The 44,017-nt window shown below is 62.5% G+C and carries 36 protein-coding genes and 1 pseudogene; 21 read left to right on the forward strand and 16 right to left on the reverse strand.

All coding sequences use genetic code 11. The features are described from left to right. Window positions 1-29 precede the first annotated feature (29 nt). Entirely contained in the window at window positions 30-1,241 is a 1,212-nt protein-coding gene (locus tag AC07UH_RS20070) for a hypothetical protein (protein ID WP_495181984.1), read from the reverse strand. Window positions 1,242-1,494: 253 nt separating this feature from the next. Between AC07UH_RS20070 and AC07UH_RS20075 the strand changes: the two genes are divergently transcribed. Further along, on the forward strand, window positions 1,495-6,798 hold the full coding sequence (locus AC07UH_RS20075) for a sacsin N-terminal ATP-binding-like domain-containing protein (RefSeq protein ID WP_495181983.1): 5,304 nt from the start codon (window positions 1,495-1,497) through the stop codon (window positions 6,796-6,798). 47 nt (window positions 6,799-6,845) lie between these two features. Here the strand turns inward: AC07UH_RS20075 and AC07UH_RS20080 are convergent. Beyond that, window positions 6,846-6,968: pseudogene (locus AC07UH_RS20080) on the reverse strand (TraR/DksA C4-type zinc finger protein); the annotation flags it as partial. Here AC07UH_RS20080 and AC07UH_RS20085 point away from each other — a divergent pair. Together AC07UH_RS20085 and AC07UH_RS20090 are read left to right on the forward strand one after the other, a co-directional pair. Next, a complete protein-coding gene (locus AC07UH_RS20085; protein ID WP_495181982.1) occupies window positions 6,928-7,416 on the forward strand; it encodes an MFS transporter in 489 nt (162 codons plus the stop codon). The pseudogene AC07UH_RS20080 and the gene AC07UH_RS20085 overlap by 41 nt on opposite strands. Before the next feature lie 300 nt (window positions 7,417-7,716). Continuing rightward, window positions 7,717-9,138: a serine hydrolase domain-containing protein gene (locus AC07UH_RS20090; protein ID WP_495181981.1), complete on the forward strand. Its 1,422-nt coding sequence runs from the start codon at window positions 7,717-7,719 to the stop codon at window positions 9,136-9,138. 201 nt (window positions 9,139-9,339) lie between these two features. Here AC07UH_RS20090 and AC07UH_RS20095 read toward each other — a convergent pair whose 3' ends face one another. Genes AC07UH_RS20095 through AC07UH_RS20105 form a run of 3 tightly spaced genes read right to left on the reverse strand, consistent with a single transcriptional unit; the run spans window position 9,340 to window position 12,982 of the window. Beyond that, window positions 9,340-10,407: an acetate/propionate family kinase gene (locus tag AC07UH_RS20095; protein ID WP_495181980.1), complete on the reverse strand. Its 1,068-nt coding sequence runs from the start codon at window positions 10,405-10,407 to the stop codon at window positions 9,340-9,342. Then, window positions 10,395-12,809 (reverse strand): phosphoketolase family protein, encoded by a 2,415-nt coding sequence (locus AC07UH_RS20100; RefSeq protein WP_495181979.1) that lies wholly within the window; start codon window positions 12,807-12,809, stop codon window positions 10,395-10,397. The genes AC07UH_RS20095 and AC07UH_RS20100 overlap by 13 nt, the downstream gene beginning before the upstream one ends. A gap of 2 nt (window positions 12,810-12,811) precedes the next feature. Then, complete coding sequence (locus tag AC07UH_RS20105; RefSeq protein WP_171009471.1) at window positions 12,812-12,982, reverse strand: hypothetical protein; 171 nt, start codon at window positions 12,980-12,982, stop codon at window positions 12,812-12,814. A 318-nt stretch (window positions 12,983-13,300) separates the two neighbouring features. On the opposite strand from AC07UH_RS20105, the gene AC07UH_RS20110 reads away from it, so the two are divergent. Further along, window positions 13,301-14,074 (forward strand): alpha/beta fold hydrolase, encoded by a 774-nt coding sequence (locus AC07UH_RS20110; protein ID WP_495181978.1) that lies wholly within the window; start codon window positions 13,301-13,303, stop codon window positions 14,072-14,074. A 167-nt stretch (window positions 14,075-14,241) separates the two neighbouring features. Here AC07UH_RS20110 and AC07UH_RS20115 read toward each other — a convergent pair whose 3' ends face one another. Beyond that, the gene (locus AC07UH_RS20115; RefSeq protein ID WP_495181977.1) at window positions 14,242-15,567 is read right to left on the reverse strand and encodes a hypothetical protein; all 1,326 of its coding nucleotides are present in this window, start codon (window positions 15,565-15,567) and stop codon (window positions 14,242-14,244) included. Further along, on the reverse strand, window positions 15,554-16,780 hold the full coding sequence (locus AC07UH_RS20120) for a hypothetical protein (protein WP_495189972.1): 1,227 nt from the start codon (window positions 16,778-16,780) through the stop codon (window positions 15,554-15,556). The genes AC07UH_RS20115 and AC07UH_RS20120 overlap by 14 nt, the downstream gene beginning before the upstream one ends. Window positions 16,781-17,108: 328 nt before the next feature. Here AC07UH_RS20120 and AC07UH_RS20125 point away from each other — a divergent pair, with 328 nt between their 5' ends. Beyond that, window positions 17,109-17,621 carry a hypothetical protein gene (locus AC07UH_RS20125; protein ID WP_495181975.1) on the forward strand — a complete coding sequence of 171 codons (513 nt, stop codon included), beginning with the start codon at window positions 17,109-17,111 and terminating at the stop codon, window positions 17,619-17,621. A 182-nt stretch (window positions 17,622-17,803) separates the two neighbouring features. Here the strand turns inward: AC07UH_RS20125 and AC07UH_RS20130 are convergent, their stop codons facing one another. After that, the gene (locus AC07UH_RS20130; RefSeq protein ID WP_495181974.1) at window positions 17,804-18,544 is read right to left on the reverse strand and encodes a hypothetical protein; all 741 of its coding nucleotides are present in this window, start codon (window positions 18,542-18,544) and stop codon (window positions 17,804-17,806) included. Between the two features lie 359 nt (window positions 18,545-18,903). On the opposite strand from AC07UH_RS20130, the gene AC07UH_RS20135 reads away from it, so the two are divergent. Further along, on the forward strand, window positions 18,904-19,893 hold the full coding sequence (locus AC07UH_RS20135; RefSeq protein ID WP_495181973.1) for a DUF6615 family protein: 990 nt from the start codon (window positions 18,904-18,906) through the stop codon (window positions 19,891-19,893). A gap of 53 nt (window positions 19,894-19,946) precedes the next feature. On the opposite strand, the gene AC07UH_RS20140 is transcribed toward AC07UH_RS20135, so the two are convergent. Genes AC07UH_RS20140 through AC07UH_RS20155 form a run of 4 tightly spaced genes read right to left on the reverse strand, consistent with a single transcriptional unit; the run spans window position 19,947 to window position 27,231 of the window. After that, complete coding sequence (locus AC07UH_RS20140) at window positions 19,947-22,013, reverse strand: AIPR family protein (RefSeq protein ID WP_209566724.1); 2,067 nt, start codon at window positions 22,011-22,013, stop codon at window positions 19,947-19,949. Further along, window positions 22,010-22,996, reverse strand: coding sequence for a PD-(D/E)XK motif protein (locus AC07UH_RS20145; RefSeq protein ID WP_495189971.1), 987 nt, complete (start codon window positions 22,994-22,996; stop codon window positions 22,010-22,012). Before AC07UH_RS20145 ends, AC07UH_RS20140 begins: the two co-directional genes overlap by 4 nt. Next, on the reverse strand, window positions 22,993-25,737 hold the full coding sequence (locus AC07UH_RS20150; RefSeq protein ID WP_495181971.1) for a Z1 domain-containing protein: 2,745 nt from the start codon (window positions 25,735-25,737) through the stop codon (window positions 22,993-22,995). Before AC07UH_RS20150 ends, AC07UH_RS20145 begins: the two co-directional genes overlap by 4 nt. Before the next feature lie 3 nt (window positions 25,738-25,740). Beyond that, window positions 25,741-27,231, reverse strand: coding sequence for an ATP-binding protein (locus tag AC07UH_RS20155; protein ID WP_495181970.1), 1,491 nt, complete (start codon window positions 27,229-27,231; stop codon window positions 25,741-25,743). Window positions 27,232-27,457: 226 nt separating this feature from the next. Between AC07UH_RS20155 and AC07UH_RS20160 the strand changes: the two genes are divergently transcribed. From AC07UH_RS20160 to AC07UH_RS20180, 5 genes are read left to right on the forward strand one after another with little or no spacing between them, the layout of a single operon-like run. After that, on the forward strand, window positions 27,458-27,640 hold the full coding sequence (locus AC07UH_RS20160) for a hypothetical protein (RefSeq protein WP_495181969.1): 183 nt from the start codon (window positions 27,458-27,460) through the stop codon (window positions 27,638-27,640). Beyond that, on the forward strand, window positions 27,637-29,154 hold the full coding sequence (locus tag AC07UH_RS20165; protein ID WP_495181968.1) for a DNA cytosine methyltransferase: 1,518 nt from the start codon (window positions 27,637-27,639) through the stop codon (window positions 29,152-29,154). Before AC07UH_RS20160 ends, AC07UH_RS20165 begins: the two co-directional genes overlap by 4 nt. Next, the gene (locus AC07UH_RS20170) at window positions 29,151-29,732 is read left to right on the forward strand and encodes a hypothetical protein (RefSeq protein WP_495181967.1); all 582 of its coding nucleotides are present in this window, start codon (window positions 29,151-29,153) and stop codon (window positions 29,730-29,732) included. Before AC07UH_RS20165 ends, AC07UH_RS20170 begins: the two co-directional genes overlap by 4 nt. Next, on the forward strand, window positions 29,722-30,189 hold the full coding sequence (locus AC07UH_RS20175) for a very short patch repair endonuclease (RefSeq protein WP_495181966.1): 468 nt from the start codon (window positions 29,722-29,724) through the stop codon (window positions 30,187-30,189). Before AC07UH_RS20170 ends, AC07UH_RS20175 begins: the two co-directional genes overlap by 11 nt. Beyond that, on the forward strand, window positions 30,186-30,761 hold the full coding sequence (locus AC07UH_RS20180) for a hypothetical protein (RefSeq protein WP_495181965.1): 576 nt from the start codon (window positions 30,186-30,188) through the stop codon (window positions 30,759-30,761). The genes AC07UH_RS20175 and AC07UH_RS20180 overlap by 4 nt, the downstream gene beginning before the upstream one ends. Here the strand turns inward: AC07UH_RS20180 and AC07UH_RS20185 are convergent. Then, window positions 30,725-32,011, reverse strand: coding sequence for a phospholipase D family protein (locus tag AC07UH_RS20185; RefSeq protein ID WP_495181964.1), 1,287 nt, complete (start codon window positions 32,009-32,011; stop codon window positions 30,725-30,727). The two genes, AC07UH_RS20180 and AC07UH_RS20185, sit on opposite strands and share 37 nt — an antisense overlap. Before the next feature lie 87 nt (window positions 32,012-32,098). Between AC07UH_RS20185 and AC07UH_RS20190 the strand changes: the two genes are divergently transcribed. From AC07UH_RS20190 to AC07UH_RS20230, 9 genes are all read left to right on the forward strand, one after another. Continuing rightward, complete coding sequence (locus AC07UH_RS20190) at window positions 32,099-32,566, forward strand: hypothetical protein (protein WP_495181963.1); 468 nt, start codon at window positions 32,099-32,101, stop codon at window positions 32,564-32,566. Continuing rightward, window positions 32,563-32,778 (forward strand): SEC-C metal-binding domain-containing protein, encoded by a 216-nt coding sequence (locus tag AC07UH_RS20195; RefSeq protein WP_495181985.1) that lies wholly within the window; start codon window positions 32,563-32,565, stop codon window positions 32,776-32,778. The genes AC07UH_RS20190 and AC07UH_RS20195 overlap by 4 nt, the downstream gene beginning before the upstream one ends. A 161-nt stretch (window positions 32,779-32,939) precedes the next feature. Then, on the forward strand, window positions 32,940-33,686 hold the full coding sequence (locus AC07UH_RS20200; RefSeq protein WP_495189970.1) for a hypothetical protein: 747 nt from the start codon (window positions 32,940-32,942) through the stop codon (window positions 33,684-33,686). 50 nt (window positions 33,687-33,736) lie between these two features. Continuing rightward, on the forward strand, window positions 33,737-34,444 hold the full coding sequence (locus AC07UH_RS20205; RefSeq protein WP_495181961.1) for an NUDIX hydrolase: 708 nt from the start codon (window positions 33,737-33,739) through the stop codon (window positions 34,442-34,444). After that, a complete protein-coding gene (locus tag AC07UH_RS20210; protein ID WP_495181960.1) occupies window positions 34,431-35,939 on the forward strand; it encodes an ADP-ribosylglycohydrolase family protein in 1,509 nt (502 codons plus the stop codon). Before AC07UH_RS20205 ends, AC07UH_RS20210 begins: the two co-directional genes overlap by 14 nt. After that, on the forward strand, window positions 35,936-36,565 hold the full coding sequence (locus tag AC07UH_RS20215; RefSeq protein ID WP_495181959.1) for a DUF2924 domain-containing protein: 630 nt from the start codon (window positions 35,936-35,938) through the stop codon (window positions 36,563-36,565). Before AC07UH_RS20210 ends, AC07UH_RS20215 begins: the two co-directional genes overlap by 4 nt. Then, complete coding sequence (locus AC07UH_RS20220; protein ID WP_495181958.1) at window positions 36,558-38,171, forward strand: recombinase family protein; 1,614 nt, start codon at window positions 36,558-36,560, stop codon at window positions 38,169-38,171. The genes AC07UH_RS20215 and AC07UH_RS20220 overlap by 8 nt, the downstream gene beginning before the upstream one ends. A gap of 347 nt (window positions 38,172-38,518) precedes the next feature. After that, window positions 38,519-38,821, forward strand: coding sequence for a hypothetical protein (locus AC07UH_RS20225; RefSeq protein ID WP_495189969.1), 303 nt, complete (start codon window positions 38,519-38,521; stop codon window positions 38,819-38,821). Then, a complete protein-coding gene (locus AC07UH_RS20230; RefSeq protein ID WP_495181956.1) occupies window positions 38,812-39,180 on the forward strand; it encodes a hypothetical protein in 369 nt (122 codons plus the stop codon). Before AC07UH_RS20225 ends, AC07UH_RS20230 begins: the two co-directional genes overlap by 10 nt. Window positions 39,181-39,183: 3 nt before the next feature. On the opposite strand, the gene AC07UH_RS20235 is transcribed toward AC07UH_RS20230, so the two are convergent. Next, the gene (locus AC07UH_RS20235) at window positions 39,184-39,702 is read right to left on the reverse strand and encodes a hypothetical protein (RefSeq protein ID WP_495181955.1); all 519 of its coding nucleotides are present in this window, start codon (window positions 39,700-39,702) and stop codon (window positions 39,184-39,186) included. A gap of 180 nt (window positions 39,703-39,882) precedes the next feature. Between AC07UH_RS20235 and AC07UH_RS20240 the strand changes: the two genes are divergently transcribed. Then, a complete protein-coding gene (locus tag AC07UH_RS20240; RefSeq protein WP_495189968.1) occupies window positions 39,883-40,566 on the forward strand; it encodes a hypothetical protein in 684 nt (227 codons plus the stop codon). A 572-nt stretch (window positions 40,567-41,138) separates the two neighbouring features. Here AC07UH_RS20240 and AC07UH_RS20245 read toward each other — a convergent pair. Both AC07UH_RS20245 and AC07UH_RS20250 read right to left on the reverse strand, forming a co-directional pair. Continuing rightward, window positions 41,139-42,203: a hypothetical protein gene (locus AC07UH_RS20245; RefSeq protein ID WP_495181953.1), complete on the reverse strand. Its 1,065-nt coding sequence runs from the start codon at window positions 42,201-42,203 to the stop codon at window positions 41,139-41,141. Beyond that, on the reverse strand, window positions 42,204-43,832 hold the full coding sequence (locus tag AC07UH_RS20250; RefSeq protein WP_495181952.1) for a restriction system-associated AAA family ATPase: 1,629 nt from the start codon (window positions 43,830-43,832) through the stop codon (window positions 42,204-42,206). Window positions 43,833-44,017 lie beyond the last annotated feature (185 nt).

Genomic DNA, 44,017 nt, shown 5'->3' on the forward strand with positions numbered 1-44,017 from the left:
CAAACCTCCCATGATCCACGCGCAGTGAATCAGGAAAGCCACTCCGCCTCAACCCGCTGATTGGGTTTGAGCCCTAGCAGTTCCGAGCTGTCGGCGAGCGCGGCGCTCGTTTGACCTTCGGCCTCCAATGCCTCCTCCAGGGCCTGCAGGAACCAAGACTGGCTCCGGCCCCGCGCATGGTCCAGGCAGATCGCGCGGGTCATGCTCCCCAGGAACTCGTCCCAGCCCCTGACGTCTGAGCGGAAGCGGGGCACCTGGGCCAGCTCGTAGCCGGTCAGGTAGCGAAGCCGAAATTCCGGATCGCCGATCAGCTCTAGATCCCTGGCCACCCGGTCTTCGAAGGCTTGGGCGTAGTGATCCCGGTCAAGCACATCGGAGCCCTCAAGGAACGATCCGGCATCCGCCTGGAGCCGGTCCCACAAGCCGGCTATCGCGTCGATGAAGGCGCCGCATGCACGCCGTAGCGCGGCCGGATCCTTCAATCCCTCCAGCGTCTTCACGAGGGCCACGCGATCTTCGTAGCCTCGTTTTCTGAAAGTCCCACTATTTGCCTTGTAGCACGCCTCGGAACACCAGTCCCCAAGGTGGGTCCAGACGAATAGCCGGCGACGCCAGTTGCCTGCATCGCCATCGGCCGCACTCGCTGCGTCGTTGTGCATGTCGTCAGCGCCCGCCTCGCCGGCGTAATGATACGTCAGGTTCTTCGTAGCTGGCACCTCGAAGCCGCTGAGTGATACCATCCGCGACTGTTCATTCTGCCCGAGGGCCTGCTTGAGCCGGACGGGCACCTTGAGGAAGCTCTGCTCCGGCCGGAAGTCTGACAGCAGGAATCCCCGCTGGATCCATAGGTCGAAGTTGCTGAGCGACGGCCTCTCCCGCCCGACCGTGATCCCGGGAAGCCGGAGCTGCAGGCCCACGCCCAGATCCAGATCCCTTGCGGGCTCGATCCTTCGGGGTTCGCCCGCCCCGGTCGCGGTCACGACCTCGTCGCACCAGTTAATGACGTGCGAGTGGCGCGCCTTGGTCAGGCGGCAGCTGGCTATCAGCTCGGCGTTCAGTGCGCCGCCGAAACCCTGCCTTGTCGCGTTGGCGGACCCGAAGATTAGGGTCCGCGCGGTCCGCTTCGCCTCCGTGCGCCAGACGATGTAGAACAGCTTTAGGTGGACGAGCCCAGGAGCCGATCCAAACGTGCAGGTCAGCGCGACCTTGCGCTTGGACGCGGCGACGGCGTCCTTGATCATCTGGACGTCCTCGCGCCTGCAGCCGTCGTCTATAACGACGTGAAGGTGCTTTGGCCTCAGCTTGCTGATCAGCTGATCGAAGAAGTTCCGCTCGACGTAGGGTGTTACGACGAGGACAGTCTCCGCCTTCCGGTTCGCCGGCCGCGAAAAAAGGTCGTAGCTGTGGTCGGAGGGTGCTGCCATGCTGAACCATGGACGCCGCGGTTCGCGGCGTAAAGGCACCCGTGGCCGCAGAGCGACGTAGAGGGGATCGATGAAGCCGCGCGACGACCAGGAACCGTTCGAGATCGGAACGATCGAGGCGAGCGCGAGCGATGATCCGGCCTCCATGCTGGAAGCGCTGCTCGATCGGCAGTTCGACAACGCCATCCATGCCGTGCGCTCCGGGCTGCAGACCTACGAGAGCCTGCGCAACGTTAACGAGGTGGTCGGCGGGGAATACGGCAGCCGGGTCGTGTTCGAGTTGTTCCAGAACGCGCACGATGCGCACGAGGCCGGGGAGGACGGCGAGATCAAGCTCCGGCTCGTGCTAGATGCCGACGGACTCGGCGACCTCTACGTGGCGAACGCCGGTCACGGCTTCGATTGGCGCAACGTCGGCGCGATCCGAAACGTAGCGGTCAGCAGCAAGAGCGTCGGCGAGGGCATAGGAAACAAGGGGCTGGGCTTCCGCAGCGTCGAGACGCTGACCGACGATCCCCGGATCTACTCGCAGACCAACGCCACCCCGGCCGATCGCTTTGGCGGCTTCTGCTTCCGTTTCGCTTCGAAAGACGAGGTGCGGGATCGGATGTCTGGCCTCGCCGCTCCCGACATAGTGGAGATGGTCGCCGATACGCTGCCGCGCTACCTCGCCGCAGTACCGCTCGTCGAGCAGGACGAGGCGATCCGGAAGTTCGCGCGGGACGGGTTCGCGACCGTCGTGCACGTTCCTCTCCGCACGGCGGAGGTGGGGAAGGTCGCTCGCGAGCAGGTTCTCGCGCTGCTGGACCCGGCTGCGCCCCTCCTCCTGTTCTTGGAGCGGCTGAAAAAGGTGGTGATCGAGATCGAGGCGTCGGGCAGCGAGCCCGTGCGCGGGACGCTGACCCGCAACGTGACGGACCGCCCGCTGCCCGCCGCAGCATCCGCCAACAAGTACGAGGTCGTGGTCCTTCAGCCCGGAGGACAGCGCTTCCTCGTGGTCCGCAGGGATGTGGACGGCGCGATCCTCGCGGATGCCGTGGAGAGGAGCGTCTCCAAGGAGCCTCAACTTGCGCGCTGGCGGGACTGGCGCGGGCAGCCGTCGGTGGCGGTCGCCGTTCCACTCGGCGAGGGCGAGCGTGACGTCGGGCGCGTCTACAACTTCCTGCCGATGGCCAAGGAGCTCAAGTCTCCGCTGCGCGCTCACATCGACGCGCCGTTCTACGCCTCGATCGACCGTCGCCGCGCTGCCTTCGACCTGCCGCTCAATGCAACACTGATGGACCAGTTGGCCGAGACCGCGGCCGCCGCGGCGCTTGAGCTGAAGGACGAGACCGGTTCGCTGGGCCGGTTCCTGGTCTTCGACCTCATTGCGTGGGACCCGGACGACCTACGTCGGGTCATGTTCGGCAAGCGATCCCCGGGCAGCGCTTGGCAGGACTTCGCGTTGGTCCCGGCCGCCGGAGGGGAGGAGGCGTGGACGAGCGTCCGGAAGGCCGTGATCTGGGACGAGGCGGGCTACCGGCTGTTCCGTGCGAGACGATTGGTGAAGGCTGGCGTTGCGGACCTGGCGGACCCGTCTTTGGGGCCTCGCCGCCTGAAGATTCTCGAACGCCTTATCAGGACGCAGAGCCGCACGCCCGGCGCAGCCGATCACCAGCTGGCTGCCTGGGGCGAGGCGCTCGCGCGTTCGCTACATGCGGAGGGCGCTGTCTCGCGAACCTGGTCCACGTTCTATGACGAACTGCACCGCGTGTTCGGGAGCCCGGCGTCGCTGCGTGCCGCGCGCGGACGGCAGTTGCTAATCTCCAGGACTGGCGAGCTTGTAGTCGCGTCCGCCGGGACCTCCATGGACACCACGCCGCCCGTTTACGTGCGGGCCGAGGCCCCGTCGCGTAGGAAGGATGGCGCTCGGGCAGGATCACCGCCGCCCGCTCTCGCCCGTCGCTATGCACTGCTCGACGAGGATGTCGTCCTCAAGCCTGAGACCAGCGCGGACTTTATCAAGGCCGGCCTTTGCCGACGTTACGACGCGGTCGAGTTGCTGTCGGGTATATCCGCCACCTTCACCGACAAGCCGGCTCCCGCCCGGCGGGAAGCGGCGCTGCGCTGGGCCTTCGATGTCTGGCGAGCCGAGCCGCAGCGCGCCGAGCTGATACTGCCTAGGCTCGATTTGCACGTCGAGACGCGGGATGGCTGGGCTCCCGCGCGTCTCTCCTGCTTCTCGGAGGGCTGGACGCGCACCGGCCGGACCCTCGAAACCTTCCTCGCCGAGGCGGCCTCGTCGTCACAGGCTTGTCAGGATGCCCGAGGCACGCTTCTTGTGGCGGACGCGGGCTGGGTCCCGACGACCGAGGCGATGCGGCGCGAGTGGGTGCGCTTCCTTTCCATCGTCGGCGTCAACGACGGTCTGACCCCCGTCGCGTCGGTTGACGTGCCGGAGAGCGGGTGGCCGAACGGGACGTGGCACAACCTTATCCGCAGCGAGGTTCCTACAGCCGGTCGCGATGCCCGATGGGTAGCGCTTACGCGCGGAACCGTGCTGCACAACCCGAACACCGACTACCAGCGCAAGGGCGAACTCTGCCTTTTTCCTGGTCAAGTCGAATGCGACACGTTCGCTCCCGAAACGCGCGGCCGGCTCGCCGAGCTGGTCCTCGCGCACCTCGCGCAAAAGGGTGCGGAGAAGTTGACCTTCCGGCTGGGGCGCTACGACCGGTGGGAGCGCGACTGGAACGAGGTGGTGATCGCCACACCGGCCGGGGCGTTCGTGAAGTCCGCGCCCTGGATGCCGCTGGCGTCCGACCCTGAATCCTTCTCGCGTCCTTCCGACCTTTGGTCGACAAGCGACGGCCGGCAGCGGCCGCGCTTCGTCCCGAGCCCGTCCGAGCGCTTGGCGGGCAGGATCGAGGACGACGAGCGGCTCCGCAAGCTGCTCATGGGGCCCTCGGCGGGGGTCAAGGACTGGTCGTCGAACGACATGACCGTCGCGAAGCTGCAAGCCTTGGCGGTCGCCGCGGTGCAGCTCGAGCAACGCGACAGGGTGGCGTTCCGCCGCGCCTATCAACGCGGGTGGGTGCAGGCCGTCGAGACGAAGTTTGTTCTTCCCGCGAACCTGTCGATCGCGGCCTCTGGGCAGGATGGCTGGAACTTGGTCCGGGGCGACGGGACGGCCAAGCCGACGATCTACGTCTCTGCCGATCTTCAGCGTCCTGAGGCCCGTGCGCTCATTGCCGTCGGTCAGCCGATCCTCGACGTCGCGGAGGAGGAGCTGGTCGGGCCCGTGATCGCCGCCCTGCTGGCCGGCGGCGGCTTCGACGCCAAGCCGGTCGGGCAGGGCGACGTCGTTCTCGTGGTCGACGGACGCCCTTTCGCACCGAGCCTCGCCGACACGCCCTTGCTGGCCAGCGGGTTGGACTGGCTGGTGGACGCGGCAGCGCTGGCGAACGATGTTCTCGGACGTGAACTGGAGCGGCAGATCTCGCCCGCGAGCGTCGAAAGAAGACTGCGACGTGTCCGGGTTCATTTCTGCAACACCATCGAACTCCGCGTAGATGGCGCTACGTCCGGCGAGCGCATGCCGGTGTATGCGCACGATGATCCCGCGCTTCCCACGCTGATCGTGTCCGGCGCCCGGGAGATCACCTGGGCCGTCCTGGCCGACGCCGCTACCTCGCTGTCGTCGCTGCTCGACCGTCGCATGCGCTCGCTGGAGACTCTGCTACTCCGTCTCGCCGCGAGGCAGTCGGCTGGACCTGAGGAGAGGCCGACCGACCTCGCGTTCGCGCAGGCGCTGAGATGCCGGATCGAGCTCGTCCGCGAGCACGAGGCCGCCCGGCGGGGTTCAGGTGAGCGTCTGGCGCGGCTGCTGGTGCCGGCGGTGGCGTGCCTGTCCGGGCTTGAAGCGGCCATGGAGCTCAGGGCGCGACTTGCCGGCAAGGGCGATGCGGCCAACCCGGCCGAGCTACTCGAGGAATGTGCGCCGGGTATCGCGCCCGATCCAGCCGAACTTCTGGCGATGATCTGGGAGGTCGGCGACCTGGCGGAATTGCGGCGGCGTCTGGGCCTCGACTTCGGCGAGTTCAACAGGATGCTCGTAGCGCTCGGCGAGCCGATCCTTTCGAACGAAGCCGAGTTGCGGCGCCTGTTCGACGTTTGGATCGAGGACATCCAGCCGTCGGCCGTAGACCGGCTTCGCCGCCGGTACTGGGCGGACTTCGAATCCGGGAAGTCGCTCGTGGCCTACGTCGCCGCGCGCGGCATGAACTTTGTCGATTTCGATGAAGGCTGGATCGCGGACCGTGAGACGCTCGGTCGCGCCGCCGTCGAGGAACGCGTGTCGGCCGCCTTGGATGCGCTCGTGGGTCCCGACATCGAGCTCGACCTGCCCGACGTCCGCGCAACCTCCGCGAGGAGCAAGCGCACCTTGCAGAAGGCCATCGAGGAGGCCGCCCCGGTCGTGCGGGCCTGGTTGCATCGCGAAGGCAGGGTTCCGGGTGTCTGGGGCGAGGGCCCGCTTTCAGTGGTCAAGCTCGTCGACCAGGCAGGGCTGTTGGACTTCGCCGAGATCGAGGCATCGTCGGCCATCGCAGCGCTCGTCCGCGCGAGTGCCTGGCCGGTGGGCATGCAGCCGACCATCGATTTGAAGGTCCTGAAGATCGACCCGTCGGATATGCTTGGAGAAGCCAAGAGGCTTCAGGATGCGAAGGAGGAGAAGGCGCGCGAGCAGCGGACGATCCAGTTCGCTGGACAGCCCTTGGACACCGCCGCTCCCGACTTCGCCGAACGGCTCGCGGCGCTGGCTGATCTAGGCATAGCGGATGGATCCTGGCTCAAGCGGTCGCGGCGCCGATTCAGCTTGGCGGAGATGCCCGAGACCGCTCCTGGTTCGCGCGGGCCCGGGCCGGGCGGACCCGGTGGCCGGCGACGCAGCCAGCCGACCGAAGCAATGCGCACCGCGATGGGCCTGGCGAGCGAGTATCTGGTCAGGAAGTGGCTGGAGGAGAGGCACCGTGGGCGGTTCACCCAGGCTTCGTGGGTTTCGAGCAATCGAGAGGAGGCCACGACGAGCGGCCACGGGGACGATCGTTGGGGGTTCGACTTCCGGATCCGGACGGTGGAACACGAATGGCAGTACGAGGTGAAGTCCAGCCTCGACGATCGCTACGAGTTCGAGTTCACGCAGAATGAGATGCGGGTGGCCGCGAAGGCCGCCAAGGATACGACGCAAAAGTATCGCATCCTTTACGTGCCGTTCGTATTTGATCCGACTAGGTGGCGGGTGATGGAACTGCCGAACCCGATGAGCGACGACGGACGCAAGCTCTTCAAGGCACTCGGCACCGGCGCGACCCGCTTTCGGTTCGATCCGAATTAGAATTCGCTAGGCTGCGCTCGTCGATGCTAAACTTCTTGGTCTTGGCGTCAGCGAAGCTGGCTATCCTTGCTGCCGCGTCTGTTGAACAGCGAGGCGGCTGGCTTCGCATCGCGTTCGGACTGGCAGGCGATGCACGTGCGCACGCCTGGCACCGCGGTCCTGCGGCGCTCGTCGCCGCCGGTCGCGTTGCTAGCGACGGCAGTGTTTTTCGGCGGCACGGTGAAGGCTATGGCCGCCATGGCCTTCGCTTCGATGATGGCCGATGCCGCCGACGAGCATGAGCATTTGTTCGGCGCACGGCGCGAGAGCCTGTATTTCGCGGGTTGGGCTTTCGCTAGCAAGGCGGGCGCCGGATTCGGTTCGCTATTGGCGGGTATCGCCATGCAGATGATCGGCCTGCAATCCGGAACGGCAGGACACGGCGCGGCGATCACCGCCGCAGACTTGTCGCACAGCGCGAGCACCTGGATCGGAATCATTTATGGCCCCGGCACCGGTATGCTGGCGTTGGCAGCAGCACTCGTCTGTCTGTTTTACCGGCTCGAAGCCAATACGCATCGCACTATCTTCGACGAACTAGCCGTAGGACGCGCGGCTTTTGCTCCGCCAATCGTCTAGCGCATGTCGGTATTGCAGTCAGATCGGATGGATCGAGGACGACGACCCACATCCAGTCATTCGCGGCCTCTTTTCGGCGCCCCACCTTCTGCCATTCATTCATCCTCGCTGCCTGGGAGGTGCTAAGCCTCGGACCTGCCCGCTTTTTACGAGGAGGATGATAAAATCGAAATCCTCGCAGGTGGCTACGCGAAAGACACTAAAACGCGCAGGACGCTTGCTACGCAACACCACCAGGTGTATTTGCAAGGTAATACACCTGGTGGTGAGGCTATGAGCAAATTAGTTCGAGTGGCGTACATGATGGCCCTGCTGCCCATCCCCGCAACAGCTCAACAGAGTGCTCCCACGCCATCTAAGATCACTGTGGTCGAGCAGGGGCTGACATCGGCCGTTGTGCTGGCAGGTGCACCGGCACCGCACCGCACGATCGAAGCGGAGATGCGACGGCTGAATGTGCCTGGGGTCAGCGTCGCCGTCCTGCATGGCGGCGCCATTGAATGGTCCAAGGGGTACGGGATCACGCGAGCAGGTGGCCCAGCCGTAACGCCATCTACGCTGTTTCAGGCTGGCTCGATCAGCAAGCCGGTCACGGCGCTCGCTGCGTTGCGCCTCGTCCAGCAGCACCGCTTGACGCTGGACGGCGATGTCAACACGCAACTCATGGGATGGCAGCTGCCGACGCCACCCGGTGAACAGGTCAGCTTACGCGAATTGCTGTCGCATACGGCGGGAACCACGGTGCATGGCTTCCCCGGCTACGCTGCTGGGGTCGCGGTGCCGAGCGTCGACGACGTGCTTGCCGGCCATGCTCCCGCAAACACCAAATCGGTTGTCGTGGATACGAAGCCCGGGACGACGTGGCGCTATTCCGGTGGTGGCTTCACGGTCATTCAGAAACTGATTGGCGATGTGACGGGTAAGCCATTCGCCGCGGTTCTCCACGATGAGGTGCTTCGACCCGCCGGCATGGCGCGCAGCAGCTTCGCCCAGCCGCTCGACGCCGCTTCGCTGGCGACCGCCGCCTGGCCACATGACGGGTCGGGCAAGCCCGTGCCCGGCGGACCTCACACCTATCCGGAGCTGGCCGCCGCTGGTCTGTGGAGCACGCCAAGCGATTTGCTGCGCTACGCGATCGCCGTGCGCGACAGTGCGCGTGGAGAGAAAGGCAGCATTCTCGATCAATCGCTGGCAACCGCAATGCTGACACCCGGCAAGGGGGAATGGGGCCTCGGTCTTGAAGTGCACCCGACACCTGCCGATCGCGCGTTCGCGCATGGCGGCAGCAACGAGGGATACGAGAATTTCCTGGTCGCCTATACCGGGTCGGGCGACGGGGTGGCGGTCATGACGAACGGTGCCCAGGGTGTCGAACTGGGATCGGAAATCACCCGCAGCGTGGCCGCCGCCTACGGCTGGCCTAGCTACCACAGCATCGAGCGCGCGAGCGTGCCGATCCCAGGCGACATCCGCGCTCGCCTGATCGGAACCTACGTCGTCTCCGATCTCGGCTCCTTCTCGATCACCGCGAACGGATCGGGCCTGGCTATCTCGCTTAAGGAGGGTGTCAGCGAGCCGCTCTATGCGTCGGCGCCGGACAGTTATTTCATCCTTTCAACCGACTTGGTGCTGCGTATGGGCCGCGAGCCTGAAGTCACTGGGCGGCTCGTCATGGGATCTTTCGACTGGCCGTTTGCGAGAGAAACGGATGCTAAACCCTGACCTCTGATGTTCTCAATTGGCGTCGTTAAACGGAACAATCCCCCTTCTCAAAAGGGATGCTGCTCCGGGAATAACTAAGTTTGGTAAAGGGGGTGCCCTGCCCTATTGCCTCGACGACCCAGAAGCGGCCATCCAAGCCGATGTACCGGCTTACCAACTTCGGCCACTCGTTAATCAGTACGCTGCGAACGGCAGGTGATGTCACACCGACACGTTGTGTGCGCCGCCTGCCAGCATAAGCGCCGACGTATCCCACGCGATCTGCTCTTCCTCGTCAGCCGAGCAGGCTCTGACGTTCCCCGCATCCGCGCCCTGCTTTACCCCTGCCCAGACTAGATCGGCGCAAATCGCGTTCCGCGTTTCGGCATCATGTTCGCCGATGCCGCCGCTGAAGACGAGTAGGTCGATGCCGCCCAGGCTGGCGATCATCGCCGCAATCTGCTTGGCGACCGATCGGCAGAAGATGTCGATGGCGAGCTGGGCGTCGGGAACGGCGAGCGCCAATTGCCGCAGTTTTTGCAGGTCGCCACTTTGCCCCGAGATGCCGAGGAGTCCGGATTCATGATCGAGCAACTCCTCCAGGAGGCCGGCCGTCATCCCGTCCTTGCGGAGCAGGAACAGCAGCAGCCCCGGATCGAGATCGCCGCTGCGGGTGGCCATCACGACGCCCCCCGACGGCGTCAGTCCCATCGAGGTATCGACCGAGACGCCGTTTAGAACCGCGGTGACGCTCGCGCCACTGCCGAGATGCGCGACCACCAACCGCTTGGGCCGGTCGGCGCCGAGCTGGCGCACGATCGACTGGCAGGACAGACCGTGAAAGCCGTAGCGCCTGACCCCGGCAGCCTGGAGCGCCTTAGGCACGGGCAGGATCGCAGCGATCGCCGGCAGGTGCTCGTGAAAGCCGGTATCGAAACAGGCGATTTGCGGCGTCCCCGGATAGCGGCGCTGCGCCTCTGCGATCAAGTCCAGGGCGGCGCGCCCATGCAGGGGCGCAAACTCGCATGCCGCCTCAAGGTCGGCAATGACACCGTTGTCGATCAGCCTCGGCCCGAACAGCTTCGGCCCGCCGTGCACGATGCGGTGGCCGACCGCATCGGGTTGCGCTCCGTCCAGCTTTGCCGCGATCTCGTCGAAGCTGGCGGTGTAATCGGGTTTATTCTCAACCGCGTCGGACATCACCGTTTCCGCCCGGCCCTTCCCAACGATAAAAGCACCAAATTTCAGCGACGACGACCCGCAGTTGATGGACAGGATCAACGTTTCCATCGCCAGTCGCGCACCTCGGGCAGATCGTCGCCCTCTTCGGCGACGTAGAGCTTGTGCCGCTCGATCATCGCCCAGTAGCGTGCAGTCTCCTTCGGCAAGCGATCTTTAAGCCGCGGCACGCGCTCGATCGTGTCGAGCGCCAAGCGATAACGGTCGAGATCGTTCATCACGACCATGTCGAACGGCGTCGTCGTCGTCCCCTCACCCTTGTAGCCGCGGACGTGAAAGTTGTGATGGCCATGGCGGGCATAGGCCAGCCGGTGCACTAATGACGGATAGCCGTGGAAGGCGAAGATCACCGGGCGATCGGTGGTGAACATCGCGTCGAACGCGCGATCGTCCAAGCCGTGCGGGTGCTCGGATTGCGGTTGTAGCACCATCAGGTCAACGACGTTGACCACCCGAATGCGGATATCGGGCACATACTCCCGCAGCAGCATGGCCGCAGCAAGCGTCTCCAGCGTCGGCACGTCCCCCGCGCAGGCAAGCACCACGTCGGGCTCGCCTGCATCGCTCGCCCATTCCCAGATGCCGGCACCGATCGTGCAGTGGCGCACTGCCTCGTCGATCGTCAGCCACTGCCATTCGGGCTGCTTGCCGGCGACGATCACGTTCACATAGTTGCGGCTGCGCAGGCAGTGATCGGCGACCGACAGCAGACAATTGGCATCGGGCGGGAGATAGATGCGGGCCACCTCCGCGGTCTTGTTGGCCAAATGGTCGAGGAATCCTGGATCCTGATGCGACGAACCATTGTGGTCCTGCCGCCAGACGTGCGACGTCAGCAGGTAGTTAAGCGATGCGATCGGCTTGCGCCACGGGATCGCGCGCGTGGTCTTCAGCCACTTCGCGTGCTGGTTCACCATTGAGTCGACGATGTGGACGAACGCCTCGTAGCACGAGAACAGGCCGTGGCGGCCGGTAAGGAGATAGCCTTCCAGCCAGCCCTGACAGAGATGCTCGCTCAGGACCTCCATGACGCGGCCGTCCGGGGCAAGGTCCGTATCGTTCGGTTCGACCTCGGCCATCCACGTCTTGCCGGTCACGTCGTACACAGCCTGCAAACGGTTCGAGGCGGTCTCATCAGGGCCGAATAGCCGCATGTTCGACGCACTCAGGTTGAGCGCCATCGCCTCCTTCAGGTAGCTGCCGAGCGTCGCCGTGGCGGCCGCTCTAACGGCGCCCGGCGCAGCGAGCGCAACCGCGTGCGACCGGAAATCGGGCAGCGCGAGCGCGCGCATCACCTCGCCGCCATTGGCATGAATGTTGGAGCCCATCCGGCTGTGCCCGGTCGGTGCCAGCGAGGCAAATTCCTCGCGGAACTTGCCGGCTGCGTCGAACAGTTCCTCCGCGCGATAGCTGCGTAGCCAGTCTTCCAACTGCACGAGATGCTCGGGATCCTCGAAGTCGGCGATCGGCACCTGATGCGCGCGCCACGTGCCCTCTACCGGTTTGCCGTCGACTCTTTTCGGTCCGGTCCACCCCTTTGGCGTACGGAGCACGATCATCGGCCAGCGTGGCCTTATGCCGCTCGACGTGGCGGATCGGGCTTCGCGTTGGATCGTGCGGATATGTTCCAGAACTGTCTCGAGCACCCCGGCCAGCTGCTGGTGGACGAGCATCGGATCGTCGCCTTCGACGAAGAACGGTTCGTGGCCATAGCCGCGCAGCAGGCTGGCCAACTCCTCGTCGCTGATCCGGGCGAGCACCGTGGGGTTCGCGATCTTGAAGCCGTTGAGATGCAGGATCGGCAGCACGGCGCCGTCGCGCGCGGGATTGAGGAACTTGTTGCTGTGCCAACTCGCCGCCAGCGCCCCCGTCTCCGCTTCGCCGTCACCGATCACGCAGGCGACGATCAGGTCGGGATTGTCGAACGCGGCGCCGTACGCGTGCGCCAGCGAATAGCCGAGCTCGCCGCCCTCGTGGATCGATCCCGGCGTCTCGGGCGCGACATGGCTCGGGATGCCGCCCGGCCAGGAGAACTGCCGGAACAGCCGCTCCATGCCGCCGCGGCTACGCTCGATCGCCGGATAGAGTTCGGTGTACGACCCTTCGAGATAGGTCTGCGCAACGATGCCGGGGCCGCCATGGCCAGGGCCGATGATGGCGATCATGTCGAGATCATGCTCGACGATCAGGCGGTTGAGGTGAACGTAAATGAGGTTCAGCCCCGGCGTGGTGCCCCAATGACCAAGTAGCCGCGGCTTGATGTCGGCCAGCGTCAGTGGGCGGTCCAGCAGCGGATTGGCGCGCAGGTAGATCTGGCCGACCGAGAGGTAATTCGCGGCCCGCCAATAGCCGTGCATCCGCTGCAGTAAATCCGGCGACAGCGGCGACGCCTCTGCGGCGCGGATGTCCACATGAGGATCGACGAAGGGCGGGCGTTGCAGCAGCGCATCCATGTTCAAACGGCCTCGCTGTCGACCAGCGGTTCAGTGGGGCGCGCTTGGCCGGCCGCCGAATGGAGATCGGCCAGTTTGTTATGAATGGTGCGTTCGACGTTGCTGGCCGATCGATCGGCCATCTGCCGCTCGCTACGTGCGCGCGCCAAATGATTGCTGCGGATAATTGGCATGACCGTCTCCCATATCAAAGCGGGAGCGCTAGCGGTCTCTCAGCCGTCGCGGTGCCCAGGGCGGAAGCGACGATGTGCCTAATTACCACGTCCCAGCCTTTTGCCCTAATGATCTCTCGGGCACCGAGCCGGGATGTCAGTTCGAATGCACGCGCGGACGTTAGTTCAGGAACAGTAGGGATGAAGCTCCAGCTATCGCGGCATCGTAGCTCAGCCTTTAGCAAAGCAAGCATGCCGACGCGTGCGTGGCAGCGTTCCTGCATGCGCGAGCCATTACGGCCGTTCGAACGTTGAAGATCCCTGAAGGGATCATGGTTCATGCATCACATCACTCGCGGCGTCGGCAAGCCGCTTCTGCTCATCCATGGTTTGGGTAGCAGCTGGCGTGCTTGGCAGTTGATCCTGGACGACCTGGCAGCAGAACGATCGGTGATCGCCATCGATCTCCCCGGCCACGGTGCAACAGCGGCCGAGCAGGACAGCGGTACGTTCGAGGGGTTGGTCGGCAGCGTCGAGCGCTACCTCGTCGTGAACGATCTTGTCGGCATCGATGTCGTGGGCAGCTCGATGGGTGCCCGGATCGTGCTGGAACTGGCTCGCCGGGGGAAGGTCGGCAACGTCGTCTCGCTCGATCCGGGTGGTTTTTGGCGTGGTTGGGAGCGTTCCTACTTCCGCACCACGATCGGCCTCTCTGCGAAGCTGCTGCGCGTCCTGCGATCGCGTCTGCCGGTGATCAGCCGCAGTGCCGCGGCGCGCACGGCGCTATTGGCTCAGCTTTCCGCACAGCCTTCTGCGTTGCCACCTGAGCTGGTGTGCTCTGAATTGACCGGCATCACAGATACGGCAACGTTCGATGGCCTTGTCGATGACCTTGCCACGGGCCCGGAGCAGAAAGGCCCAGCCGCTGATCCAGCGCAACGCATTGTCATCGGTTGGGGCAAGCATGACCGGTTGTGCTTGCCCCGGCAGGCGACCCGCGCGACAGCGGCGTTTCCGTCTGCAACGCTGCACTGGTTTGACCACAGCGGCCACTTTCCAATGTGGGACATGCCGCGCGAAACAGCAGCGCTTATCCTACAGGCGACCAGGTGAGCACGTCTTTCGTTTTATACGGCGGCATGGAAGGGGAGTGTAGCCGCTAAGACCCACAAGTGGACGTTGGGCCGCCGGCGGCTCGCCTCAAGATTGGACGTTCATTCATCGCTGATCGGCGGCAACTTCCCGCTCCTAGTCTCGGGTGCATCCAACCCTCTCAGCCTTCAGTATAGTTTCAAGGCTTCTCTCGCGTACCGGAGAGGATTCGGAGCCGCCACGGATGGGAGCCCAAATGCTAAGCGTTGCATGGCCGGTAAACAAAGATCCGTTAACGTTAGCAGAACTGTAGGAACGCTCAACTCACGATTAGAAAGATGGAATTCTGTTTCCTTGTTATGGACGATAGAGCATCGCACTTGATATAGCAATCTTGGTAGAATATCGCACGCCTCATTTAGGTTGCTCAAGTCAAGCTGCTGACCAGTTGCTCTCACTCCTAGCTTTTCTAAAAAACCATGGAATTCGTTGGCCACGAAGGCTGGGTTATTGAACAGCAACTGAAACATGTCTCGAACAGAATCTTTAAATGCTCTTCCACCAATCTGCTTATCCCAGGAAGTCTTGATTAGACTGCTCAGATGATGCGCCTCCTTGTTCTGAACTGATATTTCCATTTGCTTGAAATGCCGAATCCCAAAAAGCGCAGACGCGCCACTCCGATCAACGACCTTAACTATCTGGGCGCGTATCATGTAATTTTCGAGCACGTGATAGCAGCTTAGTAGAGTATCCAAAACTGTGGTTCGGCTATTGATCTCCCCTAATATCTCAAAGGGTTCGCTGAACTGATTGTAATTGTCAGTTGTTCGAAGGGTTTCTGGGATCCCCATAAGAGCGGCCGTCGACGGTGCGAAGACGGGGTTCGTCAGCAAAAATCCAGCAAGGAGAAGGTGATACTTGCAATAAAAGTTGCGCTGTTGCTCGGCTGTTATCGTGGAAACCACCCAGACCTTACCTGTAAGGTCGCCTGCTTGCTCACCGACTATGATAGAGACACAGGCCGCGGTTCTATGGGGGATACTTACCGGACTTGCCTCCTCTCCAAGGGGTTGCCGCAAGTCGAAGAAAGCCACAGATCCTTTTAAGTCCCCCGGATGCTCATAGATGAACAGGTTTAACGCACGCCCACCCTTCCTAAACGCATCAAACCGAGCCTCACTAATCACGAATTCTGCAAGGTCGGCGGGAACATCGATATCAAGTTCATCAGGATCGAGCTTATTGGCAAGACGCAAGAAAGTCAAAAGGTTAGCAGCCTTCGGAAATACCTGCTTCCTAGGCGTAGCGAGCGGTAATCTACCAAATAGCAGATTTACCTGTTCGACAAAATTAGCGCCCTCTTCCCCAAAAATGTTCGCCGCAACGGCGCACAGCTCCTCCGCTTCGAGGATGATGTCTGTAATCTCATCAAGCCACTCCTGAGACAGAATAGTCTCATCGACCGTGAGTCCAGACCTAATTATATCAATGATCTTCTCACGAAGCGTCATTGAGGACACCTTTAGCGTTCAGGTTGCGCCAATCTATCGGGCTACTGATGCGACCCTCAAGAAACGCTTTAGTAGCATTGAATACCGCCCGTCTGTTCACGTTGCCGATGTTAACCTTTGAGAGTTCTAGCGTGTTTCGCCATCTTTCAAACTCTTCGAGATTCAATATGCTGACGTAATCCTTGATGCGCGCGTTGAAGTCGGAAAGGATCTCGATCTTCGTACCAGGATGAGTATGGGCTACCGATCCGATCGCGCCGAAGATCCCGACCATCACAACTTCCCGCCCGAGCCACCGGATGCCCAGCTCATCTCGCAGCTCGCCATCAAGAATCTTAAGCGTTCCGGCAAACGCCGAAAGTAAATGATCGTCGATGTCGAACAGCGAGTCATCAGACTCGTCGGCAGTGAAGGACTGGGCCGCGGAAAATTCCGCGTTAGTTGTGACAATGCCTCCTTCGGCTAGAGAGACGAAAGCCGATATGAGGTGAGCAAAGTGAAACTCGCCCGACCGTCTTTCTTTGCTATAGGATGTAGAGGCCTTGTCTTTCTCTCTGAACAATCTGCCTGGCTGCAACTCATTCTCCAGGACGTCAAAGTTGCTCCAAAACAGAAGCTCAATCTGGTGCTTTATGTTAACCGACTTGTGACCAGCATTAAGAACAAGCATCTTCTGTATCTGCTGCGCCTCGGACAAGCCGATCCACACCTCAAGCCAAATGGTGTTAACTTCGAACGTCTCAGATCCGTTGACGCCTGCTCGCTTGGCTTCGAGTATCTTCTGGAAGACCTGCGGGCTTAAGCCTTCAGCGCGAAGGCCTTGAGCGATCTTACGTGTCAACCGCGCAACAGGAATATCCCCCTCGTCGACGAAGCTATTGTCAATGTACTTTATGGTATCCCAGATTTCCCTGAGTCGGTGGCTCCGCTGCAGTCCATCGAGAACTTTGAAGTCCGAGCCTAGATCAAAGGATGCCCCGATCTTTTGGGCTTTTAAATTGGGACCAGCCACAAGTACAATTGAAGGTATGTGCCTCCTCTTAGCGAGGGTGTCCCACAGATTATCGAGGAATCGATTCGTAACGATTCCTCTTTGTATGTAAAAATCCCGAAAATCCGCTGGAAGACTCGTAACGTACTCATACAGAGATGCCTTACAAAGAAGGCAGGTGGCATCGCCCTCACGAATACTGTCCAGTACTTCCATTTTCACAAAATTACCCTTAGCTTGATCGTACGGTCACGCGAAACGATCCATCTTCGATGGTTTCGGATCGTCCAACATCGAGGGCAGAGGCCTAAGCCTCCCCAACGCTGAAACGACCATTTTACCCGGACGGAACGTAAGACTGCTGATTGGGGGAAAAGGAGGGACCGGGAACGAGAGGGTATCGGCTCTTATCTCCGCACGCCATCTTTTTTCGGCTTTCGGAGCGGCACGATCGCAGGCGATCAGGGGGAGGATGTAGGCGCGTCGTTACTCTGTTCAGACGCGCGAAACCGGACGGCGATCCGCTGATCGAGCGAAGCGAGGCTGAGGCATGAGCGAAGGCAATCCCGGCACTGGCGAGGGAGGTGCCAGCAGCGCCGGCAATCCCACCAGTGAAGACGGTCCCACCTTCCAGCCGCGCTTTCTGCGCACCACGCGCGAGCGGTTCGACGCTTTGGGCCTGTGGGGCCTGACGCCGGAGTTCCGCAAGGGGCGCACGCCCACGTCCTGGTGGGCCGCCGACCGCGAACGCGTGCTGGCCCGCTTCCCACCCAATTACGCAAATCGGTGTTTGCTGAACGAACGGCGGCTTTCGGGGTCTGCAGGCGGCAGGCGGAATGGCCGTCATTGGGGCGCGTTGCTGCCAGACGGCTTCGCGCTGGGCGAACGGCAGGTTCTGGCGCAAGCTGCCGTTCAAAGCCCGACTGCGAACGACGCATGCTGGTCGACTTCGGCCGCCGGCGGGTGGGCAGCGGAGACCCACAAGGCAACATTTGGGGCGACTCTGTCTGATCCTGAAAGCAGCCTCCCTTCATGTGGCGCTGCGTCGTGCGTAGCGAGGTAAATAAGCGATTAGGGAACCGCGGCAGTGTCGGACGATAGAGACACGGCCTCGCGCGCGATCTCGCAAACAGCGTGCTGCCATCAGAGAAGCCGATACGGCTGGTCGGGGTAACGGTGTCAACTTCGAGGATTTTGTGAACGACGTGGTAGCAGGTTTTGCCGCTGCCGGCCTGAGCGACACGCTCAGCTGTCCGGGAAATACACTTCGTGAGCGTGCTGGCCCGCCGCTTCGATCACCTCATCGATGAACGCGAGGATCCGGCTGATGAAGACGTCCGACATATACCAGACCCAGGGTTTGTCATCCGACGTCGCGCTGATGAACCAGGATGTATCCCAGTTGCGGATGCGGTCCGCAAACTTCGTGCGCCGCTCAGGCAGCCATTCGAACCCATTGTGGAGCATGCCATTGCGATATTCGAACAGGGCTTCAAGCACTTTGCGGGTGTCGGCAGGCAGGCGCGGAGTCAGTTTCGCAGCGTCTGCCAGCTGGATGATCCCATCGACTAGGTTGGTTTTTACCTCGCCCGAGGTGAAACTGAAATGCGGGTTCCAGAAGTGGGCGCGTGAGAGCGTCGACCGCTTGGAATCTTTATCGCGCCCGAGATAGTCGCCCTCTTCTTCCCCGATACCGCGGAAGATGCCGGTGAACAGATTTTCTACGAATGGCGCAAGCATCCCGACGGCAGCGGCGCTGTGTGCAGCACCGCTGTAGACTGAAGCGTGAACGCTGTCGGTGTACATGCCTACCAGGTGATCACTGCCAATCTCGTCGGCTCGGCCGGCAAGGGCTTTGATCTTAGCCGCTTCCTCATCCTCCTGCTCGCGCGAGCGATCGAGGAACCCGTGGATCGCAATCAGCTGAGCTTCGAGATCATAGTGATCGAAGAAGAAATGGGCATAATCGCTGTTCTGCATTTTCATTAGTCTGTTCTTCGCCTGCCAATAGCCGTCCCATTGTAGTGCTGACATGCCACGATCAGCATCGCATTTCGAGCGTAACGGACAGGATTGCTGTTGTCGTCCGACGTCTCGGAATGCTGACTTCCCGCCTGCTGCCAGTCCCGGCAAATCCGGGTACCCTTGCGGAGAGTGGTCGGCGCGGCGGCGTGCGCACGGGCCTTGGGGCCAGCCGCCGCCGTGCCCTCCGCTTACAGCCAGAGTGCCGCGCGGCAGGGCGAAAGCGCGCGACCGCTGGCGGCTTCACCGATGTCACCAGTATGCGCTCCGCTTATCCGCCGCGCCCGTGAGCGCACTCTACTGTCGACGCGACCGCAGTATCTGTGCCACGTCTCGAAGCGACGGAGGACTACCGATCGATGCTCTGCGAATTTGCCAACCGTTTTCCGAAAGATCTAGCGATACTGCTCGAACGCGACCGGCACCTGACCTGCAACTTCCGCGAGGAGACCGCGACAGACCTGCTGATGATGGGGCTGGTTTCGCTCCAGCCTTTCGGCGTCCGCGTCGATTTCCCGGACGAGACGGCCACCGGAGCAGATATGGACTGGATCTATGCAGCTCCGCACGAGGTCGGCAGCGGCAGTTATCTGCGCCTAATGATCCAGGCCAAGCGGTGCAGGGAAGCAACGCTAAAGGACGGGTCAACTTACTGGTATTACGATCATCTCGACCACGGCACACCTAAGGGCAGTCAGGCGCAGACACTGGTCACCCACGCCGCAACCAAGCCGGACGGCATGGATACGCTGCCGCTCTATATGTTCTATCATCCGGAAACGGCTCTGGCTTCGGCGGCTGGGGCGCTGCCAGGGATTGAAGGCGTTAATATCAGGCTTGCGCGCGACATAGTCGGAACGGTCGCTGGCGGCTGCAAGCGGAAGGAGAAGAAGGTAAGCCACTGGCGTCCCGGCTTTATGACGCTCTCCGATCTGCTGTGCTGGCCTGTTCTTCCTCTGCCCGCCCCGGCACCGCCACCGGCGGCGCCGGCAACTGAGTTCCTGCGGACAGCGGGCCTTGATCCGATTACTTATCTGGGCATCGCGTTTCATCCGGAGCTCGTCGCCGAGCGAATCAACGCTGTGCGCGGAGAAGCAGAACGCAGCGCCGATCTCGATTTCCAGGTCAGACCGTCCGAGGGGCTGCCTGACGAGATCCGCCGGGCTATTGCCGGAGAGGTCACCGCTAAGGACCGTGCAGCGCTAAAGCGGCCACGGGTCGTACTCAGCACCCCGCTGACCCGGGAAGATCCGCACTTCGATCAGGCGCGTGCGGCCATCACCCGGCGGCGTGGCCGGCCGGCAAGCAACTGAAGGCCGCAAGGCGCTTAACGGGTTGGCCACGCCCCCAACCCACGCTTCAGAGCCTAGCGCTGATCCTCGTCGAAAAGGCCGGCTGCACGGACCTTCGCGACGCTCTCGAGCCCGTGTTTGGCCTGCTTGACTGACGGCCTCCGCGCCCACCCACCGGCCGCATAATTGGCGAGCGTCATGCAGATGCCGGCGAGCTTGAAATGCAGCACTCCGCTACGCTGGCCGGCTTCAGCGGTGGCGACCCAGATGGACGAGGGGATGCGCATACATTCTTCGATCCTGGCATAATCCGCGACGTTCAGTCCGCTGGCTGCTTGGTCAGCCACGACGGGCCCGCTTTCTGCTGAAACGCCCGTGAGTTCAGGTGGCAGAGGATCGGCAAGCGCGGGCAGACGGGTCCGCACGTCCACCCAGCAGTCTTCCTTCTTAAACCACTCGGTCGGGTTGCGGCTCCCGACACTCGCGCGTAGAGCCTCGTCGATCTTCGGCGCCCAGGCGGTTACCAGCGCCTCCAGTTCGGGTGACAAGCGCTGCTGCCGCCAGATCAGGTCAAAGTCGATACGGCCTCCAGTCCGTTCGCCGATCGCGGCGACCAGATAAGCGGTGATGTTTGCGCCATAGGCTGGGAACTTCATGGCTCGCACCATGCGTTCGGTTATCCGGTATAGGATCGTGAGCGCGATCAGTCGCCGGAACCATGCCGCGTCAGGCGCGGCCGCCGTCGTCTCTTTGCGGCGCTGCATAAACGCCTGGAAATTCTTTTGTCCGCCGAACGCTACTCGCCAGGGATAACCGTCCCATGCAGAAAGATAGCGGGCTAGGTCGAGCTTCCCGAACCGCCGCGCCTTTGGCGTTTGTTCGCGGAACGCCCGTTGCTCGGTGGTGCGATAGGAAGCCTTCTGCTCAGCAGCTAGCCAGGAGCCGCGGGCGCGTTCGTAAAACCACCGTCCCCGACCGCTTTCGAGCCAAGCGTTGTTCGCAAGCGTCTCGACCTCGCGGTGAAACGGATCGCTGGCGGAGAAGTCGGCCTGTTGCACGGTGTTCTGCCGGTTCGCAGCTCGCGAGATCGACCCGACAATTTCCTCAAGGTCGCCTTCGGTGACGTGAATGATCTTAACCGGCACCTCGACATTGCCGAGGGCTACGCTTTCCTTGCGCCGGGCTCGGTGCAGCGAAGCGGTGGTCTGGCCGCCATTGACGATCTGCAGACCGCGAAGGCCGGTCAGGAAGACCGCGCCGCCCTCCCGCTCAAGCCGGACCTCATCGGCGGTCGCCACCACGCCGTTATTGAACGCCAGAAACATCTCGGGCTGCTCAACCAAGGTGCGGCGCAGTTCAGCGTTGACTGATTTCCGCCCCGACAGACCGAGAAATGCCCGGACGTTCAGCTCGAGAAGGTGCGTGCCGTAGCGGTCGTAGATGCGTGACAGCGTCTCACCGGGAAAGGCAGCGAGGTAAGCCTCATAATGACCCGCGCCGGAGGCAACCGGCAGACAGGCGATGCGGTGCCCGGACAGCGCGACGAGGTCGACATCGATGTCGGCACGCGTCTGGCCTTCGCCCAGAACCCGGTGAAGCCGGACCATGTCATACAGCTCGACCTCTACGGTTTTGCCATGGCTTTCGATTGTCGCGGGCAGTGCGCCGCCGGAGATCCCGTCAGTCAGGACGACGATACGGAACCGGTCGATGCGCTCGCCGAGCGAGGCGACCTGCCGGGCAAGGTCACCGGCCTCGGTGTTGGACGGCTCGATCCGATCGGCAAGGCCGCCGATACATGCCGCCACGTATGTACCGGCCCGTTCCGCCGTTTTTTGCAATTCGGACGCCGGTACCCGTCGGGGTGGCAGGTCACCGGAATACTGGGTCGCGAACAGTGTCAGGTGCCCAGCATCCTCGTCGATCGCATACCCGCTGATCTGGAATGGCGAGCGGCCCACCCTGCCCTCCTGCGCCAGATCGAATGCGGCCTCGAAATGCCCGATCTCCTCAAGTTCATCGATGACGGTCCGTGTAAACAGCGCTTCGGTCGATGGCAGGTCTACAGCCGGGTCGTCCCGGGCCTCATCAATCTCCGCCGCCAGTCTGCGCGCGAATTCCGCAGTCGCATCATTACTCATTGTCCGCCCCCGAACCTGCTTAGCACCGCTGCGGCGTCTTCCTGGAATCCGGTCAGCGCGCGAACCTCAAGCTGATACGTCGCATCCGCAATGCCGATCGCCACTTCGCCCCGCCGCAAGCGCGGAAACCCGTCGCGCACCGCATAGAAGTCCGTTCCCGCCAGCCGCACACGGGGTCCAAGACCGTCAGCGCCGGGTGCGAGGCCCCGGCGCAGCAGCGCATTGCGGAACGCGCTCCGCGCACGCTCGCCACTCAGCTGTGTTTCGATGCGATCGGCAACATCCGCCAGGGTTTCACCATCCAATGCTTCGACGAGCCGCACATGTGCCACATGCAGCGAGGAGAGCCCTGCGTCATCGAGCTGATCCAAAGTGGAGACATGGAGCTGGCGCGCTCCGCCGAGCGATGTCTTCACTTCAATACTGTCGCCCGCAGTTTCAAAATCATGCAGGCCGTCATCAGGCGCCTTCCACGCGCTAGGCGCGTCGGCGCCGATTTCCAGGAGCTGACCGAACAGCAGCAGCTCGCCAATGATCCCGATCATTTCATTGCGCGACAGCGCGCCGGTCTGATCGCGCAGGAACGCTCGCCAGGCCGAAAGTCGCGCAGCGAACACGCTGAGCAGATCGTCCTCGGCCTCATCCTCCCCGCGGATCACCGCGCGCAGACAGTCGCTGCAGACAGCCGCAAACAGATCGCGGCGCGCCGGCTCCTCGAGAGACAGGACCAGCAGGACGCCAGCCGGGTCGGCGACGCGCGAGAGCCGCAGGCCGCCGGTTTCGAACGAAGTGATGGCCCCACCTGCTGTCCCGGCGGAAACAACGAGGCACGGCGCCCCGTCGGTTTCGCGCAGTCCCGCGCGCAGATCGAGCCGGATCGGCCGGGTCATACGCCGGGTACGGAACAGCCGGTCGCCGGGCGCTACGGTCGCCAGATCAGCCCACTCCTCGAGCAGCGCTGCAGCATCAGGAGCGGACGTCACGTCGCGGCCCGCTGCTGGACCGTATTCTCCAGTCTCCATTCTGCAGAAGCGGTGGGCGAGGTCGGAAAGCTAACGACCACACCCCACAGCGGTGTGCCCGGCTTGAGCCCTGCACCTGCAGGATCAATCGGATAAAGGATGAGGAGGCCCCGGCGAGGATCATCACCACGGATCTGGCGGATCCAGGGACCGGCCGGACGGTCGGCAGGGGGCTCGCCCTCTTCTGCAAGCACACGGTCAGTTTCCGCCTGGGCACGGGCATACTGATCGTCGGTCAGGTCAATTGCTTCGTCCAGCGGGCTGAGGATCGACTTGGTAATGAACCTCGCCGGCGTCGAACGGGAGATCGGCGTGCGGCGTACGCTGCGCAGGGTATGGCCCGCGACCTCGACGTCCGCCCCGACACCTGCCGGCACGAACAGCGTCCAGTCGCTCAGTTCGCCCTGCTCCAGCTGGGCGGTGATGTACACAGCCATCCGTTTGCCATCGACATCGCTGCTCTCGGGCGGAAATGCCAGAGACTCCAGCAGTGCCGCGACCCGGTTGCCACGGACATTACGCCAGAGAAGACCGGCAGCCAGCGGCCGACCGCCGGGCCGGGACGGATCGATCTCCGGCTCGCCGTGTTCGAGGAGCATTTCGTTCACTGCCCCGGCATTGGCGATCACGCTGTCGCCATCGCGATACTGAACCGTCTGGATCTTGCCTTCACCGGCATAGGTTACGGGCCGAAGCACGGCATGCCGCCGCTTGTTGGCGGCCGTGACGTTCATGATGCTGTGCGCGCTGATACTCAGCCCATAGAGTTTCGGGGTGCCGGCTGTGACGCGCATATGCGCAAGCTGTTTGCGCAGATCCTCATTGATTGTTGCGAGATGCCTGAACCAGCTTTCCATATCGATCGTGGTGTAAAGCCGGCAGAGGTCGGCATAGCCGCGCCGGTAACCAAACCAGCGACCCATCTGAAGCAGACTGTCATACTGGCGCGAAACCCGCAGGAAATAGCTGGTGGACAGGCCTTCCAACGTCAGTCCGCGAGCAAGCTTGTCACCACCAACGACAATCACTGACAGGCTCTGTCCGGCCTCGTCGGCGGCATCATAGTCAATCCCCTGGCGACTGCGGCCGTTGGAGACAGCGACCTGAATCCGGTCTGTTTCCTCGCCGAGTCGGGCCACCACATCCTGCCAGCCGACCCGGCGGACGGATCGCCCGAACACGGTCGTTGCCATCGCGTCTGTGGTGGGCTCGAAATCCTCGCGCCACAGTCGCTCAAGCGCATCGAGCTCGTTGCTGTCGTTGGCTGCGATCGCATTGCGGATCGAGCGCAGTTCAGCTTCTACCTGCGCATGGACCGGATCATGGACGTCCTGAAAGCGGGAGACATGGACCAGCATGGTCTTATGGGCATTGGCCTGTCCGCGTGCCGCGCGGGCGGCACAGCAGATGACGAAACTGCGGATCGCTTCGGCAAGGCTCGGCGGCACGCGCGCCTCGCCCGACCAGACCGGTCGAAGAGACTTATCGTGCGGATCCGGTATCCAGCCCTCGCTGGTCTGGTCGAGATGGCGGATGAGCGGCAGACCGACGGCGTCGGCGTCGTCATCGCGACCGAAGATCGCAAGCGGTCCGAAATAATCGTTGGGTGCGGACAGCGAGACGATGAAGGCAGACGGAAACAGATCTGCGCCGAAATCCTGCGCGGCACGCTCGTCGTGAATCATGATGTTGGCGAATGGCGTTGCCGTATAGCCGATATATGCACTGCGCCTGAAGCCGCCGAGCAGTGTGCGGATCTGGCCGTTGATGCGCTTGGGATCATAATCTTCATCGAAGCTGCCGTCCGGCAGAAACCCCTGCTCACCGGTATCAGGCGACGCCTGATCCGCCTCGTCGTCGATCACGAGCAGCGGGGCGTCACGGGATTCCTCGGGCAGGCGCGCGATCCAGCGATTGAGATTCTTGAGGACCGCGCCGTTCTTCTTGACCACGAAAACAAAGGGACGGTTTGCCGGCGCAAAGTTGGCGTTGTTGGCCACGGTGCGGCTGAAATCACCGTTCAGCAGCGACGTGGTGACGCTGTCGACCAGCTGGACCGGTCCCGGCAGAAGGCCGACGCCAATCGGACGGCGTCCGCCATCCGCTGTGCCGCCTGCCGTGTCGAAGCCGAGAAAATCCTGATCGAGCCGCAGCTGAGTCTGGCGCCGGAGGATCTTGTGCATGCCAGCAAGCACGATGATGACACGGTAACCGGCGTCGGCCGCACGGTTGATCACGCCGGCATAATGCGCGGTCTTGCCCGACTGGACGTTGCCAACGACGAGCCCGCGCCAGTCCCAGGGACCCTCACGCTCCGGATCATCGATCAGCTCGACGACCTCTGCGGTGCTTTCCTCCAGGACCTCAACGGCTTTCGGTGCCCAGCCGCCCTCGCTAAGCTTTTGGAGGTAGCGCGAGAAGGAGGCACCAGGCCGGCGGCGTTCGCCGAGATACCAGGGTGCCGGTTGCAACTCTCCTCGCAGCCTGATCGACGGCCCCTGCGCGACAACAAACAGGGCTTCCAGGTCGCGCGCAGCCGCCTCGATCTCAGCCTCGGTGAAGCTGTGGCCGCTGGTCAGCCCGACCAGCGGCGCAGAGGCTCTGACGATGGTCAGGATCTCATCCGTAACCAGTGTCCGGTCACCGGCGCGTGGGCCAAGCGCAACGCGGGCGGTATTCGCAAGCTGTGTTACCGGATCCATCGTCTATTTCTCCCCCAATTTCCGGATGACCGCGGCACGCAGCTTGGGCGAAGTCACGCCGAGCGAACGCAGCACCGAATCAAGGCGGTCTCCGGCTTCGTCCGAGTTGTCCATCTCGCGGGCGAGCGAGGCAAGCGGCGCCGCCAGTTCCGCGATTACCGCTGCGGAGGGTTCGAGCGGACCGCTTCCACCCTGTTCGGCAACATCCAGCCAGATGCGCTCAACCGGAACCGTGAGCTCAAGCGCCGAGAGCAGCCCTTCGAGCACGGCGGCGTCATCGCCCAGCAATCCTGCAACCGCGGCGACTGCCGGATGGTCGCGCCGTACGCGGTAGCGGGGAGCAGTTTTCCCGCTTCGCGCTTCCCACGGCCAGACCTCGCCGTCCTCCTTAGCGCGCCTGCGCGTAACGGTTGGCCCGGTGCCACGCCACGCGAATACCTCGCGGGCGCGGCGGCGGCTGTCTGTTCCGATCCCGGCTAGCCGAGCGCGGGCCCAGGCGGGCGGTCTCGCCAGCGACTTGCGGATGTCGATGCGCCATGCCTCGTCCATTGTTACGGGGAGGTCGAGTGCGATGCGGGCGAGGCGACTTGATTCTTCGCGCGTCCATGACCGTGCGCCACCCAGCCCGAGCCAGCCGCCGGGCGAGACCAGCCGGTCACCCCGATAGACGTAAAAACCCTGACGCTCGACCCAGCCGCCCGGGCCGCCGGCTTCCTCCCATTCCCGTTCGTTCGCGAAGCGGTCGCGGTGGGGAAGGATATAGGGTCGTGCGGAGATCGTTCCATCGCTGCCGCGGATGACGTCGCGGGGCAGCGCCATCGTCGCGTCGTGCCTGCGGCAGAACGGATCCCAGGCCGCCAGCGCGAGCCCGTTGACAGTAATGGAGAGCCGCCGCGCTTCGCCACTCAGGAAGCGGTGGAAGGTCATTGCGAGATGCGCCCGTATCGCGGCGAGCCGGTCGTTGAACGCGTCGCGATCCAGACCCCAGAGGCCGCCCAGCCGATCCATGCGGTTCCAGCTGATCAGCGTTCCGTCGCCTGCCTGCGCGAACTGCGTGGCGAGGGGGCCGTCAGGTGACGCCTCGGGTATATCGGCGCACCAGCCGTCGCCCACACGATCGACGTCCCAGGCCAGCCGCGCGATTGCGTCATCCCTTCGGGATGTGACCGTGAGCTGGCGGCACTGCGAGAGCGACGCGGTCTTCAGCCCGAGACCAAAGCGGCCGAGGTCGGTGCCATCCCGCTCAGCGTCCGGACCGTCGCCACCGAATCGCATCGCTTCGATCAGGCGGTCCATGCCCATGCCGGCGCCGTCATCGAGGATTTCGACAAGCGGGTCACCGTCGCGCCACTCGAGGCGAAGGTCGATCTGCCGGGCGCCAGCCGCGAGCGAGTTGTCGACAAGATCGGCGAGCGCTGTTTCTGGTGAATAGCCCAGACCCCGCAGCGATCGGAGCAGCGCACGCGGAGATGGCGGAATTTCGATGGGACGCAAAGAACATTCTCCGGTGGCTGGCAGTTGAACGCTTCGCTGCCGGCACTCACCGCAGTCGGACTGGAGCAGGAATAGACCCGCCGGCACCCAAACGGCAATTGCATCAATTTCTGCGGGAAGCGCCCCCTTTTCATCCGATCCGGTCGGTCAGACCGGGTAAAAAATGATGTAACGTGGTGCATGATGGTGCCGACTGGTGTAACAGCGGTGCAGGGAGACACTGACCGTGGCCGCCAGCAAGACCGTTCGAAGCACCGTGTTGCTGCCCGAACCCGTGCACCGTCAGGTGCAGGCGGTTGCCGCGGCGCATGATGTATCGTCTGCCTGGGTCATCCGTCAGGCCGTCCTGCAGTATCTGTCGACGCGCGCCGGCCAGCCCGAACTGCCGCTCGGGAACAGCCGGACGTGAGCGTTGATGCGAAGCTGATCCGACAGAAGATTCAGCGGCTGCGCGCCGGCGCGAAGCCACGTGTGCTCGACCTGTTCTCCGGCTGCGGTGGAATCTCGCTCGGCTTTCAGGCGGCTGGCTATGAGATTGTGGCGGCTGTCGAGAACGACGCTGACGCGGCCCGCTCGCATGGCCTCAACTTCCATCATGGCGAAGACCGCCACAGCATTGCGCGCGACATCACTGCAACCTCGCCGGACGATCTGGCAAAGGAGCTCGGCCTCGGACCCGCATCGGCGGCCTTTGATGTCATCGTCGGTGGTCCGCCCTGTCAGGCATTTGCGCGTGTCGGCCGCTCGAAACTGCGCGAGATCGCGGAGCATCCCGAGGCGTTCCGTCACGATCCGCGAGCCCGGCTCTACATTGAATATCTCAATTATGTTGAGGCCTGCGCCCCACTCGCCGTCGTAATCGAAAATGTCCCGGACATGCTCAATCATGGCGGACATAACCTAGCGGCAGAGATCGGAGAGATCCTCGCCGGCAAGGGTTATGTCGTGCGCTATACGCTGCTGAACGCTGCCTTTTACGGCGTGCCGCAGATGCGCGAGCGGATGATCCTCATCGCGATCCGCAAAGAACTCGCCGACGATGTCGAGTTCCCGGCTCCGACGCATTGGATCGACCTGCCCTCCGGCTACCAGGGATCGCGCGCGGTCGCGCTTAAGCTGGCCACGGGCGGCGATCTCCTGTCCGGTGTCACTGGCCTCAGCGCCTATAAGGCGGCACCGGAAGCCGATGAGGCTCTTCCCGCCGCGATCACGACCGAACAGGCGATCAGCGATCTGCCCGAGATCCTCGCACGCGAACTTCTCGCAGACGGGCAGCTTCGTCGCGGTACGCGCCGGCTTGACGTGATGCTGCCTTACGGCGGTCACAACCGCCAGCACGACTATGTGAAAGCGATGCGCAGCTGGTGCGGCTTCGAAGGCGTCGCGCACGTGCGCGATCATGTGATCCGTTATCTTCCGCGTGATTACCGAATCTTCGCCGGACTTCAGCCCGGCGATCAGTATCCGGAGGCGCACCGTTACGCGCTCAGCCTGTTGGAGGCAGAGCTTGAGCGCCTGGATACCGAGGGTCTACGGCCAGCCGACGGAAGTGCGGAATGGGACGCGCTCAAAGCCGCATTTGTCCCGCCCTATGACGCGGGCAAGTTCCCGAACAAGTGGCGCAAGATGGAGGCTTGTGCGCCGGCACGGACGCTGCTCGCCCATCTCGGTAAGGACGGATACAGCCATATCCATTATGACAGCCGGCAGGCGCGCCCGATTTCGGTGCGCGAGGCGGCCCGCCTGCAGTCGTTCCCGGATGGCTTCCGCTTCGCCGGCACGATGAACCCGGCGTTCCGCCAGATCGGCAATGCAGTGCCCCCGCTGCTTGCCCGCGCGGTGGCCCAGACGCTGCGCAGTCAGTTACTTGGAGTCGTTGCGATTGAAACGCCGGCCCTTGCTGTGGGAGCCGGACGCTGTTGAGCCGCCGCGACGAGATCATCGTCGTCCGCTCGCTCGCCGAGTCCGACCTCGGCATTTTCTCGATGCACCGCCTGAGCTCGACGAGTAAACAGCGGGCAATTGCGCTGACGACACCGGTTGCGCGACGGCTGCTGAGCGAACGCCTGTTCGCCGCCGGGGGTGACGATCTTGATCTGATCTGTATCTATGGCGGTTATGGTAACCGCGAGCTGCGGAACGTCGGGAAGGTCGGCAAGAACTGGCGGCTGGGCGGTCGCAAGATCACCGCCAACGCCTGCGCCTTTCTCGACAGCAAGGACTTCGTGCTGCTGCGTTCGGTGGCCGGGAACGACGGCAACCATCCCATCCTGATGACCTTTATCGGCCGGCAGCGCGAGCGGCTGCTTCACGCTGGCATCGTCGCGAGCCTGGCCGAACACTTCCGCGACAGCGTTGCAATGGTGGCGTCCGGATCGGACGCTTTCGCCGCCCTGTCCGCTGCATTCCCCCCGGTTCCCTCCGACCTAGCGGTCGGATCACCGCTTCCGGACGATGAGGGCGCCGTCCAGGATCAGGCGGCCGGGAGCGATGGTCGATAGGCTGACGCCGGACCAGCGCCGGCTCAACATGAGCCGTGTCCGCGCCAAGGACACCCGTCCGGAGATGATCGTACGGCGGCTGCTGCACAGTCTGGGCTTCCGCTTTCGACTGCACCGTCGCGACCTTCCCGGCCGGCCCGACCTTGTCCTGCCGCACTATCGGGCTGCGATCTTCGTTCACGGATGCTTCTGGCACGGGCATGACTGTTCGCTGTTCCGGATGCCCGCGACACGGACTGACTTCTGGGCAGCGAAAATCGCGGCGAACCGTCGCCGCGATGAGGACGCTGTAGCAGGGCTGCACGGTATGGGCTGGCGCAGTCTCCTGATCTGGGAATGTGCGCTGCGCGGTCGCGGCAGGCTGCCAGCAGAGAAACTGACCGACAGGATCACGGCATTCATCCTCGGGGACACACCATTCGGGGCGATCAGGGAAGTGGGGGCCGAAGAAGCATGAAGAGTATCGTTCCGGTGACGGCGGTAGATCCGGATATCGCGCTCGAGGCGCTCGCTGATCTGGAACTGCTGCGGCTGCGCGCGCGCGTGGCGGCCGAGCTCAAGCGGCGCGGCCTCGCTTCCAATGTCGGTCAGGTCGCGGAAAGCCTTGCTCTTTCATTCTTCAATGGCACGCCCGGGCGCCCGAACCTTCAGCCCGCACCGACAGGCACGCAGAATGTCGATGCCCTTTCGCGTCGGGGCGATCGCTATTCCATCAAGGGTGTACTCGACGGGCGCAAGACAGGGACCGTCTACCCCGATCGCGACGATCGCGATAAACAGCTGTTCGAATATCTTCTGATGGTCCGGATCGATCCAGAGTGGCAGCTAATCTGCATCCATGAGTTCGACTGGAAGACATTCTGCGAGGTGCGCAGCTGGGACACGCGCATGAATGCGTGGTATGTGGGCCTCGCGGCAAAAACGCTGGCGCGAGCGACCACTTTCGTCCCGCCGACGCGGCCTGACGCAATCGGGACATCGCAGGATCCGGATCAGGTGCCGCCTGCCGGCTTACTGTCAGAAACATAGTCGAAGTCCTTGAGCCGGCGCCGCGCGATCTTTGCTTCCTCGTCAGAAAACAGTTCGCGCCATTGCGGCTGGAGGATTAGAGCTTCGACTGACAGATCGAGGCGGCTGTGCTCCCACAGGGTCTGAAATCCGCTCGTCGCCGTACCACGAATGAGGCGTCGTGCCGTCTCGACCCCACCGTGTTCGGCAAGCATTTTAAGGAAGTAGGTCGGCCGGTATCCGAACGTCGTCGCCTCATCAAAAATTTGCTGCATCGCGCGATCGAACGCCCGCGCGCGCGATGGACCGGCCTGCTCACCGATCAGTGCCATGGCATCGCCAAAGCCGACGATTGCATTTCCCTCACCGTCTCCATGCTTCGCAACGGCAGCCGCCGCGATTGCAGCCAACGCAGCCTGTTCCTGCTCTGAAACCGGGAACTGACCGAGTGGCTGCAGGGCAAGCCGTGCCACGGGCAGCACCAGCCGCAGCCGTTCGAGGCGGCCGCTAGGCATGGCTTTCCAGCTTCCGGAATATTTTGGCTTTCTGCCGCTGACATCGAAGTCGATCAACAGATCCCCCGAGGCGATATGCTCATTCCACCCCTCATAAGCGCCGCCCCCGGAATCGAGGCGACCATTGGCGATCTCATCGTCGATCCAGGCCTGATCCTCGGGGGAGAGGTCTTCACGCCACCAGACCACCTTTACCCGCTTCCATATCGCGTGCCGGGGAGCTGTCCGCCATGCCTCGAACAGCGATGAGGCGAGGCGCTGCCCGGTCGGGGCTTGCCACGCCCTCGCCTTCCAGATTAGCGCCGCCCGATCGAGGTCGTCGGTGCCGACGGGATATCCGGCGGTGAACAGGTCGGTGAACCGGCGGTCGATATCAGCCAGGACCTGCGGATCGGCGATGCTGATATTGGCTTCGTGCCAGCCGGTCGCTGCATCGGACTCAAGGGCTAGGCCGTTGGCCGAGGCGTTCGAGGAACCGAGGACAGCACCTCCGGCTGTCCAATAGACCTTGGCGTGAAGTGCCGGGTGGGACCGCAGTTCAATGCCGGGCAGATCGAGAAGCCGTCGCAGCTCGGCCGGATTGCATGCGCCGGAATCGAGGTTGCAGAGAATTTCGAGCGATAGTCCCGGACGGTCGAGGCCGAGCCGGCTGATCGCGCCCTTGCCCCAGAACGCGACCGCAAGACGGGCGTGATCGGCTTCCGCAAGAAGGGTACGGATCGCGTCCAGCGCGGTGGTCTCATCGAGAAGCTTCATCACATGGACTTGCGCAGTCCAACAGAAGTCCGTCAACTTGCTCGTATACCGCTCGCAATCGGAGCAACGGACAGGACCGGTGGAACCATGCGGCACGATAAAATCGAAGAGGATCTTCGGCCGCTCGTTTTCGAATTCTTCTTCTGGTTCTCGCGGTTCGAGTCGGCACTCAAGGAGAATGGCTGGCTTCAGTCCAAAGCTGTCGGTGCTCCCGCCCGTCCCGACTGGAAGGCCTTCGTTCTCAGCCATGCCGCGAACTATACGCCGTCGGCCGCGGCAGCGCAGCTCGTCGCAGAAAATCCGCTAAAGCAGGTCATTGGCGAACACGGACTGACGTTCGCCGATGTCGTGTTCGATGATAGAGCTTCACACCTCGCGCGCGTCACTGTGCTGCTCAACACGGTGCGCAATAACCTGTTTCATGGGGGAAAACACGGGAGTGCTTATTGGGACGATCCAGCCCGAATGCGGCTACTGCTTCCGCTGTCAGTTACGGTTCTCGGCGAACTGGTTGCGCTCGGTCGCCTCGAAGCTGACTACACCGGCTATTACTGAAGCCGAGGCCTCCCGACAACGGTTTCGGGTTCCCCTGGAAGCCTGACGACGACTGCCCGTGCGGGAGCGGATCGCAATTCTCGGACTGCTGTCTGGGAAATGACGGACGCCCCGCCATGGCGGTGGGCAATCTTATTCCGCCAGCGTCGGCGACCGGGGGAGACTCAGAAAGGCTGCTACATGACAGCGACGGCAGACTGCGGCGGCGCTGAGCCGCGAGCACTATATCTCGCGCGGCCGCATAGACGGTCCAGAACTTCGGGTGCGAGGGGTGCCCTAGCAGCAGGAAAAGGTCGCGCGGTATTCGCCAGACAATCTCGTCGCCCGTAGCCTCCGAGCTTGCTTGTCCTCTTAGACGTTGAAAGTTGTTGCGGTGCAGGAGCGTCATGACGACCGCGGTAAACGGCTGCCTCGGGAGCAACAGCTTGCCGGACGAACGACCGATATTGGGGCGCCTAGCTGCCGTCGCGAGCGTAATAAACAAACGTCCGCTTCCGTCGCCTTAGCGCCCGAAAGCGGACTGACGGCTTCCCACCAAAACGCGCCCACCGTTCGCTTGCGAATGGCTTCCCCCGCCCCCTATGCCGGCAACATGACGACTTCAATCATCAAGCTTTTCAGCGGCGGCAAGCGGCTCAAGCACTTTTTCGATAACATCGACAAGCTGATGTACGATGCGTGCTATATCGAGTATTTTAGTGGCAGATCGCGCTATCGCGAGGATCTATATGACGCCCTCCGCGAAGAGTTCTTCATCGCTCCAATCTTTTTATACCCGATGAAAGGCATCACGATCGACGCACGCAGGGGCTATCACAAATTAGACGGCAAGCCGGTGGTGGGATATCGAGTCAGTGCCCATGTTCCGTTCACCGGTAGCAAGCTACTTTTGCAAACTCCGCCGGAGGATGGCTATCATTTCGGGTACCGGGGACGCGTAAACAAGACGGCACTTCATTTACACGGCGTATTGCCTGACATGGATGGACGCAGCTTTGCGGAAGGCGTTCAGGCAGAGCTCGAGCGAATCGAGGGCCCTCTCGGAGCATTCCGAAATCGCGCAATCGAGTATGATGATCGTGTCGCGGAGCATCTTCACCGGGTGATCGCATCATTCTAGATCTTATTCGTCATTGACGTATATGCAGCAGACGTCTAACTGGCGTCGTCATGGATGATGCAACCTTCCTTGCCAGCTATGATCCCGCCGCCTTCCCGCCTTTGGCGGTGGCAGTAGACGTCGTCCCCCTCACCTTTCATACCGGCGCGCTTCACGTTTTGCTGACAAAGCGTGCCGAACACCCAGCGCGCGGACGGCTGGCCCTGCCTGGCACCTTTGTGCGTGCCCAGGAGGGACTGGGCGCAGCGGCGCAGCGGGCGTTACGCGACAAAGCCGGCCTCAACACGCCGGTGCGGCAGTTCCAGGCCTTTGGTGCGGTCGACCGCGATCCACGCATGCGCATCGTCAGCATCGGCTACATGGCCGTGGTCGATGCCGGGACCATGATGGCGGCCACCGCCTCGGCTGCGGCAAGTGAGCTACTCGCCGTCACCGGCGACACCGTCCGCAACGCAGCCGGGCGCCGCACCGCGCTACCCTTCGACCATGGCGACATCCTTGCGCGCGCGCTGTCAGATCTACGCCGTGACCTCGACCGCGATGGCTGGGCGTTCGGACTGCTCCCAGACACGTTCTCGCTGCGCGAGTTGCAGGCGCTCCACGAGGCCATTCGTGGGCAGACACTGAACAAGCCGGCGTTTCGCAAGCGGCTCATCGAGAGCGGCCGCCTCGAGGCGACCGGGGACATGGAAACAGGCAAGGGCTTTCGCCCGGCCGAACTTTATCGCGCAAGGAGGAGCGAACATGCCGCAGACTAAGCTCATGCGCAGCCAAACCGCCGGAGCGCGTACCAGCGTGTCTCACCCCCTGCAGATTGCAACCGTCGCCGCAGGTCCGGGTCTCGGCAGCATTGGCATCACCTTCTGCCCCGGCAAACAGCAGGCACACAGCGCCACAGGCGCCTGGGCACGCGACCTTGCTCTCGATGTTGCGGCTGTCGCAGACTGGGGCGCAGCTAGCGTTATCACGCTGGTGGAGGACCACGAGCTTGCCGCTCTCGGCGTCACGGGGCTGGGGGCAGCAGTGCAGGCCGCCGCAATGGAATGGCACCACCTACCTATCCGCGATGTCTCCGTACCCACACCTGCATTTGAAACGGCGTGGGCTGCTATTGGACCAGGCATTCGCGACCAGCTGCGCGCTGGCTTCAATGTGCTGGTGCACTGCAAGGGCGGTTTAGGCCGCGCAGGCACAATTGCCTCGCGCCTGCTTGTTGATCTCGGCTGGTCACCCGCCGCGGCTTTGTCCGCCGTTCGCGAGGTACGCCCCGGTGCGGTCGAGACCAAGGCACAGGAAGCCTATGTGCTGGCGCTGACGTCGCTACCGCAACCACAGCCCAATTGCTCGGCTGCCGGCATCCGCGACCGCAGCCTTGGCGCGATGCTGGGCCTGGCAGTGGGCGACGCCATTGGCACAACTCTGGAGTTCACCCGCCGCGATACCGGCATGGTGGTAACCGACATGGTCGGCGGCGGCCCCTTCAAGCTTCGCGCCGGCGAATGGACCGATGACACGGCAATGGCGCTGGCGCTTGCCGACAGCCTCGCTGAAGCGCCCGATCTCGATGCTCGTGATCTGATGAGCCGCTTCGTCAGCTGGTGGCGGCATGGCGAGTATAGCTGCACCGGCCGCTGTTTCGATATCGGGGTCACTACCCGGCAGGCGCTGGCCCGCTTCGAGCGGGATCTTGACCCCTATGCCGGCAGCGATGATCCGATGAGTGCTGGCAATGGCTCGCTGATGCGCCTTGCCCCTGTCGCCGTACGCCACTGGCGCGACCGCACCAAGCTCGTCGACGTTGCCGCGCGGCAAAGCCGCACCACCCATGCCGCACCGGAAGCCATCGCCAGCTGCGTCTCCTATGCCGAGCTGCTGGCTGACACGCTCTCAGGCATGGCGCATCACGATGTTCTGGCTGCGAAGCGAGGCAGCGATGCACCCGCTATTGCGGCCATTGTAGCGGGTAGTTGGCGGGGCAAGTTGCGCCGCGACATCCGCTCTTCAGGCTATGTCGCGCATTCGCTGGAAGCGGCTTTGTGGTGCGTTGCTCGCACCTCCAGCTTTGCCGCTGCGGTGCTGCTCGCCGCGAACCTCGGCGACGATGCCGACACGACCGCCGCCATCACCGGGCAGCTTGCTGGTGCGCTCTACGGTGCCAGTGCCATCCCGGACCATTGGCTGGAGCGCCTTGCCTGGCGTCAGAGACTCGGCGACGCTGCGGACCGGCTCATTGCTGTAGGCGCAGCGGAATGAGCAAGGCAACGCCGGCAATGTCAGCAACCCTGCCGTCGAGTTCCGGAGCATCGGACAGCAGTGCGCGCTGGACAGCACTGTTCGTCTGTCCGGCACCTCAGCGACTGCCAAGCCTGGTTGAGCAGGCGGTTGCATGGCGTGAGCAGGCCATGCTGCATGGCGATGTCTCACCAGCCGTCGCGCACGACCTTCAGCTTGCTGCCGAGCATGCGTTGGCGCGCCGGGGCGTTGACCAGAAGGCTGGCGCTTTAGCGCATGGTGAAGCCATGAGTTCGGCGAAGGCAATAATCGACGGCGCTGACGTCGCAGGCGCGATACCGCCGCCCGATACAGTGGCATCGCCAGAGAAAGCGGCGCCCTCCCCTCGCAATCGCGCCACCGCCGCCACGACCGCGCTTCCTCCGGCAGCAAGCCAGCTTCTGCCCGGTAGCCAGCTCATCAAGGCACACGGCGGCCGCAATCACATCGTTGCCGTCGAAGACAACGGCTTCCGCTACGAAGGGGTCGTGTTCAGCTCCCTGTCGGCGATCGCTAAGCATATCACTGGCACCCATTGGAATGGCCTGCTCTTCTTTGGTCTCAGGAAGCGCCGCAGCTATCCGCCAAAGCCCCGCCGTCATGGCTGAGCCGACCATCCGCTGTGCGGTCTATACCCGCAAGTCGAGCGAGGAAGGCCTGGAGCAGTCCTTCAACTCGCTGCACGCCCAGCGTGAGGCGTGCGAGGCCTATATCGCCAGCCAGAAGCATGAGGGCTGGCAGCTCATCCCCACGGCCTATGATGATGGTGGCTTCTCTGGCGGCAGCATGGAACGGCCGGGTCTGAAAGCTCTGCTTACCGACGTCGAGGCCGGGCTCATCGACACCGTCGTCGTCTACAAGGTCGACCGGCTGACCCGCGCACTGTCGGACTTTGCTCGCATGGTCGACCGCTTCGACGCACGCAAAGTCTCGTTCGTCAGCGTGACACAGGCGTTCAACACCACCACGAGCATGGGCCGGCTGACCCTCAATGTGCTGCTGAGCTTTGCACAGTTCGAACGCGAGGTGACCGGCGAGCGCATTCGCGACAAGATCGCCGCTTCAAAGGCCAAAGGCATGTGGATGGGAGGGGCTGTGCCGCTCGGCTATGACGTCGTCGACCGCCTGCTCGTCATCAACGCTCCGGAAGCCGAGCAGGTGCGCGATCTGTTTCGATCGTACCTCGAACACCGCAACGTCGATGGACTTGTCGCGGCTGCCGACGCGGCGGGCATCCGCTCGAAGTCGCGCGTCTTTGCTAGTGGTCGAACGTCAGGCGGCGGCAAGCTTGGTCGGAGCTCGCTCTACAGCATCCTTGCCAATCCCATCTACGCTGGTGAGATCGGCCACAAGGGCAAGCGCTTCCCCGGCCAGCACGAGCGCATCGTCCCGGCCGACATTTATGATCCCGTGCAGCAGCTCCTTGCGACGAACCGCCGCAAGGCGCTTGGGACAACATCGACAGGATCCGGGCTGATCCTGTCAGGGCTCGTCCACGATGCTGCTGGCGGCAAGATGACCGCGACTCACACTGGCAAGGCTAACCGACGCTATTGCTACTATGCCTCCGCCATGACCCGGGTGCCGTCAGGCGACCTCGACAGCCTGGTTCTCAGCGAGCTGCGAGACACGCTTTCCTCCCCTGCCCGCCTTGCCACCGCACTGCCAAGCCTCGACCTTGTGTCTCCTGCGGTAATCGCAAAAGCAGCCGCGCTGGCCACGCCCCTTGCCAGCAACGACCTCAGGGCGAAGCATAAGCTGGTTGGCGATATGGTTGAGCGGGTCGACGTCACCGTAGGAGGCGTCGCGACTACCTTGCGCCTGGAGCCACTTGGCCTCACCGGAAAAGCCGGCTGCATCGTCACGCCTGCCACCCTCGGGCGGGCAAAAGCTCGGCTGAGCCTGGTTGTGCCGAGCCACAGCAACCCGAAGCCGGATAGCAGCCTCATTGCCGTAATCGCCCAGGCGCGCGGCTGGCTGGGCGAGCTGACCAGCGGCCGACAGTCTTCGATCCATGGGGTGGCGAAGGCTGCCGGGGTGACCCCGGCTTACATCAGGCAGCATATCGGCGCCGGCTTTCTTGCGCCTGATCTCGTTACCCGTATCGTTGAAGGCCGGCAGCCGACGTGGCTGACCCTCACCAGCCTGACCGACATGCTGCCGCTGCCGGCGGACTGGCCGGCGCAGCGCGCGCTGTTCGCCGCACAAAACTGACGCTTTTTCGTCGTTTTCGCTTGCGTCTTATCAGACGTCAGACGATCACCGTGCCGCTCCCGAGATACGCGGGAGCGGGGCGTGGAAACCCCGGTCAAGGAACTCGGTCACGAAGCAATTCGGGGCCGGGTGGCATGCGCGTATGTCCAGCCGGCTTGCCGGTAAAGGCGCATGCGCCTGTACCTTTGGCCCAGGTTTCCAACATCCGGCTTCGGCCGTCGCCCCGAGAGGAACATAGGGGCGACCATCGGCGAAGCTGCGCGAGACGCCCCGCAACAGGGGAATGTCTCATGAGGAATAGAACTAGATCCGTCATAGCTTTGCTGCCGTTGCTCATCAGCGCCTGCATGCAGGCCACGTCGGTCAAGGGTATGCAAAAGCGCGAGCCAGTCCTGGTCGCCGACAGTCCGCGCGGTAGCGATGCCATTATCGCCTGCGTGTCTGCCGCCTGGCTGAAGCTCGGCGGTGCGACGCCAAAGTCGGTGCCGCGGGAGACCGGCGCCATGCTAGTGATGGGCGACAATTTCCCGTTTCTTATGGTCGAAACAACACCGATCCCGACCGGCACTCACCTCGTCATGCATCAGTTCAAGACGGCATGGTCCGATAACGATCGTCACCGAGTTGAAGAGGTGCGCGCATGTCTGTGAGCGATCACCAGGGTGGCCGCCGGTTGCAGCGCCGCCAGCGCTACTTCGATCCGATGCGTGTCACCGCCATCTACGAAAATCCGGCCACCGGCTGGCGCGAAGCGGTGCCGACACTTGCTTGGGTCTGGCTACTGCTGTTCGGCGGCTTCTACCTCGCAATCCGCGGCCTCTGGCGTGAGGCGCTGATCATGTTGGTCGTGATTGTCGCCACCGTGATGGTCTTCGCGCCCCTTCTGGTCATCGTCATGCCGGCATTCTGGATCAGCGCCGCGGTACGCTCGCAGAAAATCTTCCAGAACCACTATATGCGCGCCGGATGGTACGAGATCGACCCCTGGCAACAGGATGATGAGGCGTAAAGGTCAGGTCGCCGGCACCGGCCCGCGGGGAAGCGTGCCGGCGATCCGAACCAAACCGGCTGGAGAGGAAAAGTCTTTCCGCTGTAGCCGGCGCCAATTGTGCCTCACCCAGCGGAGCGCCAGATCGTCACGGGAAGCGTTGATGGATGCGAGCGCTTCCTCGACTCGCGCGAGTCGGCCGCTAATTTCATCACGGGCCGACTCGAGGTCAGCGTGCGGGTCTGACCTCCCTTCAAATGCCGGTCGCGCTCGCAGCATGATGATATGATCGTCGAGCACAGCTCGTAGTACCCGACCATTCGGCCTGGTACCGGGACCGATGCGCCACAGCGTTGGGTTGCCGGTATAAGTCGCCGTCACGACGTGCTCAGCGCGGCCGCCCTCCCCAACGATGCTTGTCACGTCGCTCCAGCCGCTGGTGATGACCAGCGGCCGGATGACCATCCGCTCGGCCAGCAAATTGGCAAATCTCTGGATCGAGATGCTGCTCCCAGTGACCGCCTCCTTCCTGAGATCGTTCATCAGCTGGATCGCGCAGTCAGCTTTATGGCCGGTAAGCCATCGAGTGAGAGGACGATCGAGGATCAGCGAGCCGACTAGCTCACTAGGCGTAGCCGGTTCGCATGTCGGTGGCAGAGGTCGGAAAAACGCCAGCCCCACGTTAGAGCTGTCAGCAGTAACGTCGTCGACTCGCGAAGCGCCTTGCCTCGCCGCGTCGCCAGTTCCGGCAGCAACGTCTGCTGGCGGCCAATCCACATAAGTCCGAAACAGCAACTCTTCTGGCAGCGAGGTAAATCCTTCGGCAGCAAGCTCGCGATTAATATGGTCGAGATGACGTTGCTGGTTATGGAACCAGCGCCGGCGCTGATCTTGCTGCGGAACCCGCTGGAGCACAGCAAGAAGAGCATCGCGATTGTGAAGCCTCTTGTTTACATCTCCAAGTCTCTGCTTTATATAGACCAGACAATGACAGCTTCTGCACGCCCATCGTCCAGTCACGTAGAACAACTTCTGCGCTGGCGCCTGACACCCGGGGCAACTGAAGCTTTGCCGAACGACATTCGGATTACGGCGACTGCCAGTGAGATCGACAAACAGCACGTCGCTTTTAGCCGCTATGTTGGCGCTCCCTGCCATATCATAAGCGAACGTGGCGCGCGCCTGCTCCAAGGCGACAAGCTGCCCACGTCCCACCAAGACGCCGCGCTCGTCACGCCAACCGCACCTGCCGTTGCCGGCACGCCAGCTTCGCAGCGCCTGCAAGATGTCGAGAGCCGGGAAAGCCTCGCAATGAGGCTTGCCGCGCCTGGTGTTTCGCTGACCCAAATCTCGCTCCCGCGGGCGACGCTCCGACGCCCCTTTTTTTATACTCCGATAGTTTCGTGACCGCCAATCTAAATCCTATGTGGCCAACGATCGGCATGCCTCGGCGAAAGCCAGGCATCAGCCGGTCTGAGATGTGATGATCTGCGCGGCTAGAGACGCGACCAGCCCGCATGGAGACCAAAGGGGCGAATGAAGGCGTCTATAGACGCCCTCGTACAGGCGTAACGCCCTCAACAAACTGCGAAAATTTTGGGATAGTTCAGACACCGGTGGACGGTGTGGCGGGCCGCGCCCGACGATGATGAGCACTACGTCTACGCTATAGCCCTCTAACGCCGCACAATGCGATCATTCGACCGAACATCGCATCGTGCTTTGTCAACTTATGCGTCCTGCACCAGCAGGCGACCCGTGCACGCCCTTAGCGGCGGCGTGGCAAGCAGGGCGATACCTGCCCATGGCAATCTGACTGCCCGAGCCGTCTCAAGAATGACGCCGCCCAAAACGGCTCCCCCGAAAATAGCAACATTCCATGCCGCAACGACCATAGCTTGCGTCACATTCGCTGCATAAAAAACCGGGATTCGCTTTGAGGTGCGGCACCGGCCCATCAAGCGTCATGCCTACCGGCTCTACGCAGCGAGCTGCCGCTGGCCTCTGACAAGCGCAGATAGCCAACTTGTTAGTCGATCAGAAATATCTGAATCAGCACATTGTTGGCGCAACATCTCGAATACCGCCCGCCTCAAGTGAGCACCATCGTCATGAGTGCGTTGAAGGACGAAATTCAGATATCGCTCCAGAGCAGCGATCACCTCATCCTGAGTCGTGACTAGGCCTACCTGTCCCTCGCACCAGATCGCGAAATGCTCCATCCACTCGCGGAAATGTGCCTCAACCTTACCTTGATATCGACGACGGATCTGGAAGACCTGGTCCCAGGTAGCGACGGAATCCGCATCGCCCAAAAGATCGATTTGCCATACAGGCAGTGGAAATGGCCCCGCTTCTTCGCGTTCGAATGGCCGGCTCGCCATCAATGACACCGTTGCCCAGTTCTCTCCGTAGGGATCAAAACAACGCCGCCTTAGCCCGCTGCCGTCGCAGATGATGTCGAGAGCCTGCTTATACGCGCGGTTACACTTGCCACCCATCGGCGCGAGGTTGCGCAGATTCGCACCTGCGAAGGGATAAAGCGAACGTGGAAGGTAATGATCCATATCCTCACGAGCGAGGCCCGGCGCTTCAAATGGCTCAATGCCGCAGAACGGACAGCATTTGCCCGGCAGGTTCTCGAAGATCGTCTGATACTGTCGGTCACGGACCTTCAGGCTTTTGAGAACATCGAACGCAGCGGTGAACAGGTCTGCGGTTGGCTTCCTAATCCGCGCCGGACTTAGGGCAATCCTCGGACACGCCGCGACGCCATCAAAAACTGCCGGAATGTTGTTCTGGTCTTCTAGCGCTCCCAGGACCTTAGTTCTCTGCTTAACGCTGAGCCGCTCGGCAGCCGTGCGGAAGGCATTATAACGCGTCTTGAGGGCCTCGCGATCAGCAAGATCCTCGTGCATGTCGTCTGCCCAGTCTGGCGCGGCCGCCCCGCCGTTCAACGCCTCCAGCGCCGACTTCACCTTTGCATAAACCGCATCATGCACCCAATTTTCGGCAGTCGCTACAATCGGATAGACATTTAGCATTCAGCGTGACGCTCCGGTTTCTTCAAGTTGGCGGAGTCTGTCTGCAAGGAAGGCCTTCTCGAAAGACGAGCCAAGGGTGTCGATCGCTTCGCGCAACTGCTCAATGTTGCCGTTCTTCATCAAGTCATTGATGTCGTCGCGTGCGAGCTGGGAGATTGGTGGCGAGACTCCAAAACAATGCTCGAGAATTCTGTCAAACGTCGCGCCATAGGTTTCGACGGACGGGCGCACGATCTGCACCTTGCCCTCAATATCCTTCGAAAAGACATGAACTTGGTCCCGACGAAGATCAGACGGCACGAACGGCGCATGCGACGTGAGCAGCACCTCCTGACCGCCACGGTCCTCGACCGGTAGATTGAGCAGACGTTTAACGAACTTTACGCGCCACTGCGGATTGAAGTGAGACTCGGGCTCGTCGAGAATGAAAAGCGCATTGTCCTGAAGGATCATTGCGAACATCCCCAAGATCTGAGCCAACTGGTGTTCGCCGTCCGACAGAGAGACATAGTCGAGTGATCGTGTGATAACCTTCTCGTCCCCCCTGTAGAAGCGGACCTGCTCAAACCGGAAAATCTTTTCCTCGTCTTGCGGCTCTGGAAGGCGCGATGCGAACCGCCGTGTCTCAATTTCCTTCTTCAGCCGGTCCCGCGCTTTGCTGGGAATGGCTAGATCATTCAGCAGAGCAAGTTTGTGAAAGGCGCGGTAGAGCGCGATCGGACTGTTGAAATGCTTTGCAAACACGGAGCGGGTGGCGTCATTGACCAAGAAATCGAAGACGTAGATCTCCATCTTCGAATCATAGGACCAGCACGTCGAGGCGGACTGTAGCGCGGTGATATAGCTCTCCAGTTCGTCAGTTAGCTGAACGCCTTTGCGGTGTTCGCTATCACGCCGTTTGGTCTTCAGCCGTGTCAGGTGGCTGAGTTGGATTACACATCGGAAGGATGCAAGATGATCGAGACGCGCATCCTCGAGGATCGCCTTCTGAACGGCAGGTGTGCCAAGTAAGAGATTGGCAACCAGAACCTCTAAGTGGGTGCTATAATCGATCAGTAGCAAGCGATTATCGGCGACGAGTTTCTCAGGCCCCTCAAAAGCGGCCTCGCGTACGCTTTTGGCATAACCAGCCCGACTGACGAAGAAGGGAAGGCTGAGGGTTTCGTTGTCACCCGACGTGTAACCGACGATTAGGGAAGGAAGTCTCGCTCCAAAACCATCGTCGTCTATGCCTACAGGTTCCCACTCTCCGTCCCGGTGCACCGCCATGTCGAGCGGCAAGAGTCTGGTGCCCTTCTTCAGGCGCCGCAGCCTTACATGTTCTGCATTACTTCCACTTGGAGGAGAAACCAAATATTCGACCGTGAACAGGGTCGACTTGTCCGCCACGTCACGCTCCTCATTCGGCGCGTGGGCACACCAAGCGGACTGGAAAATCTCGGCCAGCAATTGCAGAAGCTGAGACTTACCGGAGCCGTTCTGCCCGATCAGGCAGTGTGGCGAGAGCGTCGTTTTGGCCCCGCCCTCCAGTTCGCTTTCCGACGCTGCGCCTTCGAAATCGACATCGACCTTGTCCAGAAGACCGCCGCAGCTAGTCGCGTGCTCGACGGTGAGGCGCAAAAGTTTCATGCCACGATCCTAAAGAACTTCATTCCTTTATCCGGCTCGCTGTAACGCTGCTCTAGCTCAGGCTTTTCCCCTGCTAACAATTCAAAGATCGCGTCCTTCAGGCTCTCATAGGGCTCAAACCCAATCAGCGGGTTGAGGCGGAGTGGCTTTCCTGATTCACTGCGCGTGGATCATGGGAGGTTTGG

The organism is Sphingomonas sp. GW821-FHT04B01 (genome assembly GCF_059420425.1).

Excerpts from the sequence above, each read along its gene's own strand:
- AC07UH_RS20070 (WP_495181984.1), bottom strand. The coding sequence starts at position 1,241 with ATGATCAAGGACGCCGTCGCCGCGTCCAAGCGCAAGGTCGCGCTGACC.
- AC07UH_RS20250 (WP_495181952.1), bottom strand. The coding sequence starts at position 43,832 with ATGAAACTTTTGCGCCTCACCGTCGAGCACGCGACTAGCTGCGGCGGT.
- AC07UH_RS20125 (WP_495181975.1), top strand. The coding sequence starts at position 17,109 with ATGAGCGAAGGCAATCCCGGCACTGGCGAGGGAGGTGCCAGCAGCGCC.
- AC07UH_RS20175 (WP_495181966.1), top strand. The coding sequence starts at position 29,722 with ATGGTCGATAGGCTGACGCCGGACCAGCGCCGGCTCAACATGAGCCGT.
- AC07UH_RS20130 (WP_495181974.1), bottom strand. The coding sequence starts at position 18,544 with ATGAAAATGCAGAACAGCGATTATGCCCATTTCTTCTTCGATCACTAT.
- AC07UH_RS20110 (WP_495181978.1), top strand. The coding sequence starts at position 13,301 with ATGCATCACATCACTCGCGGCGTCGGCAAGCCGCTTCTGCTCATCCAT.
- AC07UH_RS20090 (WP_495181981.1), top strand. The coding sequence starts at position 7,717 with ATGATGGCCCTGCTGCCCATCCCCGCAACAGCTCAACAGAGTGCTCCC.
- AC07UH_RS20150 (WP_495181971.1), bottom strand. The coding sequence starts at position 25,737 with ATGGATCCGGTAACACAGCTTGCGAATACCGCCCGCGTTGCGCTTGGC.
- AC07UH_RS20105 (WP_171009471.1), bottom strand. The coding sequence starts at position 12,982 with ATGCCAATTATCCGCAGCAATCATTTGGCGCGCGCACGTAGCGAGCGG.
- AC07UH_RS20215 (WP_495181959.1), top strand. The coding sequence starts at position 35,936 with ATGAGCAAGGCAACGCCGGCAATGTCAGCAACCCTGCCGTCGAGTTCC.
- AC07UH_RS20235 (WP_495181955.1), bottom strand. The coding sequence starts at position 39,702 with ATGAACGATCTCAGGAAGGAGGCGGTCACTGGGAGCAGCATCTCGATC.
- AC07UH_RS20225 (WP_495189969.1), top strand. The coding sequence starts at position 38,519 with ATGCAGGCCACGTCGGTCAAGGGTATGCAAAAGCGCGAGCCAGTCCTG.
- AC07UH_RS20180 (WP_495181965.1), top strand. The coding sequence starts at position 30,186 with ATGAAGAGTATCGTTCCGGTGACGGCGGTAGATCCGGATATCGCGCTC.
- AC07UH_RS20085 (WP_495181982.1), top strand. The coding sequence starts at position 6,928 with ATGCACGTGCGCACGCCTGGCACCGCGGTCCTGCGGCGCTCGTCGCCG.
- AC07UH_RS20210 (WP_495181960.1), top strand. The coding sequence starts at position 34,431 with ATGCCGCAGACTAAGCTCATGCGCAGCCAAACCGCCGGAGCGCGTACC.
- AC07UH_RS20230 (WP_495181956.1), top strand. The coding sequence starts at position 38,812 with ATGTCTGTGAGCGATCACCAGGGTGGCCGCCGGTTGCAGCGCCGCCAG.
- AC07UH_RS20095 (WP_495181980.1), bottom strand. The coding sequence starts at position 10,407 with ATGGAAACGTTGATCCTGTCCATCAACTGCGGGTCGTCGTCGCTGAAA.
- AC07UH_RS20100 (WP_495181979.1), bottom strand. The coding sequence starts at position 12,809 with ATGGATGCGCTGCTGCAACGCCCGCCCTTCGTCGATCCTCATGTGGAC.
- AC07UH_RS20190 (WP_495181963.1), top strand. The coding sequence starts at position 32,099 with ATGCGGCACGATAAAATCGAAGAGGATCTTCGGCCGCTCGTTTTCGAA.
- AC07UH_RS20140 (WP_209566724.1), bottom strand. The coding sequence starts at position 22,013 with ATGAGTAATGATGCGACTGCGGAATTCGCGCGCAGACTGGCGGCGGAG.
- AC07UH_RS20205 (WP_495181961.1), top strand. The coding sequence starts at position 33,737 with ATGGATGATGCAACCTTCCTTGCCAGCTATGATCCCGCCGCCTTCCCG.
- AC07UH_RS20075 (WP_495181983.1), top strand. The coding sequence starts at position 1,495 with ATGAAGCCGCGCGACGACCAGGAACCGTTCGAGATCGGAACGATCGAG.
- AC07UH_RS20220 (WP_495181958.1), top strand. The coding sequence starts at position 36,558 with ATGGCTGAGCCGACCATCCGCTGTGCGGTCTATACCCGCAAGTCGAGC.
- AC07UH_RS20245 (WP_495181953.1), bottom strand. The coding sequence starts at position 42,203 with ATGCTAAATGTCTATCCGATTGTAGCGACTGCCGAAAATTGGGTGCAT.
- AC07UH_RS20115 (WP_495181977.1), bottom strand. The coding sequence starts at position 15,567 with ATGACGCTTCGTGAGAAGATCATTGATATAATTAGGTCTGGACTCACG.
- AC07UH_RS20185 (WP_495181964.1), bottom strand. The coding sequence starts at position 32,011 with ATGAAGCTTCTCGATGAGACCACCGCGCTGGACGCGATCCGTACCCTT.